Raw genomic sequence first — 55,524 nt, 5'->3', positions numbered from 1 at the left:
GAGTCTGCTCGGGGCGAGGGTGGCGAGCCGTTCGGGGCGCATGAAGGCCGCGGCGGGCTCGGGGTGGTCCTCGGGGGGCCGGAGTTCGCTCCGGGTGGTCATGTGACTCCCTTCGGAGGGGATGACCGCGCGATGCGCGGTGGCTGGGTCAGGCCGTCCAGGACGTGTGGCCGTCGCCGAGACCGGCGGTGAGCCGGGCCAGGTCGGTGGCGCCGTCCGCGAGTACGTCCTTGGCGGACAGCGGGTCGAAGCGGGTCGCGGGGCCGACCGCGCAGAGCGTCACGGTCGGTCGGCCGGTGCGGCCGACGAGCGGGAAGGCGATGGCGGCGAGGCCCTCGTCGGCGTATTCGGGGATCAGTGCGTAGCCCGCCTCCCGGATCTCGACGAGCTCCTCGTCGTCCGGGAGCGGCACGCCGCGTTCGCGCAGCGCAGCCAGGGTGGCGTCGTCGGCGTGGGCGATCAGCACCCGCCCCGTCGCGCCGCCCCGCAGCGACATCCGGCGGCCCAGCGCGAGCGTCACATGGGCGGCGGTGCCGGGCTCCGCGCGCTTGACCACGCGGGTCGCATCGTCGTCGAGGACCGCGAGGCACACCGACTGGCCGATGCGCTCGGCGAGGTCGGCGAGGACCCGGGAGACGCGCTCGCCGAACCCGGCGTGCTGGAGCGCCGCGTTCCCCAAGTGGGCTGCCTTCACGGTGAGTTGGTAGGAGCCGTCGGGCAGCTGCTCCATCCAGCCCGCGGCCACGAGCGTGACCAGCTGGCGGTGCACCTCGGAGCGCGTGGCACCGACGGCTCGGGCCAGCTCCGCCACCCGCACGGGGTCGGTGGTCTCGCCCACCACGTCGAGGAGACGCAGCAACTTGAGCGCGGAACTCATGGGCTTGGTCGTGTTGTTCGCTTCATTGGTCGTCATAAAATGTAGGACACCATCCCGTATTTCGTGACGCCAATTATGGAGACCACGGCCAGAGTTGAGTCAAGAGGCTGGCAACGGCCAAATATGCAGGGACGGTTGGTGCGTCGCCCCACGTCAACGTATGTGTGACAAGAACGCCTTCATGAACGCGTCGGTCGACTGGCGCACGCCGCTGCACGTCGCCGCCGCGGGCCCGCCCGAACCGTCGGGGCACGCCCGGTCGCGGGTCGCCGACCACAGGGAGACCCAGGCCATGCCCTTGGACTTGGCGAACGCGCCGAGTTCGGCGGCGTCGGTGAGCGTGAAGACCTCTTCGTCGATGTCGTTGACGCCGATCATCGGGGTGACGGCGACACGGTTCCACACCGCGCGGTCAGAGCCGCCGATGATGTCCTTGAGCTGTGCGTGCGTGGCCTCGGCGGTGTCGATGGCGTACTTGCCCATCCGGCCGCCCGGGTGCGGCGCGGGGGAGGAGCCGAAGTTCATGGCCATGGCGTTGACGGAGCCGATGTCGACACCGTGCCCCTTGGCGTTGCGCAGCAGCGAGAGCCCGTCCGCGGTGATGCCACGCGGCAGCGCGGGCAGCGTGAACGACACGTCCAGGCCCGGGTGTCGGCGTTGCAGTGTGGCAACCACCCGGTTGCGCCGGTCCACGCTCGCACGGTCGGTCAGCGCGTCGCCCTCGATGTCGAAGTCCACCTTGGTGAGCTTGTAGTGGTCGATCACGTCCTCGTACGCGGAGGTGAGGCGTGACACCGATGTACAGGTGCGGGCGAGTTCGTTGCCGCTCTGCCCGCCGAAGGAGACACGAACGTCACCACCCGCGGATCGAAGCGCGCCGATCTTGGCGGCGACCGGGTTGTCGTCGAGCGTCGACCTGCCCCACTGCGGGGTGCAGTCACCCTTGGGCTTAACGAAGGCCAAGGTGTACGTCTTCACTCCCGTGCCGCGAGCCGCCCGGGGCAGGTCGAAGGCGGGGGAGAGGGAGGTGTCGACGTACGGGGCGAACGAGACGGGCTCGGACGGGGTGGCGGAGCGTGTCGGCTTCGGCTTTGGTGTGTGCTTCTTCGGCGGGGAGGGCTTCGGTGACTTGCTCTTGGCCGGGCTCGGGGTGGGGATCGCGCCGATCGTGCACGGGGCGCCGTCGACGGAGCAGTCCGTAGGGCGCGCGCCGGACGTCGAGCGGGCCCTGAGGGTCAGGGTGAGCGACTCCCCGGCCGCGAGCGGGGCGGCACCCCGGCGGGCCTCGGCGGTCACGTGTCGGCCCTGCGCCACGTAGTGCGCGTGCGACAGCGAGGTGACAGTCGCGCCCTTCGGCAGCGTGAAGGACAGCTTCCAGTCGGTGGCCGCGGCGTCGCCGCCGTTGTGGATCACGTAGCGGCCGGTGAACGCGCCCTGCGAGGTGGCCGTGCCCTGGTAACGGGCAGTCAGCGAGGCCGGTTCGTCGCCGCCCGTGGCCAGCAGGACCCCGCCCACCGCGGCCGCCACCAGCACGGTGCCCCCGGTCACGTACGCACCGGTGCGGCGTCCGGCCACGGCGGCCCGCGTGCGCTCCGTGCCGGCAGAAGCGCGCGCGGACAGCCATGCGGCGGGCGAGGTGCGCGGCTTGCGGCGCTTTCCGGCGGGGCCTCGGGGCGGGGGCGCCATGCGGGTCCTTCACGATCGGGTGCGGGGCACGGCGGCACATCGTAGGCGCTGTGTTCGACTTGTGCGCGCCCGGTGCGCGTCGGGCACAACTCGGCCCTCCTGGCTGTGAGTTACCCGACGCCGCATGCGTGATGTCTCCGGCTACTTGGAGCGTTTCGCCATGTCTCTGCGCGAGACCGGCATGTCAGGCGTCTCGATGCGCCAAGCGGTGGGGTGCCGTTCCTGTCTCGGGCGGCAATACCTGTACAGCTTCATGGAAATGAGGAGGATGACGACACCGGTCGGCGCGCCGCCGATTCCGTCGCACCCCGCGAGCGAGGGATGTGTCACACGGGTACCGACTGCCTGTGTGTCAGCTCACAATAATGCGTTATTATTTTTCGGCTACTGGGGGACGCGAAGGCGTTCGCCGACGCCGGGGAGGGCCTGTGGTCGACCGTGAGGATGTGCTGCGGGCAGCGGCCCGTGTGCTGGCCGAACGTGGCCTGGACGCCGCCCGGTTGAGGGATGTCGCCCGCGCCGCCGGAGTGTCCATCGGTGCGCTGCAGCACCACTTCGACACACGCGACGACCTGTTCCGTGAGGCCTTCGAGTGGTCCATCGAGCAGCTGATCGCCCGCTGGCGGGCCTCGGCGGCGGACGAACCGGATCCATGGCACCGCTTCGAGCTGCTCGTCCAAGCCCTCACCGGGGACCCGGAGTTGGAGCGCCGGTGCGCGACATGGACGGAGTTCTGTGCGAGCGCCGCCCGTCACCCCGGGCTGCGCGACGGTGTGCGCTCCGTGCACGAGGAGTGGCTCGCGCTGCTCACCGGCATCGTCGAAGACGGCGTCATGCAGGGGGACTTCGTGCCCGTGCTCCCCGTGGACACGGCGATCGCCTCCGTCGCGGCGCTGGTCGACGGCTGCGACATGGCGGTGGCGGCAGGGGGCGGCATGACGCCGGAGCGGTACGCGGATCTGCTGCTCGGCACGGCCCGAGCGATGTTCGGCGTCCGGGCGCGATGAATCTGTGAACAGGTCGGAGTTGCACGCCAGTTGAAGCGCGCCGCAGCGCGCCGGGACGGAGAAGCCGCATGGAGCCGCAGTCTCAAACGCAGTCGCAGTCGCGATCGCAAGCGCAGTCGCAGTTCCCGCATCTGTTCAGCCCGCTGCGGATCGGAGGCGTGCGGGTGAAGAACCGTGTCGTGTCGTCCGGGCACGACACCGTCCTGGTGCGCGACGGCAAGGTCACCGACGAGCTCGTCGCCTACCACGCGGCGCGCGCCGAGGGCGGCGTCGGCCTGATCGTCGTCCAGGTCGGCGGTGTGCACGCGAGCGCGCACTACACCTCGCACGTCCTCATGGCCGACGACGACTCCTGCGTCGAGGGATACGCCCGCCTCGCCGAGGCCGCGCACCGGCACGGCGCCGCCGTCTTCGGCCAGATCTTCCACCCGGGCCGCGAGATCCTGGAGTCCCCGGACGGCAGCGCCCCCGTCGCCTGGGCGCCCTCGGCCGTGCCCAGCGAGCGCTTCCACGTGATGCCGCGCGCCATGACCGGCGAGGAGATCACCGAGGTGATCGAGGGCTACGGAGACGCGGCCCGGAGGCTTCGCGCCGCGGGCCTCGACGGCGTCGAAGTCGTCGCGAGCCACGGCTACTTGCCCGCCCAGTTCCTCAACCCGCAGGTCAACCACCGCACCGATGGCTACGGCGGCAGCGCGGACGCCCGCCTGCGCTTTCTGCGCGAATCCCTCGCGGCCGCACGCCGCCACGCCGCCGACGACTTCGTCATCGGCCTGCGCATCTCCGGCGACGAACTCGCCCACGACGGACTCACCCCGGACCTGGTGTGCGACGTCGCCGCCCGGCTCGACGCGGAAGGGCTCGTCGACTACGTGTCCGTGTGCGCAGGGAGCTCGGCCACCCTGTCGGCGGCCCAGCACATCGCACCGCCGATGGCCCACGCGGCCGGCTACACCGCGCCGATGGCCGCCCGCGTACGAGACGTGGTGAACGTGCCGGTCATGGTCGCCGGCCGCATCAACCAGCCCCAAGAAGCCGACACCATCATCGCCAAGGGTCAGGCCGACGCCTGTGCCATGACCCGCGCCCTGATCTGCGACCCGCGCATGCCGGGCAAGGCCGAGCGCGGCGACACCGAAGAGATCCGCGCCTGCATCGGCTGCAACCAGGCCTGCATCGGCCACTTCCAGTCCGGCCACCCGATCTCCTGCATCCAACACCCCGAAACCGGACGCGAGTTGCGCTTCGGCACCCTTCCTCTGATCACCCGACGCAAGAGCGTCGTGGTCGTCGGAGGCGGCCCGGCAGGACTGAAGGCGGCGGCGGTGGCGGCGGACCGCGGACACGACGTGACCCTGTACGAGGCCGGCCGACGTCCCGGCGGCCAGGTCCTGCTCGCCCAAGAGCTGCCCGGCCGGGCCGAGTTCGGGGGAGCGGCCACCAACCTGGAGGGCGAGGCACGGCGCGCCGGGGCCCGCATCGTCACCGACACCCGCGTCGACCACGCCATGCTCGCCGACGCCGCCCCGGACACGGTGATCCTGGCGACCGGAGCGAAGCCGCTGCGCCCCTCCCTGGAACGCCTGGACGACCCGGTCGTCCTCGACGCCTGGCAGGTCATCCAGGGCGCCCGCACACCACGCGGCCGCATCCTCGTCGCGGACTGGCGCGGCGACTGGGTCGGCCTCGGCGTCGCACTCCTCCTCGCCCAGCAGGGCCGCCGCGTGACCCTGGGCGTCACGGGCTTCGCCGCGGGCGAGCACCTCCAGCAGTACGTGCGCGCGGCCATGCTCACGGCGGCGGTGCGCGCGAAGATCGAGGTCCTCCCCAACGTCCGCCTCTACGGCGCCGACAACGACACGGCCTACCTCCAGCACACCCTGACGGAGGAGCCCGTGATCCTCGACGACATCGCGGCCGTCGTCCTGGCCCAGGGCCACACCCCCGTCACAGACCTCATGGACCACCCCGGCGCCGTATCCATCGGCGACTGCGTGAGCCCCCGGTCGGTGGAGGAGGCGGTCCTCGAGGGGCTACGGGCGGGGGCTTCGGTGTGAGGAGGCGGCGCGTCGGTACGACGACGGCCACCGGGCGATAGAGACAGCCGGCCCCCCCGCTACCGCCTCCGCCCCTCGGACGTCCCCGCCCGGTACACGCTCGGCGGTACCCCGAAGTGTTCGCGGAAGGCGCGGCTGAAGTGGAAGGGGCTCGCGAAGCCCGAGGAGCGGGCGACGTGAGCGATGTCCAGGTCGGTGGCGTCCAGGAGCTGCTGGGCGTGGCCGAGGCGCGCGGCGCGCACGGCCTGCATCGGTGTGCGGCCGGTCTGCTCGGCGTAGAGGTGCGCGAACCGCGAGGGGGACAGGGCGACTTGGCGCGCCAGGGATCGGACCGTGTGCGGGCCGCCGGGGTCCGCGGCGATGATCGCGTCGGCCTGCCCCATGCGCGGATCGTACGAGGCTGAGGCGGCCCGGCCCGCGGCAGCGGTGGACCCGGTGGCCAGGAGCAGCACCTCCTCGATCGCGCCGAGCGCCAGTTCCCGGCCGGGCCCGGCGGAGGCGATCGCGATGCCCGCCGGGTCCTGGGCCGGCGGCGCCTCTTCGGACCAGCGCGCGTCGGCGTGCAGCCGCCGGAAGGCCGCGTCGACCCGGCCGCGCGCCGCTTCGGGCACGCCCGCGACGCAGTACACCCCACCGTCCCGGCCGTGGTCGCGCAGCCAGGCGGGCCAGGCCGCGCGCGGCTGGAAGTGCACCCACCAGCCGCCCCAGGAACGTACGGAAGGGTCGGTGCGGTAGGCATGCCGGCGGTGGGCGGGCAGCACGGCGAGGTCACCGGGGCGCTGCGCGACCCATGGGCCGCTTCCCCGTACCTGGCCACGGCCCTCGGCGGTCCACATGAGCAGCCAGTTGGCGGCGCCCGCGGCGCGGGTCACCCGGTAGTCGGCGGGCTGCGAGAACGGCGAGGCGACGAGCAGCTGCGCCGGCGGGGACGGAGTGTCGGCAGCAGTTTCAGGCAGGTGCGCGCTGGTGCCCGTCATTCGGTGTCCGCCACCCCCGACCGTAGTTTCGGATCAGTCCGCTACCGCGCGGACCGCGAGTCCGCAGCAGTCCAGCACACGGTCCGTGTGCGCTCAAGAGATGCCCGCCAGACATCCGCTCCAGGCATCCGCCGGGACACCCGCCGGGCATCCGCCAGAGACCCGACCGCCGAGAGGAACACCCCGTGCAGACACACGAGTTCGCCGCCCCCGACTCAGCCGCCTTCCAGGAACAGTTCCGCACGCGTGGCTACGCGATCGCCCCCGCACTCTTCGACGCCGCCGAAACACGCGAACTCACCGACGAGTTCATGCGCCTGCAGGCCACGGGGCCCGTGCCCGGCCACTTCGAACCCAAGCGACAGCCCGCCGACGCCGCCCTCGACCCGCTCCTCGCCTTCCCCCGCGTGATGCAGCCGCACCACTTCAACGACCTGGCGCGACGCCGACTGCTCGACCCGCGCCTCGCGGGCATCCTGACGGGCCTCTTCGGCGAGGAACCACTCGCCGCGCAGAGCATGTTCTACTTCAAGCCGCCCGGCGCCCGCGGCCAGGCCCTGCACCAGGACAACTTCTATCTGCGGGTCGAACCCGGAACCTGCATCGCCGCCTGGGTCGCCCTCGACCACATCGACCGGGACAACGGCGGCCTCGAAGTCGTCCCCGGCACCCACCTGATGGACCTGTTCTGCCCGGAGGAGGCGGACGCGAGCGTGTCCTTCGCGCGGGAGTACGTGCCGCCGCCCGCGGGCCTCGTCCCCGAGCCCGTCGACATGGCACCCGGCGACGTCCTGTTCTTCAACGGCACGCTGGTGCACGGCTCAGGCCCCAACCGCACGGCCGACCGCTTCCGCCGCTCGTTCATCTGCCACTACGTCGGCCGCTCCACCGAGCGCATCGCCGGCTACTACGGCCTCCGGACGATGGACGGGCAGACGGTGGAGGCTCAGGAGAGCACCGGCGGCGGCCCGTGCGGAACCGAGTTCGCCCCGGCCCCGCACTAGCCACCCAACAGGTCACACCGTTTCCGGCCCCGACCTTCCGTTGATCTTGTCGATGGCCTGGCGGGCCTGCTCGCCCGGGGCCCGCCCGTTCGGGACGGACACCGGGAGGGCCGCGGCGCCGGTCTGGGGCGGCTTCGCGTGGGAGGCGGGCGGACGGGAGCGCAGCCGGTGGCTCACCGCCTCGTCCAGCGTCACGGCCCGCTGCGCGCGCTCGGCGAGCCTGCTCGCCTCCTGGCCGATCGCGGCGACGTCCTCCCACGTCAGGCGCAACACCACGGCGAGTTCCGCCTCACCGTCCGGCAGTGCGTGCAGCGGCGGTTGGCCGGATTCCGACATCTCTACGGTCCTCCTCCACGCCTCACAGCGCGTAGCGAGCAGTGCGTCGCAGAGAGATACGAGCGCCCCGGCGGGCCCGTTCAGTTTCCGCGGGACGCGGTGGGCACGGAAAGGAGGTGAGCGGCGGCGAAGATCCCGATAGCGTCAGCGCCTCAACGCCGCGCAGTCGAGAGGAGCTTGGTGCCATGCGTCCCTGGTTGGAGGTGCCCGTACTCAAGGGGGATCTGGTCGGGCTCGAGCCGCTCTCGACCGTGCACGCCGACGATCTGGCACATGCGGCCGAGGAGGACCGCGGCCGCTACGGATTCACGCTCGTTCCCCGCGCCGACCAGGTCGGCTCCTACATCGAGGGCCAGTTGGCCCGTATCGAGCAGGGGCTGGTCCCGTTCGCGCAGATCCGGCGCAGCGACGGTCGCGCGGTGGGGTGCACGGCGTACTGGGACCCGCGGTTCTGGCCGGGTCAGGAGAGAAGGCCGCGCGCCGTCGAGATCGGCTTCACCTGGCTCGGCGCGTCCGCGCAGGGGACCGGAATCAACGCCGAGGCCAAGTTCCTCCTGATGGCCCACGCCTTCGAGGAGCTCGGAGTGGCACGGGTCGACCTCAAGACCGATGCCCGCAACGAGCGTTCACGCCATGCCCTGTCGGCTCTCGGCGCCACCTTCGAGGGCGTACTGCGCAACTGGTCGATGTCGTGGGCGCCGGGGGAGGAGGGGCGGCTGCGGGACTCGGCCATGTACTCCGTCGTCGCCGCGGAGTGGCCGCGGGTCAAGGCCCGGCTGGCCGAGCGCGTCGCGGGCCACGCGGGCGGACATCGCGCATGAGACGCGAGAGCGGGGCGGCAGAAAGTTCTGCCGCCCCGCTCCCTCTTGCTGCCGTCAGTCCTTAGGACTGCGGACGGCTGCCGTGGTTGGCGCCGTTCTTGCGGCGGGCCTTCTTCTTACGGCGTCGCTTCGAGGACATCGATACCTCCCAGGGTGTGGTGTTTCTTGTCGTTCTCCCTGGATCTGTCCAGGCAGCGCCCGGGCTCATACCCGTGATCATGCGTGCTTAATGTGTGTTCTGGGTCACATGGGTTTGCGGCTCGGGCGGCCGGAACGGATGAGCCTCGATGTGCTCGCGGACGAGCCCGGCGAATGCCTCCGCCGCCGCGCTCCGGTAGCCGTCCGCGCGGCTGAGGAGAGCGGCCGTACGCGTGGGCAGGGGAGGGTCGACCGGGAGCGGGGTCAGGTGCGGATGGCCATGGGTGACCGGGTCGGGGAGGACGGTGGCCAGGCCGGTGCGCTGCACGATGTCGACCAGGGTCTGCAGGGAATTGGCCTCGACCGCGATCAGGGGCCGCACCTGGTGCTCGGCGAAGTACGCGTCGATCCGGCCACGGGTGGCGAAGTCCTGGCTGAGCAGCGCGAGATGCAGCCGGTCCAGGTCCGCGGCAACCCATGCTCCGGCCGCCGCCCGGTCCGAGTCGGCCCCGTCGCCCGTGACCAGGCTCAGGTTCTCCGTGAACAGCGGCTCCACCGCGATCCCCGGCAACTGGCCGCCCCGGAAGGCGATCCCCAGGTCGCACGCGTCCGCGCGCAGCTCGGCCTCCAGCAGGTCCTGCGTCAACTCCCGCACGGTCACCGTGATCCCCGGATGTCTCTCCCGCAGCGCGGCGATGAGCGGGCCCACCAGATACGCGGTGAACGTCGGCGTCACCCCCAGGCGCAGATGCCCGCGCGACAGATCCCGTACGTCGTGCAGCGCGCGCTCCCCGGCGGCCAGGTCCCGCAGCGCGCGCCGTGCGTGGTCCAGATACGCGCGCCCCGCGTCCGTCGGGCGCACGGTGCGCCCACTGCGATCGAGGAGCTGCACGCCCAGATTCCGCTCCAACTGTCTGACCTGCTGGGACAGGGTCGGCTGGGAGATCCGCAGCGCCTCGGCGGCGCGCGTGAACCCCGCGTGGTCGACCACGGCCATGAAGTAGCGCACCTGACGCAGCTCGACGGACATGGTCCCAGCGTAGAAGCAGGTATAGAGAACACCAATGCAACCCATGCCCATCGAGTCTTTGACGCTATAGGTCCAGCCGATGCACGGTGAACCCATCGGCCCGCTCCTCCGGAAGCCCTCCGGGAGTATTCGGGGAGCGAGACGGTTCGGACCAGCAAGCAAAGGAGCTCTCCATGGACGTCAAGGACTTCGCCCAGCGCACCATCGACATCGCCCGCGCCAATGTCGCCGACGGAGGGCGCCCCTTCGCCACCGTCATCGTCCAGGACGGCGAGATCATCGCGGAGAGCCCCAACCAGGTCGCGCAGACCAACGACCCCACCGCCCACGCCGAGATCCTCGCCATCCGCGAGGCCTGCACCAAGCTGGGCACCGAGCACCTCACCGACGCCACGACCTATGTCCTCGCCCACCCGTGCCCGATGTGCCTGGCCGCGCTCTATTACTGCAGCCCCGCCGAGGTCGTCTTCGTCACGACCCGCGAGGAGTACGCCCCGCACTACGTCGACGACCGCAAGTACTTCGAGCTCGACACGTTCTACGGCGAGTTCGCCAAGAACTGGGACGAGCGCCGGCTGCCGATGACGTACGAGCCGCACGCGGACGCCGTCGACGTCTACCGCGAGTGGCAGCGGCGCAACGGCGGCGAACGCCGCGTCCCCGGCGCCCCCACCGGCCCCTGAAGCCCTGACGGCGCGCGCCCGCCCACGTGCGACCAGGGCGGTCCGCGGGCACAGTGGGGGAAAATCTCCTGGAACGGGGCCAACGATGTTCCGCAGCGAGTCCCTCGAGGACGGTCAGGAACTGCTGACCAAGCTCGGTGCGCTCACCGCCCGCGCGCGGGAGCTGGCACAGCTGCAGCGCTCACGGGTCGAACTGGCGGTGGCACTGCAGCGGGGCATGCTGCCCCGCGACCTGCCCCGCCCCGAGGGCGTGCGCCTCGCCGTGGGCTACATGCCCGCCAACCACGGACTGAACGTCGGTGGCGACTGGTACGACGCCTTCACCATGGCCGACGGCTGCATCGGCCTGTCCATCGGCGACGTCCAGGGGCACAACATCCAGGCGGCCGCGTACATGGGGCAGGTCCGCGTCGTGCTGCGGGCGCTGGCCTCCGTCACCGGAGACCCGGGGGAATTGCTCGGCCGCACCAACGACCTCCTGGTCTCCCTGGACACGGACCTGTTCGCCACCTGCACCTTCCTGCGGCTCGACCCGGCCAGCGGCACCCTGGAGTGCGCGCGGGCCGGTCACATCCCGCACATCTGGGCCACCGCCGACGGCAGATCCGGCATCGACGAGGAGGAGGGCGGGCCCCCGCTCGGCGTCCTGGAGGGCGCCACCTTCCCCGTCGCGTGCCATCGCCTGACCACGGGTGGTGTCTTCGTCCTGCCCACCGACGGCGTCGTCGAGGGTCCATCGCTCGACCTCGACGACGGTCTCGGACAGGTACGGCGGCTCGCCGAGGTCACCGCCGCGGCCGGACTCGGCGTCGACACACTCGCCGGTGGCGTGATGAAGCTGGCGGATTCGGTGGGCCACGAGGACGACGCCGCCGTCCTCGTCGTCGGCCACGACGTCGGCACCGCGGGGCGGCGCCCGCCGACCGACTGAGGGGTGCGCGCCCGCACACGAGCGGGGGGCTTCGCGTGGCCGAGGAGACCCGCTCGGTGTCTGATGGCCGAGTGGTGGTTTCTCGGCGGTTCCGGCAGGCCACGGAGATGGCCCTGAAGGCACTTGCCGTGGCTGCCTGCTATTACACGGCAGGGCGCCTCGGCCTGCTCGGCCGGGTCGGTGTCGAGGGCGTGGTGGTCACCCCCATCTGGCCGCCGACCGGCGTCGCCGTCGCCTCCTTACTGGTGTTCGGCGTGTGGGTGTGGCCGGGCATCGCCCTCGGCTCCTTCCTCGTCATCACCTCTCTCACCGCCCCGGACCTCACCTCGATCGTCACCGTCGCGGGCAACACCGCAGGGCCGCTCTGTGCCCTGCTGCTGCTTCGCGGGGTGGGATTCCGGCCCGACGTGTCACGGCTGCGCGACGGGACCAGCCTGGTCTTCCTCGGCGGCCTCGGCGCCATGCTGATCAGCGCCACGGCAGGGGTGGCACCGCAGGTGTGGACGGGGTCACTGGACCCGGGGGACTTCCTGCCCGTGTGGCTGGCCTGGTGGGTGGGCGACGCCATGGGGGTGCTGCTGGTGACCCCGCTGCTGCTCGTGCTGTGCCGGGGCACACTCCTGCCCCGTCGGCCGCGGGTGGGGGGTATGCCCGTACGGCGCTGGGTGGAGGCCGGGTGTCTGGTGGTCGCGGCCCTGCTGCTCGTGCCGTTCGCCGTGCTCGGCTCGCCGAGCATGCTCTTCCTGATCTTTCCGCTGCTGATCTGGGCGGCGCTGCGGTTCGAGCTGGCCGGAAGCATGCTGTGCGCGCTGTTCGCGTCCGTGCTCACCACGTTCGCGGCGCACGAGGAGCGGGGCACGTTCCTCGACCTGTCCAACATCGAGGTCATGACCAAGCTCCAGGCCTTCAACGGGGCCGCCGCGCTGACGGCGCTCCTGCTGTCCGCGCTCGTCACGGAGCAGCGCGCCACCCGGCACTCCGTGCAGAACGCGTGCAACGAACTCGCCGAGCTGCTGGAACACCTCGCCGCGGGCGAGGACCCGACGGAGTCCTCGGGCAGACGCCCGCCCGAGGCCCCCGACGGATGAGCCGGCTCAGGGACGCCGGGCGGTGAGCAGCTCGAAGGGTGGATTGGCCTCGTAGGCGTCCCAGAAACCGGCGGGGAACGCCGCGCGGCCCTCGTCCGAGACGGCCAGTGGAGACCAGGTGACGTCGGCGAAACCGGCCCGGGTCAGGGCCTCGGCGTAGACCTCGCGGCGCGGGAGATTGGCGACGAAGGAGACCGGCTCGGGGTCGAGGAACGCGGTGACGCGCACCCGCGGGCCCACCTCGACGCGGCTGCCCTCCAGCTCGCAGTGGAAGCCGTACGGCCGCGGGCTCGGCCCGTCGAAGTCGTAGTCGGGGCTCTGATTCAGGGCGTAGAAGGTGCCGCCGGGGCGGACGGCGGCGTGGATGGTGCGGCACATGGCCGTCATCGCGTCGACCGTCTCGGAGTAGTTGAGCAGGTTGACGGCGGTGGCGATGTCGTAGCGCCGCCCGCCGAGCGCATCGGTCGTGGCGACGTCCCCGACGGCGTACCGCACGCCGAGCGGGTCGGCGCTCTCGATGCGGCGGGCGACGTCGACCATCTCGCCCGAGACGTCGATGCCGCACACATCGGTGGCGCCGCGCCGCTTGAACAGGCGGCTGTAGAAACCTGTGCCGCACGCGAGGTCGACGACGGACCTGCCGCTCACCTCGCCGACCAGTTCCAGAAAGCTGGGCACCTCCACATAGCGGGCCAGATGGAGGGCCTTGAAGCCCTCGAACGCCTCGCCGATCCGGTCGTACTGCTGCTCCGCGCTCGTGCTCACGCTGCCTCCCCGTACGGGCTCGGTCATGTCTGCGAGCAGTCTTCTCGCGGCACACCGCCGGGGCCGACTGGCAGGAGCCACAAAGATCGCGGCGCGGGCTCGGGCGCGTGCACAAGGCCCGCGCGCCGGATCCCGGGTGTCAGGCGGGCCGCTCCGGCGCCCGGCTGCAGTCCGCGCACCGACCCCACCAGGTGACCTCGGCCTCGTCCACGGTGAAGCCGCTGTCCTCGATCGGGTCGAGGCAGGGGGCCGCGCCGACGGCACAGTCCACGTCCTCGATCCGGCCGCAGGAGCGGCAGACCAGATGATGGTGGTTGTCGCCCACGCGCAGTTCGAACCGGGTGGGGGAGCCCGCCGGCTCGATGCAGCGCACGAGGTGGACCCGGGTGAGGTCCTCCAGGACGTTGTAGAGCCCCTGACGCGACAGGACCGCCGAGGAACCCTCCGGCCCGGACGGTCCGACCCGCTCCTCCAGGTCGGCCGCGGACGCGTGCGGCAGGACCTGGAGCGCGGCCAGCACGGCGCGCCGCTGCGCCGTGCTGCGCAGACCCCTGCGCCTGAGCAGCTCGCCCGCGTCCTGGCCGGTCATTACGCGGCCTCGGCGGCCAGGCAGGTGCGGCAGACGACCCGCCGCCCGGCGAGGCGGCTGGTCGAGCGGTTCAAGCCGTTGGCCCGCTGGATGTGCGTGGCGAGCACGCGCGAGTGGTCGTGGCAGGTGGCCAGGCCGCAGCGGGTGCAGATGCCGATGCCGGTCGAGTCGGGGCGGTTTTCCTGCATGCAGTCGTAACAAGCCATCTGTGGGCCTCCGTGGTGATGTGTTACCGGAGGTGGCAGACGTCACTGGCTGCGCTGATGTGTACCTCGGTTCCTTCCAAGGTACGTCCTAGTTTGGATCGAGTCCAATCTAGGTCCGCTTCACGTACAGGCGGTTGCCCTGCGGCCCGGTCCACTCCAGACGTACGACACCGGCCACCGCGGCATCGCCGGAGCGGGCCGGGTCCGCCCAGTAGCCGAAGGCGGGATTGCGGAAGAACGTCCCCCACAGGCCGCCGTGGTGGTCCTCGAAGAAGTTGTTGTGGCCGGCGCCGACGCCCGCGGTCCAACGCTTGGAGTACGGACCCTCGAAGTGGTCGGCGACGGCGACGACCGCGTCGTACTGGTACTGCGTACGGCCCGTGCCCGGCGGATCGTAGGCATTGCGCGTGCTGCCGTCGGCGCCCGTGGAGGCGCGGTCCCACGCCGCGTGCACCAGGAAGTACTTGCCGCCGTACTTGAAGACGTACGCGCCCTCCAGGTAGGGCTCGGGGGAGTACGGGGTCTGCTGGAACGCAGGGAGGTTCGTCGTCGGGACGATGTCCTCCATGTCGGGACGGAACTTGGCGTACAGGTTGTTGTGCAGGACCAGCCACGCGTCGTCGCCCTCCGTGTAGAGGCCGCCGTCGATGTGGTGGTACGCGCCCGGCTTGATGAACGAGGGGCCGCCGATGAACGAGTCGCCGAACGGCTTGTCGAGATTGCCGTCGACGAGCCGGTAGGGACCCGCGACGCCGCCCTCGCTCACGAGCATGAAGGAGCCGACCTTCTGGGAGTGGTCGCCCATGCACGCGACGATGTACCACTTGCCGCGGAAGCGGTGCAGCTCGGGCGCCCAGGCGTTGGCCCGCTTGCCGAACTGCTCGTCGTGCCAGTACTCCTGCCACGGCGCGACCACCGTGCGCCCCGGCCGGTTCTCGTCCACGAACTCCGGCGACCACACCTTGCCGCGCTCGGCGCCCGGCCGGATGCGGGTGGTGTCGGCGAGGCGCCACGGGCCGTGCAGGGACGGGGCCGTCCACACGAAGATGCCGTCGTTCCAGGGCCCGGCCGCCGAGAGCCCCGGCACCCGGGTGGTGCCGGTGGCCACGTAGAGCGGGCGGCCGTCGACGACGAAGCAGTTGACGTAGGTGTCACGCATCCAGACACGCCCCAACTCCTTGTCCCGCGGCCGCAGTTCGAGCGGCAGGACGAAGGAGTTGTCCTCGCGCGGCCAGAGGTCCTCGCGGGTGTCGGCGAGCCCGTACGGTTCGAGGGCGGGCCAGTTGGGCGGATAAGGCCGCCCCGGCGCGGGCCGGTCGGGACGCGCGGGCTGTGCGAGCGCGGAGCCCGCGGGGAGCGCCACCGCCGCCATGGTTCCGGCGATGCCGGCCAGCACTCCGCGGCGGCCGATGTGCGCTGCGTTCGTCTCGTCCCGGGTCATCAGGCGTGGCTCCTCGGCTGGTCGGTCTCGGGTGTGTGCTGCATGCTTCAGCGGGTTCACGATTTAAGTCAAGAGCACCTACATAAATGGGTGCGTGAGTGCCGGGTCGGCGGCGACGAGGGTGCTGGTCAGCGGCGAATGTTGCAGTCGTGTGGCGTTCCCCGAATGCGCCCCGGCCCGGTCGTCCGTGGCGTCCTGCTGCGTCGTCGCAGGTCAAGTCCTTTGCGCAGGAGTGGTGTTGCGGAAGAAGGCGCCGCGAGTATTTCGTTCCGACTCATTGACGAAAATCGTCGACCCTCACATGCTGTGCGGCATGCACGAACACGACGGCCCGCTGACGCGGCTCCGGCGCGGCCACGAACAGTCCGTCCTCGAGCTGCTGCGCAAGCAGGGCCCGCTGAGCCGCGCCGAGTTGAGCATCCGCAGCGGACTCTCCCGCACCACGCTCCACGACATCGTCGCCGCCCTGGTGGGCAGTGGCGCCGTGGTCGCGAGCACTCCGCAGGTGGAGACGCGCAAGCGCGGCCGCCCGGTGGAGAAGCTCAGCCTCAACCCGGCCGCGGGCGAGGCGGTCGGCATCGACTTCGCGCGCCGCGCCGTGCACGTCGCGGCCGTCAACTTCGCCCACGAGGTGGTCGGTTCGGCGAGCGAGTCGCACGCCCCGGACCTCTCCTGGCCCGAACGCGTCGAGCACGCGGAACGGCTCCTCGACGCCCTGGCCACCGGCCCGCCCGATGCCGATGAGGGCGAGGACGGTGGCCAGGGCCGGTCCTCCGGCGTGCACCTCGACGCACTCACCGCCATCGGGGTCGGTGTCGTCGGGCCGATCGCCGACCCCGGCAGCGAACACGCCCACGCCCAGGGCATCGACGGCCTGCCCGACCTGCTGCGCAAGCGGTTCGGTGTGCCGGTCCTGCTGGACAACAACACCCGGCTCGCCGCCCTCGCCGAAGCCGTCTGGGGCGCGGCGGCCGACAGCAGCGACGTGCTCTACCTGCGCCTGTCGCACGGTGTCGGTGGCGGCCTGGTCGTGGGCGGCGCGCTGCACCGCGGCCGCTACGGCCTGTCCGGCGAGTTCGGACACATCACCGTGGACCCGGTGGGCGGCCGCACCTGCGAGTGCGGCGGCACCGGCTGCCTGGAGACCCGCGCCTCGCTCGACGCCGTACTGAGCCGCTACCGCGAATCCGGCGGCCCGGCCGAGGACCTCGCCGGGTTCCTCGAAGCGGTCGCCGCCGCCGAACCGACGGCCCTGGCGGTCCTCGAGCACGTCGGCAGCGATGTCGGCGGCGTCCTGGCCGCCGTCTGCCACGTCGTCGGCGCGGGCGTCATCGTCGTCGGCGGCGAACTCGCCGAAGCGGGCCCCGCACTCCTCGACCCGGTCGAACGCGCCCTGCGCCGACACCTGATGCCGATGGCCCAGCACCACGTGGACCTGCGCCGCGCGACGCTCGGCGAGGCCGGCAGCGCGCTCGGCGGCATCGCCCTCGTCCTCCACGAATCCCCCCTGCTCACCCAGTACCCGCAGCCCGTCTCCGAGGAGCACGCGTGAAGCCATCAGCGAGGAACCCATGGCTGTGATCACCCCCGCTCAGACGACCACCGCCGAGACCCGGCGGCAGCAACCGCGCCGCGGCCGCGGCCGACCCCTGATCCTGAACGTCGTGGCCGTGGCGGCAGGAATCGCCGTATGGGCCGTCGTGGCCGCCCTGGGCTGGGTCGAGAACCTGCCCACACCGGCGGCCGTGGCCGAGAAGGCCGGCACGATGATCTCCGACGGCACCCTGGCCGACGACACCCTCGCGAGCCTGCGCCGGGTGCTGTCCGGCTACGCCCTCGGTGTACTCGCGGCGGTGCCGGTCGGCTTCCTGATGGGCTGGTACCCGACGGTGCGCGCCCTGGTCGAGCCGTACATCCAGTTCTTCCGCACCATCCCGCCGCTCGCGCTGATCCCGCTGGCCGTGGTGCTCCTCGGCATCGGCGAGGTGCCGAAGATCGCCGTGATCTTCCTGGCCTCTTTCATGGCCTGCGTCGTCTCCTCCTTCCAAGGGGTCGTCGATGTCGACAAGACACTGATCAACGCGGCCCGGGTGCTCGGCGCCTCGGACCGGACCATCTTCGCCAAGGTGGTCGTCCCCGCCTCCACCCCGTTCATCCTCGTCGGCATGCGCATCGGTCTCGGCGCGTCCTGGGCGACCGTGGTCGCCGCCGAACTCATCGGCGCGCAGGAGGGGTTGGGCTACCGGATGCAGAAGGCGTCCACCTGGTTCGAAATGGACACGATCTTCGTGTCCCTGATCACTATCGGTGTGCTCGGGCTCGTCATGGACCGGCTACTGCTGCTGGCCGAACGGCGGCTCACCGGCTGGCAGGAGCGTCGATGAACGACAAGGCAGTGCAGGACGGGACGATGGACGACAAGGCACCACACGACGGCACCAGGGACAGCAAGATCAGCTTCCGGGACGTGGTGAAGACCTTCCCGCTCAAGGGAGCCACCTTCACCGCACTGAACGGCATCAGCCTCGACATCGCCGACCAGGAGTTCGTCACGGTCGTCGGCCCCTCGGGATGCGGCAAGTCCACCCTGATGAGCATGGCCGCAGGACTCCAGGAACCCGACTCCGGCGCCGTCCTGGTCGACGGCACACCTGTGTCCGGACCGGGACCCGACCGGGGCGTGATCTTCCAGCAGTACGCACTCTTCCCATGGCTGACGGTCCGCCAGAACGTGGAGTTCGGGCTGAAGTTGGCCTCCGTGCCCACCGCGGAGCGCCGCCGTCGGGCCGCGGCTGCCATCGCCCTCGTAGGACTCGACGAGTTCGCAGACGCCCTGCCCAAGACGCTGTCCGGCGGAATGAAGCAGCGCTGCGCCATCGCCCGCGCCTACGCGGTCGACCCCCAAGTCCTGCTGATGGACGAGCCGTTCGGCGCGCTCGACGCTCTGACCCGGGTGCAGTTGCAGGATCAGCTCCTCGCTACCTGGAGCCAGGAGAAGCGCACCGTCCTGTTCATCACCCACGACGTGGACGAGGCGGTCTACCTCGCCAGCCGCGTCGTCGTGATGGCCGCGAAGCCGGGACGTATCCACCGCGTCGTCGAGGTCGACCTGCCCTACCCGCGTACCGAACGGATCCGGCTGTCACCCGAGTTCCGGCGCATCCGCAACGAGGTGTGGACCTCGGTCTACCACCAGGACGCACCGGCCGACGCGGCCTGACACACCATCACCCACGCTCTCCCGCCCCGTAGATCACGTGCACCACCCCGAGAGGACTTCCAGCATGCCCAGAAGCAGGTTCAGGCGCACCACGCTCACGGCGCTGCCCGCCGCCCTGATGCTCTCGCTCTCCGTCACCGCCTGCTCGGGCAGCGGCTCGGGGGACGACAACACGGTCCGCTTCGGCCACATCGCCGACTACAACGGCGCCAGCCTGCTCGCGATCGCCGAGAAGCAGGGCCTGTGGAAGAAGGCGGACCTCACCGCGAAGGTGAAGGCGTTCAACAACGGTCCGGTGCAGATCCAGGCGCTCAGCGCCGACAGCCTCGACTACGGGTACATCGGCCCCGGCGCCATGTGGCTGCCCGCGTCCGGCAAGTCCAAGGTCATCGCCATCGACACCCTCACCTACGCGGACCGTGTCATCGGCCAGCCCGGCATGAAGTCCATGAAGGACCTCAAGGGCAAGCGGGTCGGCGTGCCCGAAGGCACCTCCGGGGACATGATCCTCAACATCGCGCTGGCGAAGGCCGGGATGACCACGAAGGACATCACCAAGGTCAACATGGACCCGTCCACCATCGTCTCCGCCTTCTCCTCCGGAAAGATCGACGGCGCCGGCTTCTTCTACCCCGCCATCGACACCATCAAGAAGAAGGTCCCGGGCCTGCACGAGATAGCGAGCACCAAGGACACCAAGGACTCCTTCCCCACGGCGTTCGTCGCCGGCAACAAGGTGCCGGAGGCCAAGAACAAGAAGGTCATCAAGGTGCTCCAGCAGGCCAACGACTGGCGCCAGGAACACCCCGAGGAGACCGTCGCCCTCACCGCCAAGATGCTCCAGGTCACCGAGGCCCAGGCCAAGGCCGACGCCTCCCACGTGGAAACCCTCTCCACGAAGGACCTGGTCACCAAGACCAAGAGCGGCGAGGTGGACACCTGGCTGAAGAAGCTCGGCGACTTCTTCGTCCGTAACAAGCAACTGGACGACAACACCGACCCGGGGAAGTATTACGTGGCCGATCTGTACTCGGAGGCGTACGCCAAGCAGTAGGGGAGCACGGACCCATGACACCCGTTCCAGCACTCCAGGTCACCTCGCTGACGACCACCGCCATCAAGGGACTTGGGGTCGTGCGGCGCGACGAGGTCGAGCTGACGAGAACGGGGGTCGCGGGCGACCGGGCCTTCCTCATGGTGGACGCGGAGGGCAACCTGCTGTCCATGACCCGCACGGGAGCCTGGGCCGAATACACCGCCCACTACGCGGCGGAGTCCGGCCTCCTGACCGTGAACGGACCGGACGGCGCGGCGGTCACCGGCGAGGTGCGCCTCGGTGACGCCCTGGAGGTCGACTTCTTCCGGCATCACACGGTGACCGGGCGCGTGGTCGAGGGACCGTGGGCCGAGCTCTTCTCGGACCGCGTGGGACAACCGGTGCGGCTGGTGCGCCCCGACGCCGACAACGGCGGAGTGGACCTGCGGCCCGTCACCCTCCTCGGCGACGCATCGGTGGACGAACTGGCCCGCAGGTCCGGGCTCGACGCGGTCGACAAGCGGCGCTTCCGTATGACGCTCGGCTTCTCCGGCGGCGAACCCCACGCCGAGGACACCTGGGAGGGGCGTACGGTGCGCGTCGGCGGAGCGGTGCTGCGCGTCGAGGGCCCGGTGAAGCGGTGCGGCGCCGTGAACCGCGACCCGGTCGACGGCTCCGGGGGAGTGCGGGCACTGTCCCTGATCAAGGGCTACCGGGGGCTCGGCCAGAGCACCTTGGGTCGCGGCGTCCTGTTCGGTGTGTACGCGGACGTGGTGACACCGGGCCGGATCGCGGTCGGCGACACACTGGAGTTGGAGCCGGCCCGGCGGCGCTGAGCCACTGAGCGGGCTCGCGGACACCACCTCTTCGGGGCGCCCGCAGCGGCCCCCGTCAGGACACCCGCGGCGCCGCCGTCGACGCGCGGAGCACCGGCGCCGCGGGCACCCGGGACGTCACCGTGCGCCGCTGCCCGCCGATCAGTTCATGGAGACGGGTGACGGCGAGCGTGCCGACCTCCCGCAACGGCACGTCCAGCGCGGTCACCGGCGGAGTCGTCGCCCCGAGCGTGCTCAGGTCGTCGGCCGCCGCCAGGCTGATGTCCTCGGGAACGCGCCGCCCGGTCGTGCCGAGCCCGTGCAGCAGGCCCAGCGCGAGATAGCTGTTGTACGCGAGAACGGCCGTGGCGGCGCCGGGCAACGCGCGCGAGGCCTCGATGCCCGCGTCGAACGTGGGCGGCAGCGGGCCCAGCACATGGACGCGGGCGCCCGCCTCGGAAGCCTGCGCGGTGAGCGCCGCGCGCCGCTGCTCGTCCGCCCAGGAGCCCGCGGGCCCGGACACGTACGCGATCTCGCGGTGGCCGAGGTCCAGCAGATGGCCGAGGAGTTCGGCCAGGCCCGCCGCGGTGTCGGCGACGACGGCGGGCAGCCGCCCGACCTGACGGTCGACGAGCACCAGCGGCCGGCGCTTGAACCGCTCGCGCAGCGCCGCGTCCGTGCCCACCGGAGTCACCATGATCAGCCCGTCGGCCTGCTCGGACAGCCGGTCGGCGAGCGCGGCCTCGCGCTCCGCGTCGTACTCGGACACGGCGATGAGCAGATGGCTCTCGGTGTCCTCCGCCGCCTGCTGCGCGCCGATGACCAGGGGAGCGAAGAAGGGGTTGGAGAGCGTCGGCACGATCAGGCCGACCAGTCCCGTGCGGCCCGTGGTCAGGGCGCGGGCCGCGGCGTTGGGCTGGAAACCGAGCCGGTCGGCGGCCTCCCGCACCCGAAGGCGTGTCCCCTCCGCGACCATGTCGGGGCGCTGCAACGCCCGCGAGGCGGTGGCCTTCGACACCCCCGCCGCGTGCGCCACGTCCATGAGCGTCGCCACTGCTGCCCCCTGCTCGCCGTCCTGATCGGTAGCCCCGACCGAGGTGTCCGGCCCGGTGTCACGAGGTTCTCTCCGGGCCGCTGTTCACTTTCCCTTTATGCCGTGTCATGATACCTGCAACCGGTCTCTGCAACCGGTTGCAGAGGCCGGTTGCAGAGACCGTACCCAGCCGGGTGCCCGCACGCCCTGCGCACTCCTCGCGCCGACGTCGCCGCAGCCCCCTGCCCACCCTTCATCCCGCCGAGGTCCCCATGTCCACCACCGCTCCGCCGTCCGGCGAGCAGGCCGACGCCGCCCCCGAGTCCGCGTCGCTCGTCGAGCGCCTATTCCGCGTCCGTGGCCGCGGCAGCACCCCGCGCACGGAACTCGTCGCCGGCGCCTCGATGTTCATGGCCGCCGCCTACGCCGTCGTCGTGGTCCCCGGCCAACTGGCGGGCGCGGGCGTGCCGCACGGCGCCGCGACCACCGCCGTCATCATCGCCATCGCGCTGGCGACCCTGGCCATGGGCCTCATCGCCAACCTGCCGTTCGTCGTCGCGCCCGGCCTCGGCGGCGTGGCGCTGATCGCCTTCACCATCGTCGGCCAGGACCACGTCCCGTGGGACACGGCGCTCGGCATGGTGTTCTGGTCCGGCGTCGCCTTCCTGGTGCTGACCCTGCTCGGCATCCGTGACCTCGTCACGCGCCTGATGCCGATGAACCTCAAGTACGCCATCAGCGGCGGGCTCGGCCTCTACATCGCCCTCATCGGCTTCCGCGACGCCGACCTCGTCGTCGGCAACGCCGACAAGGCCGCCCTCGCCGTCGGCGACCTGTCGAAGCCCGCCGGGCTGCTCGCGCTTGCCGGCCTGCTGCTGCTCACCGCGCTCGCCGCGCGCAAGGTGCCCGGCGCGTTCCTCATCACCATCGCGGCCGTCACGATCGTCGGCATCCCCCTCGGGGTCACGGACGTCCCCGACAGCCTCTTCGCCGCCCCCGACTCGCCCGGGCCGCTGCTCTTCCACATCGACATTTTCGGGGCGCTCAAGCCGGAGTACTTCCCGTACATCTTCGCCTTCTTCGTGTCCGAGTTCTTCTCCATGACCGGCACCCTCCTCGCCGTCTCGGGGCGCGCCGGGCTGCTCGACAAGGACGGCAACATCCCCGGCTCCCGCCGCCCCTTCCTCGTCGACTCGGTGTCGGTGATGGGCGGTTCGGCCGTCGGTGCCCCGTCGATGACGGCCTACCTGGAGTCGTCGGCCGCGGCCGACGCGGGAGGCAAGACCGGCCTCGCCTCCGTGTGGGCGGCGTGCGGCTTCGGACTGCTGCTGCTCGTCACGCCGTTCGCGACGCTGATCCCCTCGGCGGCCACCGCGCCCGTGCTGATCTACATCGGCCTGAACATGCTCGGCGCCCTCAAGAACGTCGACTTCAAGGATCCGACCAACGCGATCCCGGCGGCCCTCACCGTCGCGACCACGCTGTTCTTCGGCAACTTCGGCACCGGTATCGCGGTCGGGCTCGCGGCCCACGTCCTGGTCAAGACCGTCAGCGGCCGGGTCCGTGAGGTGCCCTGGCCACTGTGGATCGTCATGGTCCCGCTGGGCTACTACTTCTACACACTCGTCCCGTGACGGCGCCCCGCCCCTGTGACGACCCCTTTCTGAAGGAGCACGACCCCATGAGTGAGCAGCACGACCTCCGGATCAGCGGCGGGCGCGTGGTGTCCACCTTCACCGGCGAGGAGTTCGCCGCGGACGTCCTCGTACGAGGCGAGACGATCAGCGCGGTGCTGCCGCCGGGCACCCCGGCCGACGCCCGCGAGGAGATCGACGCGACCGGCATGCTCGTCGTCCCCGGCTTCGTCGACGCGCACATGCACATCGAGAGCGCGTTCCTGACGCCGCAGGAGTTCGCCGCGGTGACGCTCGCGCGCGGCACGACGACCGTGCTCGCCGACCCGCACGAGATCGTCAACGTCGCCGGGCGCGACGCCATGCGCTGGATGATCGACGCCGGCCGGGAGACCGCCCAGACCCAGCTGTGGGGCGTCCCGTCGTGCGTGCCCGCCCTGGAGGGCCTGGAACACGCCGGCGCCGCGCTGTCCGCCGACGACATCGCGGAGATGCTGCGCTGGCCCGGAGTGATCGCGCTCGGCGAGGTCATGGACTACCGGGCCGTGGTCGCGGGCGACCGCCGCATGCACGAGATCACCGCCGCCGCCCGCGCCCAGGACGTGATCCTCGACGGCCACTGCCCGAACCTGACCGGTGCCGAACTCAGCGCCTACCTGGCCACTGGCGTCGACTCCGACCACACCAAGAACCGCACCGAGGTGGTCCTGGAGAAGGCCCGCCTCGGCATGACGATGATGCTCCAGGAGAAGTGCCTCAACGAGGAGGTGGCCGAGGCACTCCTCGCGCTGCCGCAGCTCCCGCCCCTGTGCCTGGTGACCGACGACCTCGCCGCCGACCACATCGTCGACAAGGGACACCTCGACCACATCGCGCGGGTCGCCGTGGCCGCCGGATTCCCCGCGCACGTCGTCCTGAAGGCCCTGACGTGGACACCGGCGCAGCGCCTCCGCCTCCACGACCGCGGCGTCGTGTCGCCGGGCAAGCGCGCCGACCTGGTGCTGCTGCGTGGCGAACTCGCCTCGTTCGACCCGGCGTTGGTGCTGTCCGGTGGTCTGGTGGTGGGCCGGGACGGCGCGCCCGTGCGCTCTGAGGCCGGCGCCGGGGCCCCGGCCTTCGCGCCGCTCGACAGCCGCCTCGACGTCGAAGCGCAGGACGCGGACACGTTCCGCTGGACCGTCGACCTGCCCGACGGGGAGCACACCTTCCGCGCCATGCGGGTCAACGAGCGGGACACCTACACCGAGGCGGCGGAGATCCGACTCCCGGTCCACGGTGGCGAAGTGCAGTGGGAGGGTCGCACCACCCTCGTCCGCGTGCGCAACCGCTACGGACGCGAGGGCGCGGTCTTCGCACCCCTCCTCGGCCGCGAACTGACCGCCGGCGCCGTCGCCTCCACGTACGCCCACGACAGTCACAACCTCCTGACCATCGGCACCTCCCGCGCCGCGATGGCCGCCGCCGCGGCGACCGTCGTCGCGGACGGAGGAGGCGTCGCCGTGGTCGGCGGACCCGGGGGCGAGTCGATCGCGGCACGGATGCCGCTGCCCGTGGGCGGTGTGCTGTCCGCCCGCCCGGCCGGGGACGTCGCCGACCAGGCGGCCGCGGTGCGCGCGGCGCTGGAGAACTGGGGCTGGCGCCACCTCAACCCGTTCATGAGCGTGTCGACCCTGACCCTCGCCGTCTCACCCGCCCTCAAGATCACCGACCGCTCCCTGGTCGACGTCGTGCGCCGCGAGCCCGTGGGGGCGACGACGGAAGCCTGAGCCGCACGGTCGCGTCCGGCCACGATCCCGTCCTGTGTGCGTCACCACACCCCCTCGAACTGCTCGTAACGGCACGTCATTTGTCCGTTTCGGATCGTCAATTGACCGTGTGTTCAGAGGGGGTGGGGTGCGCGAGCTGCACGTATGGCCTAAAGTGACGACGCGACTACGCTGAGAGGCGATACGGAGAAGGGGGCGGGAGAAGTGCGCGACGATCAGATTTCCAGGTGGGATCAGGCCGCATGCCGCACGACGGACCCCGACGAGTTGTTCGTCGAAGGGGCCGCGCAGAGCAGCGCCAAGCGCATCTGCGGCGGATGCGTGATCAAGACCGAATGCCTGGCCCACGCGCTGGATCAGCGTATCCAGCACGGGGTCTGGGGCGGGATGACCGAGCGCGAGCGCCGCGCCCTGCTGCGCCGGCGACCGACCGTCACCTCGTGGCGACGACTGCTCGAGGCCGCCCGCGCCGAGCACGAGCGGCCTGTCCGAGCGGAGCACGCGGGGGTGTCCTGAGGGGTGTCCTCAGGACCTGATCCGAACGACGGCCCCTGATCCGTCGGAAGGACCCTAGCCCCACGCCCCGAGCGTGAACTCGGCGATGACGACCGAGAGCAGGAACGACGCGGTGATGGCCACGAGCCCGACCGGGACGATCTTCCAGCCGATGCGGCGCAGCAGCGGCAGATCCTTGCCGAGGGAGAGCCCCGCCAGCGTCAGCATGATCGTCGCGATGGACAGGAAGTCCACCGACGACACAAGGCGGTTGAGCGTGTCCGACGCGAAGAACCACGGGCTGGACACGTACGCGCCGACGGTGGTGATCCATACGATCGCCGAGATCTTCCGGCTGACCTTGGCCAGGATGAGGCCGACCAGTACCAGCGCCAGCAGCACGGCGTAACCGCCGATGATGTCGGGGCTGATGTGCCCCGCCGCGACGGAGGCGGTGCCGATGCCGAGCACCGTCAGGACACCGAGCGACAGCCAGAGCGGCAGCTTGATCTCGCCCGCCGCCGAGGCCACCTGCTCGCGGAAGGCCCGGTTCTCCGCCGCGCTCCGCTCATCCTCGTGCGGTTCGGCCGGTTCGGCCTCTGCGGCCTCCGTACGCCCACGGCGTGTCAGGAAACGGTAGAAGCGGTCGGCCAGCGGCAGCGCCAGATAGATGCCGACGTACACACCGAGGATCGTCGTGATCAGGTTGGAGACCGCGGCCATGCCCAGGATGGCCTGCTCGTCGCCGGGATAGGCGGCCACGATACTGGCGGAGGACGCGGCCATCATCGACCCGGAGCCGACACCCGCGCCCATCGCCAGGGCCAGCGGGTCGAAGATGTTCCAGTTCGACACCAGCGAGGTCAGGAGCGTGATGAACACCGCTCCGAACATCGTGCCGAACACGTACATGGCGAGCACACCGCGGTACTGATCCGAGTCGGGACCGTACTTCTCCGAGACCATCGCGAACGACGGCTCGCGGTCCAGCGAGAACGTGGCGCCCACCGTCGCCTTGCCCATGCGCAGCAGCACGGCGAGCGGCAGCGCGATCGCGACCGTACCGAGCAGATGCCCGATCTCCTGGAGCAGCAGTGCGGGACCGGCGTCGGCGAGCGTCGGCAGGCTGGGGCCGATGTTGAACGCCAGCCGGGCGACCAGGATCATCACCGCGACGCCGACGAGCGCGGCCGCCACCTTCTGCAGATCGATGCCCAGGGGCCGGAACTTCTGGATCGACACCAGCAGACCCAGCAGCAGGCCCCACACCATGGGGAAGATGATGATGGAGCCGATGCCCAGGTCGATGTCGAGTTCACCGATGAACTGCACGACCAGCGCGATCACCAGGGCGAGCCCCGCGATGGGCAGCGTCTGACGGGTCCGCGTGCCGCGGTCGTTCGGCTTGACGAGGGTGGACATGCCGTCACCCGGCCCTTCTGATGTCACGGTGGTAGGCGGCGCCCTCGAACCGGGCACGCTGCTCGGGATCGCCCGCCGCGTCGACGACGGTCCAGGCGAGCGCGCGGGCCGCCTCGAGCATCAGCTCGTACGCCGCGTCGGTGTCGGCGACCGCGGTGAACCCGTGGGAGTGGATGGGGACTTCGGCCCCGGGGATGCTCAGCCAGGGGTGCAGACTCGGGATGACCTGGCTGACATTGCCCATGTCGGTCGACCCGCCGCCGAGCCGGCCACCGGACGTGGTGTCACGCCCGAACGACTCCATCGCGGCCGTCCAGTACCCGGCCAACGCGTCGTCCTGGACGAGCGGTTCGTACAGCGGCTCCGTCGCCTCGATCACCACCTCGGTGCCGCTCGCCAGGGCGGCCCCCTCGAAGCAGCGCCGCACGCGGGCGAGGAGCGCCTCGTACTCGGGCAGGGTGAACGCCCGGCACTCGAATTCGACGACCGCCCGCTCGGGGATGATGTTGGTGGCCACACCGGCCTCGGACACGAACAGCGCCACGCGATGGTCACCGGGGATCTGCTGGCGCAGCAGCCCGATGGCGACCTGCGCGATGGTGGCACCATCGGCGGCGTTCACACCCTGGTGGGGCGCGGCCGCCGCGTGCGCGGCACGGCCGGAGAACACGGCACGGTAGCGGCCGACCGCCTGCGCGGTGGTCCCCGCCGGGTTGTACGAGACACCGTCCTGCACCGGGTGCACCATCAGGGCCAGACCGACTCCGTCGAACGCGCCCGCCTCCAGGAGCAGCGACTTGCCACCACCGTGCTCCTCGGCCGGTGTGCCGATGGCCTTGAGCGTGATGCCCAACTCGTCGGCGTACGGGGCCAGGGCAAGCGCCGCGGCCACCGACGCACCGGCGATGAGATTGTGCCCGCAGGCGTGGCCGACCTCGGGCAGCGCGTCGTACTCGACACACAGCGCCACCGTCAGGTCGCCGCTGCCCGCGGTCGCCGTGAACGCGGTGGGCAGTCCGCCCGTGCCGTGCTCGACGGTGAGCCCGCCCTCGGCGAGCAGCGCGGTGATCGCCGCCGCGGACTCGGTCTCCTCGAATGAGAGCTCGGGACGGGCGTGCAGGGAACGGGCCAGGGACAGCACCTGTCCCTCCCATGTGGTGACACCGGCGGAGGTGTCCTTCTTGAGTCGGTCGCCCTCGGCGACGGTGTGTGTCCGGCTCATGGAGGTCTCCTCAGTAGCTCAGCGACGGGAACGGGGAACCGGCGGCACGCGTGGGCGTCCACACGGCCTTGGTCTGGGTGTACTCGTCCAGCACGCCGGGGCCGGAGGACCGGCCGTGCCCGGAGTCACCGAAGCCGCCGAAGGGCACGGCCACGTGGATCGTCTTGTACGAGTTGATCCAGAAGGTACCTGCCTTCACGGAGCGGGCCACATGGTGGGCCCGCGCGACGTCCTGGGTCCACACCGCGCCCGCGAGCCCGAAGGTGGTGGCGTTGGCGCGCTCGATGGCCTCGGCCTCGGTGAAGAAGGAGTCGACGCCGACGACCGGGCCGAACACCTCGGTGGTCTCCAGCACATTGGCGGGGCTGACCCCGTCCAGAACGGTGGGCAGCACCCAACGCCCGTCCGCGAGCGGGGAGTTGGTTACCTGGGTGGGCAGGCTCGCCGCCGTGGCGCGGCGGGCGCCGCCCGCGATGCCCGCCTCGACGAGCGAGGTGACCGTGGCGAACTGCGACTCCGTGATGATCGGGCCGACCTCGGTCCCCGGGTCCAGCGGATCGCCGACCCGCAGCCGGGCCGCCCGCTCCGCGACACGCGCCACGAACTCGGCGTGCACCGACCGCTCCACCAGCAGCCGCGAACCGGCCACACACGACTGCCCGGCCCCGGAGAAGATCGCGGACACGGCGCCGTCCGCCGCCCGGTCCAGATCCGCGTCGGCGAACACGATGTTGGCGCTCTTGCCGCCGAGCTCGAGGACGGTCGGGATGCCCGCGGCCGCCGCCGCGACGGCCACCCGCCGCCCCGTGCCCACCGAGCCGATGAAGGACACCTTCCCGACCCGCGCGTCGCTGGTGAGGGTGGCGCCGACCGTGGAGCCCAGACCCGTGGCGACGTTGAACACACCGTCCGGCAGCCCGGCCTCGTGTGCCAGCTGCGCCAGGCGCACGGTGGAGGCGGGCGTGAACTCGCTGGGCTTGACGACGACCGCGTTGCCCGCGGCGAGCGGCGCCGCCGAGTTCCAGCCCCCGGTGAACAGCGGCGCGTTCCACGGCGTGATCGCCACGACGACACCCCACGGGACCCGCTCGGTGTACGTGTGCCAGTTGCCGGGGACCGGGATGGTGTGTCCGAGCAGCTTGTCCGCCCAGCCCGCGTAGTAGCCGAACATCTCGGCGACCTTGGCCGCCTCGCCGCGGGTGTCACGGATGGGCTTGCCGGTGGTGGCGGACTCCAGCGCCGCGAGTTCCTCGACGTGCTCGGCGACGGTGCGGGAGACCTCGCGCAGGATCGCCGCACGCTCGAAGGGGTCGGTGGCGGCCCACACCTCGGCGCCGCGCACCGCGCTCGCGAGGACAGCGTCGGCGCCCTCCGTACCGGAGTCGGCGTAGTCGGCCACCCACTCCGAGGTGGCGGCGGACGTGAGGCGGACGGCTTCGCCGCGGCCGGGAACGACCAGGCCGTCGACGAACGAGCCGAGTCCCTGCGGGAAGTGGGCGTCCAGCGCCGCGCGGGCGGTGGCGGCACCGGAGGTCGCGGAGCCGATCGAGAAGGTCGTGGTGTTCATGGTGCGTCGGTCCTTAACGCGTGAGGGTCGGTGCGACGGTGCGGGCTATCTCGGAGAAGTCGGCGGCCGGGCCCAGTTCGGCCAGGGCCTCCTGCCACCGCTCGCTCGCGGCGGCCAGCAACTGAGGTGTCTCACCGCGCTGCTTCGCGGTCTCGACGGCCAGGGCGGCGTCCCGCGCCATCAGTCCGAGCGAGAACCCGGAGTCGTACGTCCCGCTGAGTACCCAGTCCGGATACATGGCGGCGGACGCCTTGCTGGCACCGGACGCGCCACTGATCCCGGCGGCGGAGGCGGCCGGGTCGACGCCGTAGGACTTCGCGATGGCCAGCGCCTCGCCGACCGCCACCAGGTTGACCGCGGCCAGCATGTTGTTGAGCAGCTTGACCACGTTGCCCGAGCCGGGTCCGCCGAGGTGCTGGAACCGGCCGCCGGTGAGGGCATCGAGGACGGGCCGCGCCGCGTCGAGGGCGTCCGGCTCGGCGCCCACGAACGCGGTCAGCCGACCGGCGACGGCGCCGGTGCGGCCACCGGAGACGGGCGCGTCGACGAACGACACACCCCGCTCCGCCGCGAGCGCCGCACAAGCGGCCGAGGTGTCGGGCTGCGACGTCGTGGTGTCGACCACCGCCACCGTGCCCGGGCGGTCCAGCAGGGTGGGCAGGCTCGCCTCGACGACCTGGGCCGAGGGCAGCGACAGCACCACGTACGGGGTGCCGGCGAGCTGCTCGAGCGCCTCGACGGCGTCGACACCGGCCTCCTGGGCGGCGGCCCGCGCCGCGGGGGAGGGGTCGTACCCGCGCACCTGCCAGCCGGCCGCGACCAGGGCTGTGGCCATGGCACCGCCCATCGAACCGAGGCCGACGACGGCGATGTGCTTGCTCATCTGTGCTCCTTGCGCGAGGGAGGGGGCAAGAGGCGCGGCGCCCCCGTCGCCCGGGGTGTCAGTCGGGATATCGGGGGTCAGTCGAGATAGATGTCCAGGTCCCGCCACAGCTGCTGGGTGCGGCGGATCGCGGCGCGGCTGCGCTCGGGCCGCGCCTCCTGCATGCCGGCGAGCAGCCCGTAGACCACCGACGTGGCGGCGGTGACGGACTGGAAGAACGAGATGCCTTCGGACGGCACGATCAGCAGGTGGTCGGCGATGGCGGTGGCGAGCCGCCCGCGGCGCATGTCGGTGATCGCGACGACGGTGGCCCCGGCCTCGTGGGCGGACTCCGCGGCGGCGATGACCTGCTTCGTGGAACGCCACATGTTGACGACCAGGAGCACATCACCCGGCCCGACGTTGTTCACCGCCGAGGCCAGGTGCACACCGGCCCGGTTCTCCAGCGTGATCGGGTAGCCCATGGTGGAGCCGAGGTGTGCCATCACGGTGGCGGGCCCCGAGAAGGAACCGACGCCGATGACGAGGATCGACCGGGCCCCGGCCAGCGCGGCGATGGCGGCCTCCGCCTCCGTCGCGGAATTGCTCTCGAGGGTCTGGCGCAGGTTCTCGAGGTCGTGGGTCAGCGCGTCGTGCAACGGGCTGCGGTGCTCGCCGTGCTCCGTGAGCGTGTCCTCGGTGGAGATCTGCACCAGGTACCGTGCGCGCAGCTCCCTCTGCAGGTCGGGCCAGCCCTGGTAGCCCAGGGTCTGCGCGGCCCGCACCACCGTGGAGCTGTTCACGTCCGCCCGCTCGGCGATCTGCGCGATCTCGGCGTACGAGGCGAGCTGCGGATTGCGCACGATGACGTCGACGACGCGGGTCTGGGCCTTGGACAGCGGCACGTCGGGCAGGGCGTCGCCCAGCCAGTCGGCCTGGCCGGGGTTCTTGGGGGTGCGAGGTGAAGGCACGGGCGTTGCTTTCTGAGAGAGAGGCAATCTGCAAGTGCGATTGCATAAACGTACCTCGCAATTCCAATTGCGGGAACCCCCCTCTGTGGCCCGTCGGCCACGCCGCCGCAGGTGATAGAGATGGACCTGCCGTGATCTTCACCGGAAGGAACCACCGTTGAGCTCCGACGACGCCCCCGTTCTGCGGGCCGTGGAGGGACGCGCCGCGTACCTCACCCTGAACCGGCCCCGGGCCCTGAACTCGCTCACCCACGCCATGCTGCGATCCCTCGCGGAGGCCCTCGATACCTGGGCGGACGACCCCGCCGTCGGGACCGTCGTGCTCCAGGGGGCGGGGAAGCGGGGCCTGTGCGCGGGGGCCGACATCCGGCTCTTCCACGACGACGCGCGCAGCGGTGACCACCGGGCGTCGGCGGCCTTCCTGAGCGACGAGTACCGGCTCAACTCCCGTATCGCGCACTACCCGAAGCCCTACGTCGCCGTCATGGACGGCATCGTCATGGGCGGCGGCGTCGGCCTGTCCGCGCACGGCGGCATCCGTGTCGTCACCGAACGCTCGAAGGTCGCGATGCCCGAGGTCGGCATCGGCCTGGTCCCCGACGTCGGCGGCACGTACCTGTTCACGCGCGCGCCCGGACACCTCGGCACCCACCTCGCGCTCACGGGCATGGCGGTCGGCGCGGCCGACGCGCTGCTGTGCGGCCTCGCCGACCACTACGTACCGTCCGAGGTGCTGCCCCAGCTGTTGCGTGAGCTGGCCGGGGCGGAGCCGGGCGAGGTCGTCGGGCGCCACACGGAGCAGGCTCCGCCCGGAGTCCTCGCCGAGCAGCGGTCCTGGATCGACGACTGCTACGCCGCGGACACGGTCGAGGAGATCGTCGAGCGGCTCTTCGCCACCGGCGACGTCGCCGCCAAGGAGGCGGCGGACCTGATCCTCTCCCGGTCACCCATGGCTGTGAAGGCGACCCTCGAATCCCTGCGCCGCGCGGCCCGACTCGACTCGCTGGAGCAGGTCCTCGACCAGGAGTACCGAGTGAGCTGCGCGGCCCTGGACACCCACGACCTGCCCGAGGGCATCCGCGCCCAGATCATCGACAAGGACCGCGACCCCCGCTGGTCCCCGGCGACCCTGGCCGGGGTCGGACCCGCCGACGTGGAGCGCTACTTCGCGCCGCTGGGGGAGCGCGAACTGGGCCTCGCCTGAGGCCTCCCGGGGGCGGGCCTCAGGCGCCCTGCGCCAGCCGCCGGTGCAGCTCCTTCACGGCCGGCACCAGCTCGTCCACCGGCCCCTCGACCTTCACCGACGGGGCGACCTCCTGCACGGGCAGGGCGTTCACCGGGCCCTGGGGACGCCCCCACTCGGCCAGCCACGCGGACAGCTGCGCCGAGGACGCCACGTACACGATCCGGTCGAGCCCGACCCAGGCGTGCGCCGCCGAGCACATGGGGCAGTGCTCACCGGAGGTGTACACGGTCGCGGTGGCACGCTCCTCGGGGGTGAGGTGTTCGGCCGCCCAGCGGGCGAGCTCGAACTCGGGGTGCCGCGTCGAGTCACCACCGGCGATCCGATTGCGGTCCTCGGCCCTGACCTTGCCCGCACCGTCCACAAGCACGGAGCCGAAGGGCTCGTCACCGGCGTCCAACGCCTCGGCGGCCAGTTCCACGCACCGGCGCAGATGGTCCAGTTCACGCTCTTCCACGGCGGCCTCTTTCGCTACGGGGTCGGGCCTCTGTCGAAGCCATCCTGTCAGCGCGCCACGTGATTCACGGACTGTCAGCCGCCGCGTGGTTTACGGAACGCGGGCGACGCCGACATAGAACCCGCTCAGCTCCTCTGCGGGCGCGGGCCCCGACTTGTACCACCTGGTCGCCGTGACCAGTCCGGGTTCCACCAGCTCCAGGCCCTCGAAGAACGGCTCGACCTCGGCCCGCGTGCGCATCCGCAGCGGGATCTCGCCCTTGCGGTACGTGTCGGTCACGGACTTCACCAGGTGCGGGTGCTCGTCGGTCGTGCCGTGCGACAGCACCAGGTAACTGCCTGTCGGCAGCGCGTCGACGAGTGTCCTGGTCAGGCCGTACGGGTCCTCGTCGTCGCCGATGAAGTGCATCAGCGCGATCATCGACAGGGCGACGGGACGGGAGAAGTCCAGGAATGTGCGCGCGTGGTCGAGGATGACATCGGGCCGGCGGACATCCGCTTGGATGTAGTCGGTGGCCCCTTCCGGAGCGCTCACCAACAGGGCCTCCGCGTGCCGCAGCACGATCGGGTCGTTGTCCGCGTACGCGACCCGGGCGGTCGGCACGATGCCCTGCACGATCTGGTGGAGATTGGGCTCGGTCGGGATGCCCGTGCCGATGTCGAGGAACTGGTCGATGCCGTTGCCGGCGAGCCATGCGGCGGCCCGGTGCATGAACGCGCGGTTGCGCAGGGCGTTGTGGCGGGCCTCCGGCGGCAGCTTCTCCGCGACCGCCTGGTCGACCGGGTAGTGGTCCTTGCCGCCCAGCAGCCAGTCGTAGACACGGGCCGGGTGGGGTCTGCTCGTGTCGATGCGGTTCTCGAAGGGCTGTGCCGTCATGGCTGACTCCAGCGTGTGCTCGATCGCCGAGGCCCCTCGGATTCGTCGCGGGCCTCGGAGCGGGTCCGGAAGGCTCCCGCGATCATGCCATGGGGAGACCTTCACCGGGTGTCGTCACTTCAATTCGGTTGTGCGGAGCGGAGCTTGGGCCTGTCGGCCCGGCCTTCAGACGGTGCCGGTAGGTGCCGTGGCCGGTTCGTCCCCCGTGATCGGCGGCACCTCCGCGTCCGAAGCGCGCACCAGACGCGGCCCGTCCGGCCCGTACACCGCGCGCGGTTCGGGGAAGAGGAACAGCAGGGCGAGATAGACGACGGCGGCCAGAGCGAGGCCGACCGGGAGCGAGATGTCCGTGCCGCCCGCGAGCGTGCCGAGCGGGCCGACGAACTGGCCCGGCAGATTCGTGAACAGCAGCGCCAGGCATGCCGACACCAGCCACGCCGCGAGGCCACGCCAGTTCCAGCCGTGCGTGAACCAGTAACGCCCGCCCCGCTGACGCCGGTTGAAGACCTGGAGCGCCTCCGCGTCGTACCAGCCGCGCCGGGTCACGTAGCCGAGAGCCATGACGACCATCCACGGCGCGGTGCACGTGATGATGAGCGTGGCGAACGTGGAGATCGACTGGGCGAGGTTCAGGGCGAACCGGCCGACGAAGATGAACGCGATCGACAGCGAACCGATGAAGACGGTCGCCTGCACCCGGCTGAAGCGGGGGAACACGGAGGAGAAGTCGAGGCCCGTGCCGTACAGCGCGGTCGTGCCCGTCGCCATGCCACCGATCAGCGCGATGAGACACAGGGGGAGGAAGTACCAACCGGGGGAGATGGCCAGGAGTCCGCCCACGTAGTTCGGGGCCGCCGGATCCAGGTACTTCTCCGCCTTCGCGGCGATCACCGAGGCGGAGGCGAGGCCGAACAGGAACGGCAGCAGGGTCGCGATCTGCGAGAGGAACGCCGCGCCCATGACCCGCCCGCGCGGCGTGGCGGCCGGGATGTAGCGCGACCAGTCACCGAGGAACGCGCCGAACGACACCGGGTTGGACAGCACGATCAGCGCCGAGCCGATGAACGACGGCCAGAACATCGGCGTCGACGTGGAGGCGAACGAACCCGTGTAGCCGGGGTCGAAGTCCCCCGCGAACGCGAACACACCGAGCACGAACAGCGCCGAAGCGGCCAGTACCGCGATCTTGTTCACGAACAGCATGAACCGGAACCCGTACACGCACACCGTCAGGACCAGCCCCGCGAACACCGCGTACGCGACACCGTAGGAGAGGTCCGACTCGGGCAGCCCGGCCAGCCGGTGCGCCGCTCCGATCAGCGCGTCGCCCGACGACCACACGGAGATCGAGAAGAACGCGATCGCCGTGAGCAGCGACAGGAAAGAGCCGACGACACGGCCGTGCACACCCAGATGCGCAGACGAGGACACCGCGTTGTTCGTGCCGTTGGCCGGCCCGAACACGGACATCGGCGCCAGCAGCAGCGCGCCCGCCACCAGACCGAGGACCGTCGCGGCGAGCCCCTGCCAGAAGGACAGGCCGAACAGGATCGGGAACGCGCCGAGCACACACGTGGCGAAGGTGTTGGCGCCGCCGAAGGCGAGACGGAACAGGTCGAGGGGGCGGGCCGTGCGGTCCCCGTTGGGAATCCGCTCGACACCGTGGGTCTCAACTTCCGTGACACCGGGGGATGTTGTGGCGCCGGGGGCCGCGTCGGCCATGCGTAACCGCCTTTTGGATCTTGCCGGACTTCAACGGGGTGACGGTACCCGTGTCCCGGCGGCGGCACGGGAGGCGGGTCCCGTATCGGCGGTCCCGAGGACCAGCACCTGAATGGCCAGCACGGCCCCGCCGCGCGCCCAGTCGTGGAAGTCGGAGACCTTGGTCTCCAGATTGACCGGGTCGGCCCGCGGATGGCGGTTCGCGCGGATCGCCTCCTCGATCGCGGGGGCCGCCACGTCGACGAGTCCGACGCCCTCCCCGGCGAGCAGGATCTTCTGCGGCATCGCGAAGTTCGCGATCTGCGCGACGAGCGTGCCGAGCGCGCGGGCCGCCTCGCCGACCACCCGGGCCGGGAGCGGTTCACCCTCGACGGCCCGCGCGAGGATCTCCTCGTACGTGGCGTCCTCGCCCGTGGCGGCCCGTACCTGGGCGCGGATGCTGGGGATCGTCAGGAGGGAGACGGCGCTGCCGCGCCGGCCGTCGGCGGAGAGCGGGCCGGACGGATCGACGATCCAGAAGCGGCCCACTCCGAGCCCGTCCTCCGCGGTCTCCACCCGCCGGCCCCCGCTGACCAGGCCGTACCCGAGCCCCGCCCCGATCGTGAGCACCGCGAACCGGTCCAGTCCCCGGCCCGCCCCGAACCAGCTCTCGGCCTCGACGAGGGCGCTCACATCGTTCTCGACGACCGACGGCAGCCCGGTCCGCTCGCGCACGAGCCGCGCGAGCGGCACGTCCTGCCAGTCCAGGAACGCCGACTCGTCGACGACCGCACGGTCCTGCGCGCGGCCGCCGAGCCCGATCCCGATGCCGCACAGCGAAGGGAAGTCACGGGCGAACGCGTCGGTCAACTCGCCTATGGCTGCCACGACTTCATCCGGTTCGCGGCTCGCGAGCGGCGCGTCGCGGCAGGCGACGATGTCGCTTTTGAGCGTGGTGACGACGCCGTAGACCGTGTCCTCGGTGATCTTGAATCCGGCGAAGGTGCGGGACTCGGCGACGATGTCCAGGGGGCGGGAGGGTCGGCCCTGGCGGGACTCCGGGCGCGGCGGGCCCTCCGGTGCCTCGACCAGCAAGCCCGACTCGATCAGTGGCTTGGTCAGCCGAGTGAGGCTGCCCGCCGACAGATCGAGGCGCCGCGCGAGCTCACTGCGCGACAACGGCCCACGCGTGAGCACCTCCAACGCCACGGCGCGCTCGCCCGAACTGAGCGGCACCCAGGTGTCCGCCTTCGCGTTCATCGCCAACCCCTCTCCCCGTTCCTTCTGTTGCAAAAGGAATGACGTCACTCTAAGTCGCGGCAACCCCTTTCAGGTAGTCGCTGCACGCATCTTGACGGCCCGAAAGTTCTGCCACGAAAGTAACCAAGCCGAGGACGAGGCCGAATCCCAGACGAGGGAGTCCCCGATGACTGTCGCCTCCAGCAGCCCGCCGAGACACCTGCCGCTCACCGACAGCGCCCCGCGCGAGAAGCACAAACGCCCCCTCGGGGACGGCGCGATCGCCGCACTCTTCATCGCCCCGGCCCTGTTCGGCTTCGCCGTCTTCCTGCTGTGGCCCACCCTGCGCGGCATCTGGCTGAGCTTCACCCGCTTCAACCTCCTCACACCACCGCAGTGGGTCGGCCTCGCCAACTACGAGCGCATGGTCAACGACCCCATCTTCTGGGACTCGTTGAAGGTCACCGTCGAATACGTCCTCGTCAACATCGGCGTGCAGACGGTGGCCGCGCTCGGCATCGCCGTCCTGCTGCACCGGCTCACCCAGTCCTCCCTCCTGCGCGGCATCGTCCTCACGCCGTATCTGATGTCCAACGTCGTCGCCGGCCTCGTCTGGCTGTGGATGCTCGACACCCAACTCGGCATCGGCAACGAGATCATCGCCGCCGTCGGCCTCGACCGCATCCCGTTCCTCGCCGACGAGACCTGGGCCATCCCCACCATCGCCCTCATCAACGTGTGGCGGCACGTCGGCTACACCGCGCTGCTGCTCTTCGCCGGACTCCAGGCGATACCCCACGACATGTACGAGGCGGCGCGCGTCGACGGCGCGAGCGAATGGCGGATGTTCACCCGCATCACCATGCCGCTGCTCCGCCCCGTCCTCGCGGTCGTCCTCATCATGACCGTCATCGGCTCCTTCCAGGTCTTCGACACCGTCGCCGTGACCACGGCCGGCGGGCCCGCCAACGCCACCAACGTGCTGCAGTACTACATCTACGGCTCGGCGTTCGGCCGCTTCCAGTTCGGCTACGCCTCCGCGATGTCCGTGGCCCTGCTCGTCGTGCTCAGCGTCATCACCATCGTTCAGTACCGGATCACCCGGGCCGGACAGACCGACCTCGGCTGAAGAGAGGAGCACCGACATGGCCACCACCACCGCACCCGCGCGCACCATGCGGCCGGTCCGGCGCCGGCCCTCCCTCGGGCGCTGCGTCGCCTGGACCACGATGGGCGCGATCGTCCTCGTCACCCTGCTGCCGTTCTACTGGGTGCTGCGCACCGCACTCTCCTCCAACCCGGGCATCGCCGCCGACCCGACCTCCGTGCTCCCCGTCGACCCGACGGGCGGCGGCTTCGAGCGCGCCCTCGGACTGCAGTCGACGAAGGAGGCCGTCGCCCAGGGCGGCGCGGGCGGCGGCCTCGACTTCTGGCGCTACCTGCTCAACTCGATCGTCGTCTCGACGCTGATCACCGTCTGCCAGATCCTGTTCTCCGCCATGGCCGCCTACGCGTTCGCACGTCTCGACTGGCGTGGCCGCAATACCGTGTTCGCGCTGTTCCTCGGCGGTCTCATGGTGCCTTCGATCTTCACGCTGCTACCCAACTTCGTGCTCGTGAAGGAACTCGGGCTGATCGACTCGCTGCTCGGGATCGCACTGCCCACGATGTTCATGACCCCGTTCGCCGTCTTCTTCCTCCGCCAGTTCTTCATGAACATCCCGCGCGAGGTCGAGGAGGCCGCGCTCCTGGACGGCGCGGGCCGGATCCGGATCTTCTTCCGGGTGCTGCTCCCCATGGCGTCCACCCCGGTCATCACCCTCGCCGTGCTGACGTACATCACCTCCTGGAACGACTACTTCTGGCCGCTGATGGTGTCGTACAGCGACAGCTCCCGCGTCCTCACCGTCGCCCTCGCGATGTTCCGCGCGCAGACCCCGCAGTCCGGCTTCGACTGGTCCGGGCTCATGGCGGCGACCCTCATCGCGGCGCTCCCGATGCTGCTGCTCTTCGCGGTGTTCGCGCGTCGGATCGTCAGCTCCATCAGCTTCACCGGACTCAAGTAGGAGGCACCGGATGCGATTTCGTACGCTCGTCGCGCTGACCGGAGCACTGGCGCTGACGCTGACCGGGTGCGCGGGCAGCGACCCCGGAGCCCGCTCGTCGAGAACCGTGACGTACTGGCTGTGGGACGCCAACCAACTGCCCGCCTACGAGGCCTGCGCGAAGGACTTCGAGAAGCAACACCGTGGCCTTGACGTGAAGTTCACCCAGATCGGCTGGGAGGACTACTGGACCAAACTCACGGCGAGCTTCATCTCCGGCACCGAGCCGGACGTCTTCACCAACCACATCCAGAAGTTCGGCCAGTTCGCCGACCTGGAGGTGCTCGAACCCCTCGACGGCCTCGGAACCAAGGACACGGACTACCAGCCGGGCCTCGCGGCGAACTGGGTCGCCGAGGACGGCCACCGCTACGGCGCGCCGAAGGACTGGGACACCGTCTCGCTCTTCTACAACAAGAAGATGCTCGACGACGCCGACCTCACCCCGAAGGACCTCGACGGGCTGCGCTGGAACCCCAAGGACGGCGGCACCTTCGAGAAGGCCATCGCCCATCTCACCGTCGACAGAAACGGCAAGCGCGGCGACGAACCCGGCTTCGACAAGCACAAGGTCAAGACCTACGGCCTCGCCACCAACGGGGCAGGGGACGGCGACGGCCAGACCCAATGGAGCCCGTTCACCGGCTCCGCCGGCTGGTCCTACACGGACAAGAAGCGGTGGGGCGAGGAGTACCGCTACGGCGACAAGACCTTCCAGTCCGTCATCGACTGGTACTTCGGCCTCGCGAGAAAGGGCTACATGGCGCCCTTCACCGACTGGAACGCCGGACTCAACCAGTCCAACGCCCAGTTCGCCGCGGGCCGCGCCGCCACCGCCTTCGACGGCGCCTGGATGCTCTCCACCTACGCCGGGTTCAAGGGCATCGACTTCGGCACCGTCCGCAACCCCACAGGACCCACCGGCAAGCGCGCCACCATGATGAACGGCCTCGCCGACTCCGTCACCAAGGGCGCCCGCAACAAGGCGGGCGCCGAGAAATGGGTCGCGTACATGGCCTCCGACGCCTGCCAGAAGACGGTCGGCCGGTACGGGATCGTCTTCCCCGCGACACCGTCGGGGACGGACACCGCCGTCGCCGCCTACAAGAAGAAGGGCATCGACACCTCGGCCTTCACCACCCCGGTCGACGACCGCGAGCAGTACCGCACCTTCCCCTTCCCGATCACCAACTACGCCGCCGACGTGTACGGCCTCATGCACCCCGCCATGCAGGACGTCTTCGGCAACGGGGCGCCCGCGAGCCGCCTCGACGAGACCAACGACCAGATCAACCTCCTGCTCGACCAGTGACCACACACCGAACACACAGCACGAATCGACACACAGCGACCACGCAGCACGTAGCGAAAGGCATGCGCACATGACGTTCACCCTCGGCATCGTCGGCGCCGGACAGTTCGCCGGCGGTTTCGCCAAGTTGTTCCTCGCCCACCCGGGCGTCGACGCCGTCCACGTCACCGACCTGCTGCCGGAGCGGGCGGAGCAACTGGCCGCGAAAGAGGGACTCGCGGGAACCTTCCCCTCGTACGAGGCGATGCTGGAGTCCCGCGACATCGACGCCGTCGCCATCTTCACGCAACGCTGGACCCACGGCCCGCTCGTCCTGCAAGGCCTCGAAGCCGGCAAGCACGTCTACTCGGCCGTCCCGATGGCGATCACACGGGACGAGATCGCCGCGATCATCGACGCGGTCCGCCGCACCGGACTCACCTACATGATGGGCGAGACCAGCGAGTACAACCCCGCCACCGTGCACGCCCGCAACCAGATCGCCGACGGCGCCTTCGGACGGCTCTTCTACGCGGAGGGCGACTACGTCCACGACATGGACCTCGGCTTCTACGAGGCGTACCAGTACAGCGGCGGCGAACGCTGGAAGGAGACCGCCAGCTATCCGCCCCTGCTCTACCCGACACACGCCGTCGGCGGCGTGCTCGGCGCGTGGCGCACCCACGCGGTCAGTGTGTCCGCGATCGGTGTGAAGGACGAGCGCGGCGACGGTGTCTTCGACACCGAGGTCAGCCAGTTCGGCAACGACATCTCCAACGCCACCGCGCTCTTCGAGGTCGCCGGCGGCGGCTCGTTCCGTACGAACGAGTTCCGGCGGGTCGGCTACCCCTCGCACATCAGGGAGTCACGCTTCCGGTTCTTCGGAACGGACGCCAGCATGGAGCAGCTCGCCACGGTCAGCTTCTGGCAGGACAAGAAGGGCGTGCAGGACATCACCGAACTCCTCGAACCCAAGCCCTCCCTCAGCCCGGACGACCCGTCGCTCGAGAAGATCGCCCCCGCCCTGCGCGCCGCGTTCACCTCGGGCTCGGCCCCCGTCCACGACCGCTCCCGCCTGCCCCGCGTCTACGACGACATGCCCAACGGCCACGAGGGCAGCCACCACTTCCTGGTCGACGACTTCGTCACCGCGGTCAACACCCGCACCCTGCCGTCGGTGAACGCATGGGTGGCCGCGCGTTACACACTGCCGGGCATCGTCGCCCACGACTCGGCGCGCCAGGGCGGGGCCCGCCTGGAAATCCCGGACTTCGGGGACGCGCCGGAGGCCTGAGCGGGACCTGCCAGGGGGTAGAGCCTGCCGTTCGGATCCGGCCACACGAAGCCACCACCGGGCTCCACATTGGTCACGCCCGGCTCCACATTGGTCACACCGGGCGCCGCGCTGCACACGCGCCGGCCGAGCGCATCGCCCCGACCGCCCTGACCTGGGCATGATGGCCCGGTGTGCCGGGGGAGTCGCGCAGGGTCGGTCTTCGGCATGCGTGGAGTGGCAGGGAGGGGGTAGGCGCGCCGCCGGAGGCGCTGCGCGTGAGAGGGGCGCCTCGGCGGCTGAAGGGACGGTTATGGGGCAGGCTCGGGTTCGGTTTCCTGTGCGCTGGGAGGACGGAGGTGTCCTGGTCGTGCAGGTCGTGGGCCGGTTCGATGCCGATGCCGCGGCGGAGCTGGGCGCACTGATGGGGCGCCTGGACGCCACGGGTCAGTCCGGTCTGGTGGTGGACTTCCAGGACGCCGAACACTGTGGGGCCGAGGGGGCGCGGCAGTTCGTCGAGGCTGGCCTGGAGATGGTGGCGGGCGGCGGCGCGCTGGCCGTCGTGGCGGACGCCGCCGAGCAGGCCGTGCTGCGCGCCGCGGGGGCGGACCGCCTGCCCCTCGGGGTGCACGACGATGTCGCCGCCGCCCTCGAAGAGGTCTCGGACCGGTCGACGGACACACTGGGGGACCGGGACGCCGGCGCGGGATCGGGCTCCGCACTGCGATAGCAGCCCGGCCCGTACAGCACCGGGACGCAGGGACGTACCGCACAGTGGTGCCATGACGAACTCCGACGCCCGGTTCCTCCCCGGCCTCGAACTGTCCAGGGCCCTGTACGAAGAGGCCGTACGGCCGATCCTGCGGGAGGCGTTCCCCGGCCTGCGCCACGCGGCCGCCCGCATCGGCGGTGGATCCGAGGTACTCGGCTTCGACACACCACGGTCCGCGGACCACGAGTGGGGCCCGCGGCTGGAACTCTTCCTGACGCCCGAGGACCGGGCCGAACACGGCGCACGTATCCACGACGTCCTGGCGCGGCGGCTGCCGAAGCACGTACGGGGCTGGCCCACACACTTCCAGGAGAGCGGTGACCCGCTGGACCCGGTCGGCCGCATGCGGGCCACCGACGGCCCGGTCAACCACCGCGTCGACATCCACACCGTGGACGAGTGGGCCGCCGGACGCCTCGGGCTGCACGCGGCCGACGCGGAACTGAGCGTGAGCGAATGGCTGGCCATGCCCCAGCAGCGCCTCGCCGAGACCACCGGCGGCACGGTGTTCCACGACGAGCCGGGCACCCTCACCGCCCTGCGCCGCACCTTGGCGTGGTACCCGGAACAGGTGTGGCGGTACGTGCTGGCCTGCCAGTGGCAGCGCATCTCCCAGGAGGAGGCGTTCGTGGGCCGCTGCGCGGAGAGCGGCGACGACATCGGGTCAGCCGTGGTGGCGGGCCGCCTCGTGCGCGACCTGATGCGCCTGTGCCTGCTCCTGGACCGGCGCTACGTCCCGTACAGCAAGTGGCTCGGCAGCGCCTTCGGTCGACTCCCGGCGGCGGACTCCCTCACCCCGTCACTGCGCGGCGCGCTCACGGCGCCGGAGCACCCCACCCGGGAACGGCACTTGTGCGACGCCTACGAAGCCGTGGCCACGCTGCAGAACGCGACCGGACTGACCGCCCCACTGGATCCGACCCGACGCCCCTACCACTCCCGCCCCTTCCTGGTGCTGCACGCCGACCGCTTCGCCCAGGCACTGGCCCGCACCCTCACACACCCGGCTCTGCGCGAACTGCCGCTGGTGGGCGGCGTGGACCAGTGGTCGGACAGCACCGACCTGCTCCACCAACCCCGGGCCGTGCGCGCCGCGTTGCACGCGATCCAGTAAGCCGACCGGTGTGCGCCGGGTGGTCCGGAACCAGCCCAGGACCGGCGTGAACTGGTCCTGACGGAGCCGGGGGCCACCGGGCACCATGGTCCGGTGGTCGGACGGGAGGGCCGTCGTGAGCGCGAGGGTGCGTGACGTGGTGCGGGACGTCGTCGCCGAGGTGGCGCCGGACGAGGTCCTGCTGCTGGACCGACTGGCGCCCCTGGACGAGGGACGCGTAACGCGCCTCTTCGAGCGGGGGGTTCGAGCGCACCAGGACCTGCTCGACTGCGATCACGTCGATGTGACCGCGCCGGTCACCCCGGTGGTGTGGCTGGCACTCGACGAGGCGGCCCGCCGTACCGCGTGCCGGGCCGCCGACCGCCGCACACCACTGCTGCACCACCTGTTCCGCCGCACGCCCCGGCCACCTCCCGCGATCCGGTCCCTCACCGCGTCCCAACTCGACGCCGTACGCCACCTGGTACGCGACCGTGCCCGCTCGGCGCGACTCGGGGAGGACGCGGCGGCGACGCTCGCGGACGCGGTGACCTGCCGGCTGTCCCTGGAGCTGACGGACGCGGGCTGACGCGGCCGGCTCGTGGTGAAAACCCGCGTCCAAAGGTGCTGAAGCGTCCGGAATCAGGACCGGGTGAGGGTGTAGGAGAGCTGGTAATTGGCGCCATCCATACCGAAGTTGAGGATGCCGCTGCCCTCCTCCGTCAGCGTGTGCGAGCCCAGGAGGTCACTGCTGTCACCCGGGAGGCCATCGGCTTCGTGGAGCGTGATGGTGACCTCGTCGTCGAAGGCGTGGTACTCGTCGATGGCGTACTTCTGGCCCCCGCGCATGTTCGGCAGCAGGATGTTCTGGCCGTTCACCGTGAGCCTGGGGTCGTCATGCCCGACCCAGTCCTCGGTCTCGATGCACTTCAGCGTCTTCAGGTGAAGGTTGGCCATGCTGCTGCTCCCCGTTCCTACGGTCGGTCTTGCGTCGGCTGGTCGGCCGTACCCCCGCAGGTAAGCATCGTGAACTGCGGGTCTTCTCGCCGGTGCGCGGGGTCGATACGCAATCTTCACGGATGCGGCACGGGTCGTGGGGCCGGGAGTTGGGTGCGGGCGCGGTCGTGTGTTCGTATGTGGCGGTGATTGAGAACGGCCCTCCCGAAGACCCCACGGCACACATCCCCGAACAGGCGGCTGCCCCGGGCGACTACGACGCCCCCTTGGACCGCAAGACCCGCAAGTCCCGCCGACGTGCGGCGCGCAAGGTGCTGCGCTCTCCCGCTCGTACGACGGCCAAGGTCACGGCGACCCTCCTCGTCGTGCTCGCATTCCTCGCGCTGGGGGACCGCTGGGCAGTGCTCTACGCGGAGAACATGGCAGCCAAGAAGGCGCAGGAGGGGCTGAAGCTGCACGCCGAACCCGAGGTGCACATCAACAGCTTCCCCTTCCTGGGCCAGGTCGCCCTGGGCAACATCGACAACGTGGAGGTCAACGTGCCCCACGTGCCCGCGGGTCCGGTCTCGGTCGCGCAGGTGAAGGGGTCGGTCGACGACATCCGCATCGTCGGCAGCCTCTCGTCTTCCGTGAAGGGCGCCGTCCTGAGCAGGGTCCGCGGCGACGTGTTTCTGTCCTTCGACGACCTCAACCGTGAAGTCGGCGTGTCCCGGGTGAGGTTGGCGCCCGGCAGGCAGCCCAACACGGTGCAGGCCAAGGGGGGCCTCCCGATGGCCGGCAAGAAGGCCGAGATCCGTGGCCGCGCACACCTGGAGCGGACCGGCGGCCGGGGTCTGGCGCTGTCCGTGGAAGACACCAGGATCGTGATCCCGGGTCTGCTCACCTACACCCCCGGCAAGGGCGGCGGCCTCCAACTGACCGCACCCACCATCAACAAGATGGACGAACGCGAAACCGAACAGGCCACGGGCCGACCGCTCGTGCCGGGCCGACTCATGAAGGGCGGCGCCCTGGACGCGCTGGCCGATCACCCCGCGCTGCTCGAGCCCGCCGGCATCGACCCGTCGCTGATCGAGGGCCTGCGGAAGCTGCGGGAGCCGAAGGTCGCCCAGAAGATGGAGTTCTCGGCACAGCTCCCCAAGAACATGCCCGGCGACCTGCGCCTGCAGGACATCACGGTCACGACCGAGGGTATCCGCGCCCAACTCTCGGGCAGGGACGTGCGGTTGGGTACGTGATGCGTACGGTCGTCGGGCGGTCTGTGGCTGCGACCCGGTCATGCTCGCGTAGGGGCCGCGATGGGACAGCGGGGGCCGGGCGTGCAGTGCGGCCCCGGCATCGTCCACCGTGCCGACGGTGATGAGGTGGTCCCGCCCGGCGGGAGCGTGGGCTTTCGGTGTCCGGTTGGGTCGGTTGTTTCGCAGCGTCAGGGGGGGGCGGGCCTGGGGTGTGTCTCGGCTGCCTGCGCCGCCGGCGTCCTCGGCGGCGCTCAACTCGGCAGCAAGTGCGGCGGCCTGCCCGGTCTGTGGGCCATGGGGCGGGGGCTCGGGCCCCGCTGGAGTGTGGAGCGTGGTGAGGAGGGTTGGAGAGTGGATGTCGGAAGCACGGCTGCGTTACCCCGACGGGTTTGCGTGGTCTCGGATGGTGGAGCCGCGGTGGCGGAACCTGTTCGTGGTCCCGGTCTGTAGCACGGAGGTTGCCGGGGGAACGCTGGCGGTGTGACACGATCCGGCCTCCGTGCGGCAGCGGCAGCGCAGCGGGCGCCCGGCGAGCGCTCGCGGCCAGGGCTGCTGACCGGGGGGGATTCCTGGAGTCAGGACTGTCTGGGCTCGGGAACGCCCGCCACGCCTCGCGGGCGGCCGACGGGCATTCCCGACCGGCTGTTGAGCCCTGAGGGTGGGGGACCTGGACCGGTGTCCGCGGAGGCGAGGCCTGGCTGATCCGTGAGCTGCTCCGTATGGCGGGTGTGGGGGAGGTGTGGGCTGGGGCGGCGGCGTTGGTCCAGGTGGCGGTCGCCAGGGGGGTGTTGGCCGGCTGCCGTTTGTCGGGCGAGGGTGGTGAGCGGCTCGGGTTGTGGCAGTGGGTCCGTCGTTGCGGGGGGCTGTTGCGGGTCGGGGGTGTCCTCGTTCGGTTGTATCTGTGACACGCCCGGGGGTCCTAGGAAGGTGTGAGGTCGGGGGTTGTTTGTTGGGCTGTTTGGATGCAGCTGTACGTGTTATTCCGATTGCGTACGGTATGCACCTCTCGCAGGGTTGCGGTGAGTACTACTCGTCAACCGCGAAAAGGTAGATCATGCGTATTTCCCGGAAAGCCGGTCTGGTTGCTTCCACTGCGCTGTGCGGTGCCCTCGCCTTCGGTGTGGCCGGGCCGGCGTTCTCTGCTGTCACGGACTCGCCGGCCCGTAGTGCGTCCGCCGCTCCGGTGCCGGGCGCGGATGCGCTGGCCAAGCAGAATGCGGCACTGTCGGGTGCGGGCGCCGTCCTGCAGCCCGTGACCGGTCTCGTCGCGGGAGTACTCAAGGCCCCCGACGGCAAGCTGCCCAAGGACGAGGCCACCAAGCACGCGGCCGACGTCAAGAAGGCGCTGGACGGCCTCACGGCCGACGCGAAGGCCGCGTCCGGCAAGGCGGGTGTACCGGGCGCCCGCGCGCAGGCCCCCGGCGCCGACCTCGTCGTTAAGGCCGCGGCGGACCTGCAGACCAAGGTGGACGCCCTCGTGAAGGCCTCCGCCGCGGGCGACGCAAAGGCGACCGCCGCCGCCTTGCAGGCGACGCTGACCGGGACGGTCAACGTGGTGGTCGCGATCGTGCTCGGCGGCGACCTGCCGGCGCCCGACCTGAAGGGCCTGCCGAAGCTGCCGACGCTGCCGGGTGTGTCCCCGGCCGAGACGCTGCCGTCGCTGTAGGCGTCTGAGGCAGTTCGAGGTAGGGGGAGGGGCCGGCCTGTTCGGGGCCGGCCCCTCCCTTTTTGCGCGTCACCCGAAACGGTCCGCTCATCGATACCCGAGAGAGCGCACCGGTATGGGCTGCCGGACCATGACGGTGATGGCACACGACTTCAAGCGGTTGTGGCCCAACTCCCCGCCCCCGGGCGGCTCGACGCCGCATGCCGTTTCTGCCCCAGGGCGACCACACGTTCCGCTGCAGCCGTACTTGGTGGCCACCTGGCAGCAGCTAAGGGCGGCATGCTGGCGTGCCTAGTTCCATGTCCGGCCGGGCTCGCCACCTACTGGTCGTCGCTGTCGTCCTGGTCCGTGAGGAATCCGCGCATCGGCGAGGGCGCCTCGGAAAGTACCTCACCCACGCTGAGCGGCAGGTCCACCGGGGCGGGCTCGGGTGCCGGGAGAATGGGCAGGCGCTTGACCAGCACTCCCTGGTCTGCGTGCACGTCGGTCTTGAGGTTGCCGTACCCGCGCAGGACCGCGGCGATGGCCTGATGCATGGTGCGGCGGCCGTCCCGGTGCAGGAGGGCCGCCGGCCCCTCGACGATGGCCTCACGCTGCTCGGTGGCTGCCGTCTCGCGCAGGGTGCGGGAGGTGAACCACTCCACGAACACGGCGCCGTCCTCCGCGTCGGTGATGACGACGCCATGGGCGCGGTCGCGCTCGCTGGTATCCGATCCCGGCAGGCCGATGCTGGCCAGGGCGTGACGCCCGGACCGTTTACTCACTGCCCGACGGAGCTCAGTTCCAGATGACCGCCACCCCGTCGCCCAGCGACCCCGGCCTGCTCTCCCGCCACGAACTCACCGTCGTCGCCGACTACTCCACCCTGCTGATCCAGGACGACGACGCCGACCTGGGCGAACCCGAACCCACCTGGTTCGACGCACTGGTGGAGAACTGGATCAACACGGCGCCCGGCGTCGTCGGAATCGGAGCCGCACGCCCCTTCGACGTTCCCGTCACTGTCGATGTGCGCCGCACACCCCCGGCCGACGACACGGAACTACAACAAGCCGACCACGTCACACAGGCCAGCCTCGCGCTCCCCTCAGGACGCCTGCTCATCTCCATGCAGGACACCCGCGACAAGATTCCCCGCATCCCCCTGGCCCCCGGAAACTACGCCGTGCGTATCTACTCCCATGGACTGGACACCGTCTCCGAAGACGGCCGGGAAGGCGAGGACCGCTACCACGTGGCGCTCTGGCCCACCGACGAGGACCACCCGGCCCAGGTCCTCAAGCGCTACCCCGAACCCCTTCCCGGCGGCTGGTTCGGATCACCGGGCGGGCCAAAGGGAAGACGCCCATGAACGGGCAGAGCACGGCCCTTCTCCCCGCTGATGGGTGGCGAAGCCGCGCTACTGCCCCAGAAGGCTGGTGTGCCGCCCGGTGGTGCCGTGCTGCGTGTGTGCCTGGCGGCCCCCCCCGGGGGCGTCCTGGCCTGCTGTGCCGCATCCGGTGGCTGTGTCGCATCCGGTGGCGGGGGCGGGTTGGGCCGGGACCGAAACGACGGTGCACCGCGTGCGGTTCGGTTCACGTCACACGGCAGCGGATGCCCGACTGCTCGAGGGCCGATCGGCGCGCTGGGCGGGCGGTCACGTACCGGCCCCGGCTCGGGGCGGGGGGGGGCTCTGGCTGTTCAGGGTTGGGGTTGGTCGAGGTATTGGTCGGCCCAGGCGCTGATGATGTGTGCGGCGCGCTGTGCCTGCCCGCGTGCGGTCAGGAGGTGGTCGGCGCCTTCGAGGGAGATGAAGCTGCGGGGGTGGCGGGCTTCCTGGAAGATTTCGGCGGCGTTGTCGATGTCGACGGTGGAGTCGGTGGGGGAGTGCGTGACCAGCAGGGGAAGGTTCAGTTCACCGATTCGGTCGCGCAGGTGGGCTTTGCGGACGTCTTCGACGAAGGCGCGTTTGAGGACGAGGGTGCGTCCGCCGACGAACCATTGGTGGGAGCCGTCGCTGAGGACGCGGTCGAGGACGGTGTCGTACTGCCGCTCGACGTGGCTGGGGTCGACGGGTGCGGCGATCGTGGCCAGGGCCCGCAGCCCGGGGATGTCGCGGGCGGCGGCGAGGGCGGCGGCGCCGCCCCAGGAGTGCCCCACCAGCAGATCCACGGGAGTCCCGCGTTCGGCCATGAAGGCCGCGGCGCGGATGGTGTCCTGGACTTTGACGGTGAAGGAGCCGTCGCCCCAGTCGCCGTCGGAGTCGCCGATGCCGAGGTTGTCGAAGCGGAGTGTGCCGATGCCCTCGCGGGCCAGTTGTTTGCTGACGCGGGAGGCGGCGGGGGAGTCCTTGCCGAGGGTGAAGCCGTGTGCGAAGAGTCCCCAGCCGCGGATCTCGCCCTCGGGCAGGTCGATCACTCCGGCGAGTTCGGGGCCGACGACGCTGGGGAATTTCACTTTTTCTTTCACTGTGGTGCTCACCTTGGCAGGAACCGGTCGGGGGCGGGTGGACGCGCGTGGCACCGGCCGGTGCCGCCGCGGGCCGGTGAGCAGCATGCCATGTACGGATCATCATGTTCGACGGGCCGGGGTCCGCTCGGAGCGGGCCCCGGCCGTCTCCGCCGGCGTGCACCGGCCGGCCCTGGGGCTTGGCTGGAGGCGGCCCCTGCTGTGTCTCGCTGTGTCTGCTCACGGATGGTGTGACGCGGGGGAGTGCGGGGGGCGCCGGTGGGGCAGCGGGCAGACCGGGGCCTGTCTCGTCGCACGTGCCCGGGCCTGGCCTTCCTCGTCAATGCCGGGGGCGGCGTCGAGGAGCGGAGCGGAAGGTTTTGCTGTCCGCGCCGGGCCGCGGCCCGGGCGGCGTGGGCCCCGGCGTGAACGTCATGTACGGCCGGGGCATGACGGACTCGCCCTCCATGCCCTACGACGGCTGGAAGATGTTCTACCGGCCCTGCCTGTGACACCCCGCTGCCAGCACCCCACCCCACCGTGCGTGCGGGCAGGGCCGTGACGGCGCCGGGCTCCGCGTGGTCGTGGTGCTATCGGGCGAGTGGTACGCCCCCGCCGAGCAGCGCGTCGACGATCGACGTCGCCGCTTCCAGGCCGGCCTGCTCTTTGGGCGTCAGTTCCTGGGGGTTGTCGTCGGCTGCCGCCATACCGGCGCCGCCGAGGACGGCGCAGGCCGCCAGCAGGGTGGACATGAACAGGGCGCGGATACGCATGGAGTTCTCCCGTCTCTGCTCGCCCCGTGTCTCCGGTCCGATGACGGGGGGAGGGGGCGGGGCGGGCACGTCGCCGATCTGTGGCTTTGGCACGGTCATTGAACCGGGGCGGCCCGGCGCGGTCGGTGACGACACGGCCGGGGCGCCGTCAGAACCCCACGGCCGGGGGCTGCGCGGCTTCCGGGTACGGGCCCGTGAGCGCAAGCCGCGAGCTCTCGGCCCCTCCACGCTCGCCCCGGGCGGAAGCTGAGCAGGCGTGGTCCGCAGCATGCGGATCGACGGCAGAGCGGACCAGGCTGACTTTTGCCCTCTCTGGCGCGGCCGACGGCATGGCGCGGCGGACCTTGGGGCAGGCTCGCGGGGAGGCCGGCGTCGAGTCGGAACGGCACGGTTCGGGCAGGGAGCCGTCCGGTGGATTGCCCGCCTGGGCCGGTGTGAGACCCGTTGTGAGACCCGTAACGAACTTCCATGATCAATTTCCGCCGTGCCCGGCCCGCCGCCTGGCGTCCCCCCCCCGGACACGTCGACAGCCGGGGGCCCATTCGAGCGGAGCACGGCAGATGTACCCGTTCGCCCTGGGAGGCGTCCACTACGGCGGCGGGCCGGTCTCGGACCGGGTGGGGACACCGCTGCTCGTCCTGGTGGCCGGTGGCTTGCGTCCGGGTGCTCTGGCCGCGCAGGTGAGTCCCCTGGCATACGGGCGCGGGAGCGGGAGAATCCTCGGTGGCGCTGCTCCCTGACCGGCTGGAGATGCCGCTCCTGATCGTGTTCCTCGTCGCGACGGCCGTGGGGTGGATCGCGGGCATCCGCACCCTGGGCCGCGGTGCGGCGCGACCGGCGCCTCGGCCGCACCGGCACCCGCCTGAGCCGGTTCCTGCTCACCCGTACCGGCCTGGTGGCCGTCTTCGTCGTGCTGGCGCTGTGCGCGGCGCTCGTCCTCGCGGTCGGCGGCGACGACTGTCCCTCGACGGATTTCGCCGGGAAGTGCCGTATGCCCCGCCGCATGAACTGGTAGCCGCACCGGCTTGATCCGTGGGCGGGGGTACACGGGACGGTATCCAGGAGCCCACGGCGGAGGTCCAGGTGGCACAGGGCGGCCCGCAGAAGAAGAAACATCGCTGGTCACGGGCTTGCAGTGGCACCCGGGCGCAGGGGCGCGTTGCCGCTACGCCGGGGCGGCCGGCCCGTTGGCGGATCCGCTCGTCCTCCTCGGAAGGCGAGGCCCCGTCAGCGCCTTTCGGGCTTCCGTGCCAGGAGGCAGGCGTGCGGCCTGCTCACGCGTTTGGCGGGCTCCTGTTCCAGTCTCGCGGTGACGGCGAGTCCGGCCTGCTCGAGCAGGCCGGCCATGGTCTCCAGGGGCAGGAGGTAGGACGCGTAGGACACCGGGTGGCCGTAGCCGTGGGTCGGCCGCAGCCGTTCATCGCCGACGTAGTCTCCCCAGAGCAGGTGGCCGCCGGGTGCGAGCGTGCGGTGGAACTCGGCGAACACCGCCGGCAGCCACTGCGGGGGCGTGTGGTGGGTGGAGTACCAGGCCAGGATGCCGCCGAGGTTGCCGTCCTGCGTCTCCAGCGCGGTCATCGAGCCCTCGGTGAACCGCAGTTCCGGGTAGGCGCGTCTGGCCAGTGCGACCATCTTCGGCGACAGGTCGACGCCGAAGGCGGGCACCCCCAGCCCGGCCAGGTGCGCCGTCACACGGCCGGGGCCGCACCCCAGGTCCGCGACCGGCCCCAGGCCGGCGGTCCGCACGAGTTCGGCGAACCCGGCCAGCATCGCGCGGGACAGCGGGTCCATCGCGGCCGGCGGAGGCACACGTTGGACGTAATCGGCGGCGACCGTGTCGTAGGAGGCGCGGACGGCGGTCAGGTAGGAGAGTTCAGCCACGCGGGCGACCCTAGAGCAGGCAACTGACAGGCCGTGCCACGCCCTTCGTCCGACCTGCGCAACACCCACCACTGTCGCCCCCCCAGCCGCCACCCCACCCCGGTGACCGTTCCCGGCCACGGCACGGTGGTCACCCCTAGCGGCCGCCGTCATGCCCCCTCCGGAAATCCCGGCGCCACGGCATCCCGCCCGCTGAGAAGCTGCGCGTGACACACCAGAGCCGCCCGCTGCCACCGGCACCGGCGGCAACGGGGCCGCGGCGCGCACCCGCGCACCCGGTTCGAGGGCCGTCTCGCCCCCCGCCCACTCAACGCCCCGGCAGCCAGGATCAGCAGCCGAGCAGACGCACCCCTGTGCCGCATCACCGAACGGTCCCGGACCCGCAGGCACGGCAGGCGCGGCAGGCGCGGCGCCGGCGGCGGCCCGGGACTCCCGGCCGGGGCGAAGGTCCCGCCCCAGCCGGGCAGTTGCTCCCTATCTGTGCCTTTTCAAGGCGCTGTCACATGTCTGTGATGTTGTGTGCGGAATGCCTTGATGTGTGCCGCCTAGCTTCATGAGTACGCGGTCCCCACGACGCGTTCGACTCAGCCAACCCGCTCGACCTGCTCGACTCGTTCGACTTGTCCGACTCATGGAAAGGGGCCGGCGCATGCAGACCTCTCGTATTCTCCGCACGTCTGTGGCATCCGCCGTTCTCGGCCTCGGCGCCGTGACCGCCGTCGCCGCCACCGCCGAAGCCGCTCCGGCCTCCACCGGGCCCGCGGCCACCGCCACCGCCACTGCCTCCGCCGCCCAGCACACTGCCGCGGCGGGCCGTACCCAGACCCTGCCGCTCAGCGACGGCAGCACCGCGCACGTCACCCAGCTGCCCAACGGCAGCTACCAGGCCTGGATCACGCACAAGGGTGTGCGGATCGCGGCGCTGGACTTGGCGCACAAGACCCAGCGCGTGCACGGCTACACATACGTACTCAACCAGGCGAACGGCTTCGTCGGCGTGGTGCACCCCGGCGGCTGGCACAGCGAGCAGAACGTGCCCCAGCACCCGGCGAAGAAGCACACGCACCACAAGCACAACGACCACAAGAACAAGCACCACAAGAACAAGCACCACCAGAAGAAGCACCACACGAACCAGACCGGCAAGACCCGTGACATACGGCTCGCGGACGGCGCCACCGCCCACGTCACCAAGCTGCCCAACGGCACCTACCAGGCCTGGATCACCCGGCACGGCGTGCGTATCGCCGCCCTGGACGCCGGTCACAGCACGGCCCGCGCCCACGGCCACCACTACACGCTGAACGCCCACACCGGAGCCGTCCACCTGCGCTGACACTCCCGCAGCCCCCCCCGCCCCACCCCCGGCCCCGGCCCCTGCCCCCTTGCTCTGTGCGGCCGCAGGGGGCAGGGGTGAGGCGGTGGCAGGCCGGACATGGATCCCGAGCCGGGCCGTTCGCGGGAGAGGATGCGCAGACACCCGTGCGCTGCGGCCGGCCCACGGCACACGCACCACCCGGTCCACGTGCATCGACCGCGCAGCGCTCGACCCGCTCGTTGCGCGCTCGCCTCGCCGGGCGACTCGCTTAACGCCGCCTGGGAGTAGAGAACAGGGGAAACGGCGCCGCGACTGCGGGGTGCCACCGCTCCCACAGCCTGGGTGTCCTGCCGGCCGGGATCCCGCCCTCCCCTCTACGGCTGCCGGGGATGGGGAAGCCGGCCGGGACGGCGTTCCGCGGCTCCACCCAGGAGACTCCGACTGGCCCCATTCCGCGGATTCTTGGTGCAGATCAGGTGACTTGAGAGGGCCCCGGAGGGCAGAGCCCTGTGGGACACAGGATGGATGCTGCCGGCGGATATGCGGGGCGAGTTCGGCCGGCCTGGGAGGAGCAGCACAGCCGAGGGGGCTGCGCCGGCAGACTGGGGCGGACCGACCGGGGGAGGGGGGCATGTGGAGGTCATGGAGCGCGAACTGACCGATCCCTGGGAGGGTGTTCTGGTCGCTCCCGCCTGCGGCAGTGGTATCGGCGTTGTGGTGCTGGCGGGTTCCAGCGGGCGTATCGAACGGGAGAGAGCGCGCCTCCTCGCCCGGCAGGGCCTGACGGCCTTGTCGATCCGCTGGTTCGGCGGGCCGGGCCAGTCCCCGGGAATCTGCGAGATCCCCCTGGAGACCTTCACCGACGCCGTCGGCTTCCTCCGGGCGCACGGGGCAGCACGCATCGGCATCCTGGGCAGCTCCAAGGGGGCCGAGGCGGCTCTGCTCACGGCCGTGCACGATCCGCGCGTGGACGCGGTCATCGCGCTGTCGCCCACGTCGCGCGTCTGGTGCAACGTCGGACCGGGGCGCGACGGAGCGCAGCGCCCCTACCGGTCGTCCTGGACCTGGCGGGAACAGGCGCTGCCGTTCGTCCCGCTGGATGATTCCTGGACTCCCGCAGGGCCGGGCAGCGGGCCGGCCGCCATCCGCGGGTGGTACGAGCGCAGCGAGCTGACGTTCGCTCACCTGCTTCCTCCGGCGGAGATCGCCGTGGACCAGGCCCGGGCCGATCTCCTGCTGGTCGCGGGCGGAGACGACGCGATGTGGCCGTCCCTTCCCTTCGCCGAACAACTGGCCGCGCGCCGGCGCTCGGATGGGACCACCGTGCGTGTGATCGCCCGCCACGATGCCGGCCATCGCCCGCGGCTTCCTGGTGAGAGTGCCGCGCCGGCATCCCCGCAGTACCTGTACGGAGGTACGCCCGAAGCCGACGCGGCCTTGGGAGCGGCCGCCTGGCCCCACATCCTCAACTCACTCCGCGGCGGGGGACTGACCCCAGGTCCATCGCGTCCACTTCATCCCGTTGTGCTTGTTCG

Annotated in this window: 56 protein-coding genes (1 of these 56 only partly in view); 30 read left to right on the top strand and 26 right to left on the bottom strand. The window is 71.0% G+C overall.

Annotated features, from left to right (window positions below):
• From ACOKM3_RS00280 to ACOKM3_RS00270, 3 genes are all read right to left on the bottom strand, one after another.
• Nucleotides 1–102 carry the beginning of a hypothetical protein gene (locus ACOKM3_RS00280; protein ID WP_426895643.1) on the bottom strand. The gene continues 1,593 nt to the left of window position 1, outside the view, so 102 of the gene's 1,695 nt are visible here — the first part of the coding sequence; it begins with the start codon at nt 100–102; its stop codon lies beyond the left edge, outside the window.
• Between the two features lie 46 nt (nt 103–148).
• On the bottom strand, nt 149–913 hold the full coding sequence (locus ACOKM3_RS00275; RefSeq protein WP_426895641.1) for an IclR family transcriptional regulator: 765 nt from the start codon (nt 911–913) through the stop codon (nt 149–151).
• Between the two features lie 117 nt (nt 914–1,030).
• Nucleotides 1,031–2,563, bottom strand: a complete 1,533-nt coding sequence (locus ACOKM3_RS00270) for a cellulose binding domain-containing protein (protein WP_426895639.1) — start codon at nt 2,561–2,563, stop codon at nt 1,031–1,033.
• 428 nt (nt 2,564–2,991) lie between these two features.
• Between ACOKM3_RS00270 and ACOKM3_RS00265 the strand changes: the two genes are divergently transcribed.
• Together ACOKM3_RS00265 and ACOKM3_RS00260 are read left to right on the top strand one after the other, a co-directional pair.
• Nucleotides 2,992–3,570 carry a TetR/AcrR family transcriptional regulator gene (locus ACOKM3_RS00265; RefSeq protein ID WP_426895638.1) on the top strand — a complete coding sequence of 193 codons (579 nt, stop codon included), beginning with the start codon at nt 2,992–2,994 and terminating at the stop codon, nt 3,568–3,570.
• 68 nt (nt 3,571–3,638) lie between these two features.
• Nucleotides 3,639–5,627, top strand: a complete 1,989-nt coding sequence (locus ACOKM3_RS00260; RefSeq protein ID WP_426895636.1) for an oxidoreductase — start codon at nt 3,639–3,641, stop codon at nt 5,625–5,627.
• 59 nt (nt 5,628–5,686) lie between these two features.
• Here the strand turns inward: ACOKM3_RS00260 and ACOKM3_RS00255 are convergent, their stop codons facing one another.
• On the bottom strand, nt 5,687–6,604 hold the full coding sequence (locus tag ACOKM3_RS00255; protein WP_426895634.1) for a helix-turn-helix domain-containing protein: 918 nt from the start codon (nt 6,602–6,604) through the stop codon (nt 5,687–5,689).
• A gap of 185 nt (nt 6,605–6,789) precedes the next feature.
• Here ACOKM3_RS00255 and ACOKM3_RS00250 point away from each other — a divergent pair, with 185 nt between their 5' ends.
• Nucleotides 6,790–7,608: a phytanoyl-CoA dioxygenase family protein gene (locus tag ACOKM3_RS00250; protein ID WP_426895632.1), complete on the top strand. Its 819-nt coding sequence runs from the start codon at nt 6,790–6,792 to the stop codon at nt 7,606–7,608.
• A 12-nt stretch (nt 7,609–7,620) separates the two neighbouring features.
• On the opposite strand, the gene ACOKM3_RS00245 is transcribed toward ACOKM3_RS00250, so the two are convergent.
• Nucleotides 7,621–7,944: a hypothetical protein gene (locus tag ACOKM3_RS00245; RefSeq protein ID WP_426895630.1), complete on the bottom strand. Its 324-nt coding sequence runs from the start codon at nt 7,942–7,944 to the stop codon at nt 7,621–7,623.
• Nucleotides 7,945–8,129: 185 nt separating this feature from the next.
• Here ACOKM3_RS00245 and ACOKM3_RS00240 point away from each other — a divergent pair, with 185 nt between their 5' ends.
• Nucleotides 8,130–8,765 carry a GNAT family N-acetyltransferase gene (locus ACOKM3_RS00240; protein WP_426895628.1) on the top strand — a complete coding sequence of 212 codons (636 nt, stop codon included), beginning with the start codon at nt 8,130–8,132 and terminating at the stop codon, nt 8,763–8,765.
• Between the two features lie 61 nt (nt 8,766–8,826).
• Here the strand turns inward: ACOKM3_RS00240 and ACOKM3_RS00235 are convergent, their stop codons facing one another.
• Nucleotides 8,827–8,904 carry a 50S ribosomal protein bL37 gene (locus tag ACOKM3_RS00235; RefSeq protein WP_370443954.1) on the bottom strand — a complete coding sequence of 26 codons (78 nt, stop codon included), beginning with the start codon at nt 8,902–8,904 and terminating at the stop codon, nt 8,827–8,829.
• Between the two features lie 87 nt (nt 8,905–8,991).
• Nucleotides 8,992–9,933: a transcriptional regulator CynR gene (cynR, locus tag ACOKM3_RS00230; protein WP_426895626.1), complete on the bottom strand. Its 942-nt coding sequence runs from the start codon at nt 9,931–9,933 to the stop codon at nt 8,992–8,994.
• A 173-nt stretch (nt 9,934–10,106) separates the two neighbouring features.
• Between cynR and ACOKM3_RS00225 the strand changes: the two genes are divergently transcribed.
• From ACOKM3_RS00225 to ACOKM3_RS00215, 3 genes are all read left to right on the top strand, one after another.
• Nucleotides 10,107–10,616 (top strand): nucleoside deaminase, encoded by a 510-nt coding sequence (locus ACOKM3_RS00225; protein WP_426895624.1) that lies wholly within the window; start codon nt 10,107–10,109, stop codon nt 10,614–10,616.
• An 85-nt stretch (nt 10,617–10,701) separates the two neighbouring features.
• Nucleotides 10,702–11,547, top strand: a complete 846-nt coding sequence (locus tag ACOKM3_RS00220; RefSeq protein ID WP_426895622.1) for a PP2C family protein-serine/threonine phosphatase — start codon at nt 10,702–10,704, stop codon at nt 11,545–11,547.
• A 107-nt stretch (nt 11,548–11,654) separates the two neighbouring features.
• Complete coding sequence (locus ACOKM3_RS00215; protein ID WP_426906652.1) at nt 11,655–12,635, top strand: MASE1 domain-containing protein; 981 nt, start codon at nt 11,655–11,657, stop codon at nt 12,633–12,635.
• Nucleotides 12,636–12,641: 6 nt separating this feature from the next.
• Here the strand turns inward: ACOKM3_RS00215 and ACOKM3_RS00210 are convergent, their stop codons facing one another.
• The 4 genes from ACOKM3_RS00210 to ACOKM3_RS00195 all read right to left on the bottom strand — a co-directional run bounded on the left by ACOKM3_RS00210 (nt 12,642) and on the right by ACOKM3_RS00195 (nt 15,636).
• On the bottom strand, nt 12,642–13,400 hold the full coding sequence (locus tag ACOKM3_RS00210; protein WP_426895620.1) for a class I SAM-dependent methyltransferase: 759 nt from the start codon (nt 13,398–13,400) through the stop codon (nt 12,642–12,644).
• Between the two features lie 139 nt (nt 13,401–13,539).
• Complete coding sequence (locus ACOKM3_RS00205) at nt 13,540–13,989, bottom strand: Fur family transcriptional regulator (protein WP_426895618.1); 450 nt, start codon at nt 13,987–13,989, stop codon at nt 13,540–13,542.
• Nucleotides 13,989–14,195, bottom strand: coding sequence for a DUF2180 family protein (locus tag ACOKM3_RS00200; RefSeq protein ID WP_426895616.1), 207 nt, complete (start codon nt 14,193–14,195; stop codon nt 13,989–13,991). Before ACOKM3_RS00200 ends, ACOKM3_RS00205 begins: the two co-directional genes overlap by 1 nt.
• 109 nt (nt 14,196–14,304) lie before the next feature.
• Nucleotides 14,305–15,636: a family 43 glycosylhydrolase gene (locus tag ACOKM3_RS00195; protein WP_426895615.1), complete on the bottom strand. Its 1,332-nt coding sequence runs from the start codon at nt 15,634–15,636 to the stop codon at nt 14,305–14,307.
• A 301-nt stretch (nt 15,637–15,937) separates the two neighbouring features.
• Between ACOKM3_RS00195 and ACOKM3_RS00190 the strand changes: the two genes are divergently transcribed.
• The 5 genes from ACOKM3_RS00190 (at nt 15,938) to ACOKM3_RS00170 (ending at nt 20,728) form a co-directional block, all read left to right on the top strand.
• Entirely contained in the window at nt 15,938–17,188 is a 1,251-nt protein-coding gene (locus ACOKM3_RS00190; protein WP_426895613.1) for an ROK family transcriptional regulator, read from the top strand.
• A gap of 19 nt (nt 17,189–17,207) precedes the next feature.
• Complete coding sequence (locus ACOKM3_RS00185) at nt 17,208–18,020, top strand: ABC transporter permease (protein ID WP_426895611.1); 813 nt, start codon at nt 17,208–17,210, stop codon at nt 18,018–18,020.
• A gap of 26 nt (nt 18,021–18,046) precedes the next feature.
• Nucleotides 18,047–18,856, top strand: a complete 810-nt coding sequence (locus tag ACOKM3_RS00180) for an ABC transporter ATP-binding protein (protein WP_426906651.1) — start codon at nt 18,047–18,049, stop codon at nt 18,854–18,856.
• A 64-nt stretch (nt 18,857–18,920) separates the two neighbouring features.
• A complete protein-coding gene (locus ACOKM3_RS00175; protein ID WP_426895609.1) occupies nt 18,921–19,910 on the top strand; it encodes an aliphatic sulfonate ABC transporter substrate-binding protein in 990 nt (329 codons plus the stop codon).
• Between the two features lie 14 nt (nt 19,911–19,924).
• Nucleotides 19,925–20,728 carry an MOSC domain-containing protein gene (locus ACOKM3_RS00170; protein ID WP_426895607.1) on the top strand — a complete coding sequence of 268 codons (804 nt, stop codon included), beginning with the start codon at nt 19,925–19,927 and terminating at the stop codon, nt 20,726–20,728.
• A gap of 55 nt (nt 20,729–20,783) precedes the next feature.
• Here the strand turns inward: ACOKM3_RS00170 and ACOKM3_RS00165 are convergent, their stop codons facing one another.
• On the bottom strand, nt 20,784–21,761 hold the full coding sequence (locus ACOKM3_RS00165) for a LacI family DNA-binding transcriptional regulator (RefSeq protein ID WP_426895605.1): 978 nt from the start codon (nt 21,759–21,761) through the stop codon (nt 20,784–20,786).
• A 251-nt stretch (nt 21,762–22,012) separates the two neighbouring features.
• On the opposite strand from ACOKM3_RS00165, the gene ACOKM3_RS00160 reads away from it, so the two are divergent.
• The 3 genes from ACOKM3_RS00160 (at nt 22,013) to ACOKM3_RS00150 (ending at nt 25,656) form a co-directional block, all read left to right on the top strand.
• Entirely contained in the window at nt 22,013–23,374 is a 1,362-nt protein-coding gene (locus ACOKM3_RS00160; RefSeq protein WP_426895603.1) for an NCS2 family permease, read from the top strand.
• Between the two features lie 47 nt (nt 23,375–23,421).
• Nucleotides 23,422–25,140, top strand: a complete 1,719-nt coding sequence (locus tag ACOKM3_RS00155) for an adenine deaminase C-terminal domain-containing protein (RefSeq protein ID WP_426895601.1) — start codon at nt 23,422–23,424, stop codon at nt 25,138–25,140.
• Between the two features lie 171 nt (nt 25,141–25,311).
• Nucleotides 25,312–25,656 carry a WhiB family transcriptional regulator gene (locus ACOKM3_RS00150; RefSeq protein ID WP_426906650.1) on the top strand — a complete coding sequence of 115 codons (345 nt, stop codon included), beginning with the start codon at nt 25,312–25,314 and terminating at the stop codon, nt 25,654–25,656.
• A gap of 54 nt (nt 25,657–25,710) precedes the next feature.
• Here ACOKM3_RS00150 and ACOKM3_RS00145 read toward each other — a convergent pair whose 3' ends face one another.
• The 5 genes from ACOKM3_RS00145 to ACOKM3_RS00125 form a co-directional block, all read right to left on the bottom strand.
• A complete protein-coding gene (locus ACOKM3_RS00145; RefSeq protein ID WP_426895599.1) occupies nt 25,711–27,057 on the bottom strand; it encodes a DUF3100 domain-containing protein in 1,347 nt (448 codons plus the stop codon).
• A 4-nt stretch (nt 27,058–27,061) separates the two neighbouring features.
• Nucleotides 27,062–28,279, bottom strand: a complete 1,218-nt coding sequence (locus ACOKM3_RS00140) for a M20 family metallopeptidase (protein ID WP_426895597.1) — start codon at nt 28,277–28,279, stop codon at nt 27,062–27,064.
• Between the two features lie 10 nt (nt 28,280–28,289).
• Nucleotides 28,290–29,846 carry an aldehyde dehydrogenase family protein gene (locus ACOKM3_RS00135; protein WP_426895595.1) on the bottom strand — a complete coding sequence of 519 codons (1,557 nt, stop codon included), beginning with the start codon at nt 29,844–29,846 and terminating at the stop codon, nt 28,290–28,292.
• 13 nt (nt 29,847–29,859) lie between these two features.
• Nucleotides 29,860–30,729, bottom strand: coding sequence for an NAD(P)-dependent oxidoreductase (locus ACOKM3_RS00130; RefSeq protein WP_426895593.1), 870 nt, complete (start codon nt 30,727–30,729; stop codon nt 29,860–29,862).
• A 77-nt stretch (nt 30,730–30,806) separates the two neighbouring features.
• Nucleotides 30,807–31,679 (bottom strand): MurR/RpiR family transcriptional regulator, encoded by an 873-nt coding sequence (locus ACOKM3_RS00125; RefSeq protein WP_426895591.1) that lies wholly within the window; start codon nt 31,677–31,679, stop codon nt 30,807–30,809.
• 157 nt (nt 31,680–31,836) lie between these two features.
• On the opposite strand from ACOKM3_RS00125, the gene ACOKM3_RS00120 reads away from it, so the two are divergent.
• Nucleotides 31,837–32,883 carry an enoyl-CoA hydratase/isomerase family protein gene (locus ACOKM3_RS00120; protein WP_426895589.1) on the top strand — a complete coding sequence of 349 codons (1,047 nt, stop codon included), beginning with the start codon at nt 31,837–31,839 and terminating at the stop codon, nt 32,881–32,883.
• A 19-nt stretch (nt 32,884–32,902) separates the two neighbouring features.
• Here ACOKM3_RS00120 and ACOKM3_RS00115 read toward each other — a convergent pair whose 3' ends face one another.
• The 4 genes from ACOKM3_RS00115 to ACOKM3_RS00100 all read right to left on the bottom strand — a co-directional run bounded on the left by ACOKM3_RS00115 (nt 32,903) and on the right by ACOKM3_RS00100 (nt 37,216).
• Complete coding sequence (locus ACOKM3_RS00115) at nt 32,903–33,379, bottom strand: nucleoside deaminase (RefSeq protein WP_426895587.1); 477 nt, start codon at nt 33,377–33,379, stop codon at nt 32,903–32,905.
• Between the two features lie 90 nt (nt 33,380–33,469).
• Entirely contained in the window at nt 33,470–34,255 is a 786-nt protein-coding gene (locus ACOKM3_RS00110; protein ID WP_426895585.1) for an SAM-dependent methyltransferase, read from the bottom strand.
• Between the two features lie 165 nt (nt 34,256–34,420).
• Nucleotides 34,421–35,977: a purine-cytosine permease family protein gene (locus ACOKM3_RS00105; protein WP_426895583.1), complete on the bottom strand. Its 1,557-nt coding sequence runs from the start codon at nt 35,975–35,977 to the stop codon at nt 34,421–34,423.
• Nucleotides 35,978–36,007: 30 nt separating this feature from the next.
• A complete protein-coding gene (locus ACOKM3_RS00100; protein ID WP_426895581.1) occupies nt 36,008–37,216 on the bottom strand; it encodes an ROK family transcriptional regulator in 1,209 nt (402 codons plus the stop codon).
• A gap of 166 nt (nt 37,217–37,382) precedes the next feature.
• Between ACOKM3_RS00100 and ACOKM3_RS00095 the strand changes: the two genes are divergently transcribed.
• The 7 genes from ACOKM3_RS00095 to ACOKM3_RS00065 all read left to right on the top strand — a co-directional run bounded on the left by ACOKM3_RS00095 (nt 37,383) and on the right by ACOKM3_RS00065 (nt 44,318).
• Nucleotides 37,383–38,324, top strand: a complete 942-nt coding sequence (locus ACOKM3_RS00095) for a carbohydrate ABC transporter permease (RefSeq protein WP_426895579.1) — start codon at nt 37,383–37,385, stop codon at nt 38,322–38,324.
• A gap of 16 nt (nt 38,325–38,340) precedes the next feature.
• Nucleotides 38,341–39,261 carry a carbohydrate ABC transporter permease gene (locus tag ACOKM3_RS00090; RefSeq protein ID WP_426895577.1) on the top strand — a complete coding sequence of 307 codons (921 nt, stop codon included), beginning with the start codon at nt 38,341–38,343 and terminating at the stop codon, nt 39,259–39,261.
• Nucleotides 39,262–39,271: 10 nt separating this feature from the next.
• Nucleotides 39,272–40,612 carry an ABC transporter substrate-binding protein gene (locus ACOKM3_RS00085; RefSeq protein WP_426895575.1) on the top strand — a complete coding sequence of 447 codons (1,341 nt, stop codon included), beginning with the start codon at nt 39,272–39,274 and terminating at the stop codon, nt 40,610–40,612.
• A 70-nt stretch (nt 40,613–40,682) separates the two neighbouring features.
• Nucleotides 40,683–41,885, top strand: a complete 1,203-nt coding sequence (locus ACOKM3_RS00080) for a Gfo/Idh/MocA family protein (protein WP_426895573.1) — start codon at nt 40,683–40,685, stop codon at nt 41,883–41,885.
• A gap of 292 nt (nt 41,886–42,177) precedes the next feature.
• The gene (locus ACOKM3_RS00075; RefSeq protein ID WP_426895571.1) at nt 42,178–42,594 is read left to right on the top strand and encodes an STAS domain-containing protein; all 417 of its coding nucleotides are present in this window, start codon (nt 42,178–42,180) and stop codon (nt 42,592–42,594) included.
• Between the two features lie 52 nt (nt 42,595–42,646).
• Nucleotides 42,647–43,750 carry a DUF4037 domain-containing protein gene (locus ACOKM3_RS00070; RefSeq protein ID WP_426895569.1) on the top strand — a complete coding sequence of 368 codons (1,104 nt, stop codon included), beginning with the start codon at nt 42,647–42,649 and terminating at the stop codon, nt 43,748–43,750.
• A 115-nt stretch (nt 43,751–43,865) separates the two neighbouring features.
• Nucleotides 43,866–44,318, top strand: a complete 453-nt coding sequence (locus tag ACOKM3_RS00065; protein WP_426895567.1) for a hypothetical protein — start codon at nt 43,866–43,868, stop codon at nt 44,316–44,318.
• 53 nt (nt 44,319–44,371) lie between these two features.
• Here the strand turns inward: ACOKM3_RS00065 and ACOKM3_RS00060 are convergent, their stop codons facing one another.
• Nucleotides 44,372–44,686, bottom strand: a complete 315-nt coding sequence (locus ACOKM3_RS00060) for a hypothetical protein (RefSeq protein ID WP_426895565.1) — start codon at nt 44,684–44,686, stop codon at nt 44,372–44,374.
• Between the two features lie 122 nt (nt 44,687–44,808).
• Here ACOKM3_RS00060 and ACOKM3_RS00055 point away from each other — a divergent pair, with 122 nt between their 5' ends.
• Both ACOKM3_RS00055 and ACOKM3_RS00050 read left to right on the top strand, forming a co-directional pair.
• Nucleotides 44,809–45,924: an LmeA family phospholipid-binding protein gene (locus tag ACOKM3_RS00055; protein WP_426895563.1), complete on the top strand. Its 1,116-nt coding sequence runs from the start codon at nt 44,809–44,811 to the stop codon at nt 45,922–45,924.
• 1,054 nt (nt 45,925–46,978) lie between these two features.
• A complete protein-coding gene (locus ACOKM3_RS00050) occupies nt 46,979–47,590 on the top strand; it encodes a hypothetical protein (RefSeq protein WP_426895562.1) in 612 nt (203 codons plus the stop codon).
• Nucleotides 47,591–47,910: 320 nt separating this feature from the next.
• Here the strand turns inward: ACOKM3_RS00050 and ACOKM3_RS00045 are convergent, their stop codons facing one another.
• Entirely contained in the window at nt 47,911–48,354 is a 444-nt protein-coding gene (locus tag ACOKM3_RS00045; RefSeq protein ID WP_426895560.1) for a hypothetical protein, read from the bottom strand.
• 23 nt (nt 48,355–48,377) lie between these two features.
• On the opposite strand from ACOKM3_RS00045, the gene ACOKM3_RS00040 reads away from it, so the two are divergent.
• Nucleotides 48,378–48,941, top strand: a complete 564-nt coding sequence (locus ACOKM3_RS00040; RefSeq protein WP_426895558.1) for a hypothetical protein — start codon at nt 48,378–48,380, stop codon at nt 48,939–48,941.
• Between the two features lie 329 nt (nt 48,942–49,270).
• Here ACOKM3_RS00040 and ACOKM3_RS00035 read toward each other — a convergent pair whose 3' ends face one another.
• Entirely contained in the window at nt 49,271–50,026 is a 756-nt protein-coding gene (locus ACOKM3_RS00035; protein ID WP_426895556.1) for an alpha/beta hydrolase family protein, read from the bottom strand.
• A gap of 371 nt (nt 50,027–50,397) precedes the next feature.
• Here ACOKM3_RS00035 and ACOKM3_RS00030 point away from each other — a divergent pair, with 371 nt between their 5' ends.
• Complete coding sequence (locus ACOKM3_RS00030) at nt 50,398–50,529, top strand: hypothetical protein (RefSeq protein ID WP_426895554.1); 132 nt, start codon at nt 50,398–50,400, stop codon at nt 50,527–50,529.
• 78 nt (nt 50,530–50,607) lie between these two features.
• Here the strand turns inward: ACOKM3_RS00030 and ACOKM3_RS00025 are convergent, their stop codons facing one another.
• A complete protein-coding gene (locus tag ACOKM3_RS00025; protein WP_426895552.1) occupies nt 50,608–50,790 on the bottom strand; it encodes a hypothetical protein in 183 nt (60 codons plus the stop codon).
• Nucleotides 50,791–51,613: 823 nt separating this feature from the next.
• Here ACOKM3_RS00025 and ACOKM3_RS00020 point away from each other — a divergent pair.
• Nucleotides 51,614–51,805, top strand: coding sequence for a hypothetical protein (locus ACOKM3_RS00020; RefSeq protein ID WP_426895551.1), 192 nt, complete (start codon nt 51,614–51,616; stop codon nt 51,803–51,805).
• 212 nt (nt 51,806–52,017) lie between these two features.
• Here ACOKM3_RS00020 and ACOKM3_RS00015 read toward each other — a convergent pair whose 3' ends face one another.
• Nucleotides 52,018–52,671 carry a class I SAM-dependent methyltransferase gene (locus tag ACOKM3_RS00015; protein WP_426895549.1) on the bottom strand — a complete coding sequence of 218 codons (654 nt, stop codon included), beginning with the start codon at nt 52,669–52,671 and terminating at the stop codon, nt 52,018–52,020.
• Nucleotides 52,672–53,350: 679 nt separating this feature from the next.
• Between ACOKM3_RS00015 and ACOKM3_RS00010 the strand changes: the two genes are divergently transcribed.
• Entirely contained in the window at nt 53,351–54,007 is a 657-nt protein-coding gene (locus ACOKM3_RS00010) for a hypothetical protein (protein WP_426895547.1), read from the top strand.
• 624 nt (nt 54,008–54,631) lie between these two features.
• Nucleotides 54,632–55,524 (top strand): acyl-CoA thioester hydrolase/BAAT C-terminal domain-containing protein (locus ACOKM3_RS00005; protein ID WP_426895546.1); only part of this gene is annotated, 893 nt, incomplete at its 3' end.

Source organism: Streptomyces nidicola, from assembly GCF_050106155.1.
Classification (GTDB): domain Bacteria; phylum Actinomycetota; class Actinomycetes; order Streptomycetales; family Streptomycetaceae; genus Streptomyces.
The sequence above is the reverse complement of the archived record's forward strand: the minus strand, read 5'-3'. Positions and strand labels throughout refer to the sequence as shown.

Bases quoted from the DNA above. Each gene is read 5' to 3' on its own strand.
- ACOKM3_RS00275 (WP_426895641.1), bottom strand. From the start codon at position 913: ATGACGACCAATGAAGCGAACAACACGACCAAGCCCATGAGTTCCGCG.
- ACOKM3_RS00270 (WP_426895639.1), bottom strand. From the start codon at position 2,563: ATGGCGCCCCCGCCCCGAGGCCCCGCCGGAAAGCGCCGCAAGCCGCGC.
- ACOKM3_RS00260 (WP_426895636.1), top strand. From the start codon at position 3,639: ATGGAGCCGCAGTCTCAAACGCAGTCGCAGTCGCGATCGCAAGCGCAG.
- ACOKM3_RS00255 (WP_426895634.1), bottom strand. From the start codon at position 6,604: ATGACGGGCACCAGCGCGCACCTGCCTGAAACTGCTGCCGACACTCCG.
- ACOKM3_RS00245 (WP_426895630.1), bottom strand. From the start codon at position 7,944: ATGTCGGAATCCGGCCAACCGCCGCTGCACGCACTGCCGGACGGTGAG.
- ACOKM3_RS00240 (WP_426895628.1), top strand. From the start codon at position 8,130: ATGCGTCCCTGGTTGGAGGTGCCCGTACTCAAGGGGGATCTGGTCGGG.
- ACOKM3_RS00235 (WP_370443954.1), bottom strand. From the start codon at position 8,904: ATGTCCTCGAAGCGACGCCGTAAGAAGAAGGCCCGCCGCAAGAACGGC.
- cynR (WP_426895626.1), bottom strand. From the start codon at position 9,933: ATGTCCGTCGAGCTGCGTCAGGTGCGCTACTTCATGGCCGTGGTCGAC.
- ACOKM3_RS00225 (WP_426895624.1), top strand. From the start codon at position 10,107: ATGGACGTCAAGGACTTCGCCCAGCGCACCATCGACATCGCCCGCGCC.
- ACOKM3_RS00220 (WP_426895622.1), top strand. From the start codon at position 10,702: ATGTTCCGCAGCGAGTCCCTCGAGGACGGTCAGGAACTGCTGACCAAG.
- ACOKM3_RS00215 (WP_426906652.1), top strand. From the start codon at position 11,655: ATGGCCCTGAAGGCACTTGCCGTGGCTGCCTGCTATTACACGGCAGGG.
- ACOKM3_RS00205 (WP_426895618.1), bottom strand. From the start codon at position 13,989: ATGACCGGCCAGGACGCGGGCGAGCTGCTCAGGCGCAGGGGTCTGCGC.
- ACOKM3_RS00200 (WP_426895616.1), bottom strand. From the start codon at position 14,195: ATGGCTTGTTACGACTGCATGCAGGAAAACCGCCCCGACTCGACCGGC.
- ACOKM3_RS00195 (WP_426895615.1), bottom strand. From the start codon at position 15,636: ATGACCCGGGACGAGACGAACGCAGCGCACATCGGCCGCCGCGGAGTG.
- ACOKM3_RS00190 (WP_426895613.1), top strand. From the start codon at position 15,938: ATGCTGTGCGGCATGCACGAACACGACGGCCCGCTGACGCGGCTCCGG.
- ACOKM3_RS00185 (WP_426895611.1), top strand. From the start codon at position 17,208: ATGGCTGTGATCACCCCCGCTCAGACGACCACCGCCGAGACCCGGCGG.
- ACOKM3_RS00180 (WP_426906651.1), top strand. From the start codon at position 18,047: ATGGACGACAAGGCACCACACGACGGCACCAGGGACAGCAAGATCAGC.
- ACOKM3_RS00175 (WP_426895609.1), top strand. From the start codon at position 18,921: ATGCCCAGAAGCAGGTTCAGGCGCACCACGCTCACGGCGCTGCCCGCC.
- ACOKM3_RS00170 (WP_426895607.1), top strand. From the start codon at position 19,925: ATGACACCCGTTCCAGCACTCCAGGTCACCTCGCTGACGACCACCGCC.
- ACOKM3_RS00160 (WP_426895603.1), top strand. From the start codon at position 22,013: ATGTCCACCACCGCTCCGCCGTCCGGCGAGCAGGCCGACGCCGCCCCC.
- ACOKM3_RS00155 (WP_426895601.1), top strand. From the start codon at position 23,422: ATGAGTGAGCAGCACGACCTCCGGATCAGCGGCGGGCGCGTGGTGTCC.
- ACOKM3_RS00145 (WP_426895599.1), bottom strand. From the start codon at position 27,057: ATGTCCACCCTCGTCAAGCCGAACGACCGCGGCACGCGGACCCGTCAG.
- ACOKM3_RS00140 (WP_426895597.1), bottom strand. From the start codon at position 28,279: ATGAGCCGGACACACACCGTCGCCGAGGGCGACCGACTCAAGAAGGAC.
- ACOKM3_RS00135 (WP_426895595.1), bottom strand. From the start codon at position 29,846: ATGAACACCACGACCTTCTCGATCGGCTCCGCGACCTCCGGTGCCGCC.
- ACOKM3_RS00130 (WP_426895593.1), bottom strand. From the start codon at position 30,729: ATGAGCAAGCACATCGCCGTCGTCGGCCTCGGTTCGATGGGCGGTGCC.
- ACOKM3_RS00110 (WP_426895585.1), bottom strand. From the start codon at position 34,255: ATGACGGCACAGCCCTTCGAGAACCGCATCGACACGAGCAGACCCCAC.
- ACOKM3_RS00105 (WP_426895583.1), bottom strand. From the start codon at position 35,977: ATGGCCGACGCGGCCCCCGGCGCCACAACATCCCCCGGTGTCACGGAA.
- ACOKM3_RS00100 (WP_426895581.1), bottom strand. From the start codon at position 37,216: ATGAACGCGAAGGCGGACACCTGGGTGCCGCTCAGTTCGGGCGAGCGC.
- ACOKM3_RS00095 (WP_426895579.1), top strand. From the start codon at position 37,383: ATGACTGTCGCCTCCAGCAGCCCGCCGAGACACCTGCCGCTCACCGAC.
- ACOKM3_RS00090 (WP_426895577.1), top strand. From the start codon at position 38,341: ATGGCCACCACCACCGCACCCGCGCGCACCATGCGGCCGGTCCGGCGC.
- ACOKM3_RS00085 (WP_426895575.1), top strand. From the start codon at position 39,272: ATGCGATTTCGTACGCTCGTCGCGCTGACCGGAGCACTGGCGCTGACG.
- ACOKM3_RS00080 (WP_426895573.1), top strand. From the start codon at position 40,683: ATGACGTTCACCCTCGGCATCGTCGGCGCCGGACAGTTCGCCGGCGGT.
- ACOKM3_RS00075 (WP_426895571.1), top strand. From the start codon at position 42,178: ATGGGGCAGGCTCGGGTTCGGTTTCCTGTGCGCTGGGAGGACGGAGGT.
- ACOKM3_RS00070 (WP_426895569.1), top strand. From the start codon at position 42,647: ATGACGAACTCCGACGCCCGGTTCCTCCCCGGCCTCGAACTGTCCAGG.
- ACOKM3_RS00060 (WP_426895565.1), bottom strand. From the start codon at position 44,686: ATGGCCAACCTTCACCTGAAGACGCTGAAGTGCATCGAGACCGAGGAC.
- ACOKM3_RS00055 (WP_426895563.1), top strand. From the start codon at position 44,809: ATGCGGCACGGGTCGTGGGGCCGGGAGTTGGGTGCGGGCGCGGTCGTG.
- ACOKM3_RS00050 (WP_426895562.1), top strand. From the start codon at position 46,979: ATGCGTATTTCCCGGAAAGCCGGTCTGGTTGCTTCCACTGCGCTGTGC.
- ACOKM3_RS00040 (WP_426895558.1), top strand. From the start codon at position 48,378: ATGACCGCCACCCCGTCGCCCAGCGACCCCGGCCTGCTCTCCCGCCAC.
- ACOKM3_RS00025 (WP_426895552.1), bottom strand. From the start codon at position 50,790: ATGCGTATCCGCGCCCTGTTCATGTCCACCCTGCTGGCGGCCTGCGCC.